General features: G+C 71.0%; 46 protein-coding genes, 1 tRNA gene and 1 pseudogene (2 of these 48 cut by a window edge). 37 read left to right on the top strand and 11 right to left on the bottom strand.

Annotated elements, in window-relative coordinates:
* Positions 1–1181: the 5' portion of a DEAD/DEAH box helicase gene (locus MRBLMG1_RS11400; RefSeq protein ID WP_367823291.1), read on the bottom strand. 1423 nt of this gene lie to the left of the window's left edge; the window shows 1181 of its 2604 coding nt (coding positions 1–1181); its start codon is at positions 1179–1181; the stop codon falls past the left edge of the window.
* Between the two features lie 80 nt (positions 1182–1261).
* Here MRBLMG1_RS11400 and MRBLMG1_RS11395 point away from each other — a divergent pair, with 80 nt between their 5' ends.
* The 14 genes from MRBLMG1_RS11395 (at position 1262) to MRBLMG1_RS11330 (ending at position 21713) form a co-directional block, all read left to right on the top strand.
* Positions 1262–1615, top strand: a complete 354-nt coding sequence (locus MRBLMG1_RS11395) for an STAS domain-containing protein (RefSeq protein WP_015034520.1) — start codon at positions 1262–1264, stop codon at positions 1613–1615.
* A gap of 15 nt (positions 1616–1630) precedes the next feature.
* Positions 1631–2089 carry an ATP-binding protein gene (locus MRBLMG1_RS11390; RefSeq protein ID WP_367823289.1) on the top strand — a complete coding sequence of 153 codons (459 nt, stop codon included), beginning with the start codon at positions 1631–1633 and terminating at the stop codon, positions 2087–2089.
* Positions 2090–2304: 215 nt separating this feature from the next.
* Positions 2305–4623, top strand: coding sequence for a sodium-translocating pyrophosphatase (locus MRBLMG1_RS11385; protein WP_367823287.1), 2319 nt, complete (start codon positions 2305–2307; stop codon positions 4621–4623).
* A 183-nt stretch (positions 4624–4806) separates the two neighbouring features.
* Positions 4807–5499, top strand: a complete 693-nt coding sequence (locus MRBLMG1_RS11380; protein ID WP_367823285.1) for a small secreted protein — start codon at positions 4807–4809, stop codon at positions 5497–5499.
* A gap of 91 nt (positions 5500–5590) precedes the next feature.
* The gene (locus MRBLMG1_RS11375; protein WP_367823284.1) at positions 5591–7153 is read left to right on the top strand and encodes a DUF7059 domain-containing protein; all 1563 of its coding nucleotides are present in this window, start codon (positions 5591–5593) and stop codon (positions 7151–7153) included.
* Positions 7150–8154 carry an ArsR/SmtB family transcription factor gene (locus MRBLMG1_RS11370; RefSeq protein WP_367823282.1) on the top strand — a complete coding sequence of 335 codons (1005 nt, stop codon included), beginning with the start codon at positions 7150–7152 and terminating at the stop codon, positions 8152–8154. Before MRBLMG1_RS11375 ends, MRBLMG1_RS11370 begins: the two co-directional genes overlap by 4 nt.
* 196 nt (positions 8155–8350) lie before the next feature.
* Complete coding sequence (locus MRBLMG1_RS11365) at positions 8351–9508, top strand: ABC transporter ATP-binding protein (RefSeq protein WP_367823280.1); 1158 nt, start codon at positions 8351–8353, stop codon at positions 9506–9508.
* Entirely contained in the window at positions 9505–10278 is a 774-nt protein-coding gene (locus MRBLMG1_RS11360; RefSeq protein WP_367823279.1) for an ABC transporter permease, read from the top strand. Before MRBLMG1_RS11365 ends, MRBLMG1_RS11360 begins: the two co-directional genes overlap by 4 nt.
* A 14-nt stretch (positions 10279–10292) precedes the next feature.
* A complete protein-coding gene (locus MRBLMG1_RS11355) occupies positions 10293–11084 on the top strand; it encodes an ABC transporter permease (RefSeq protein ID WP_367823277.1) in 792 nt (263 codons plus the stop codon).
* 230 nt (positions 11085–11314) lie between these two features.
* A complete protein-coding gene (locus MRBLMG1_RS11350; protein ID WP_367823275.1) occupies positions 11315–11512 on the top strand; it encodes a hypothetical protein in 198 nt (65 codons plus the stop codon).
* 271 nt (positions 11513–11783) lie between these two features.
* Positions 11784–14615, top strand: coding sequence for a type I DNA topoisomerase (gene topA / locus MRBLMG1_RS11345; RefSeq protein ID WP_367823274.1), 2832 nt, complete (start codon positions 11784–11786; stop codon positions 14613–14615).
* 129 nt (positions 14616–14744) lie between these two features.
* Complete coding sequence (gene tmk / locus MRBLMG1_RS11340) at positions 14745–18119, top strand: dTMP kinase (RefSeq protein ID WP_367823272.1); 3375 nt, start codon at positions 14745–14747, stop codon at positions 18117–18119.
* Between the two features lie 91 nt (positions 18120–18210).
* Entirely contained in the window at positions 18211–19161 is a 951-nt protein-coding gene (locus MRBLMG1_RS11335) for an ABC transporter ATP-binding protein (RefSeq protein ID WP_367823270.1), read from the top strand.
* Positions 19158–21713: an FtsX-like permease family protein gene (locus tag MRBLMG1_RS11330; RefSeq protein WP_367823268.1), complete on the top strand. Its 2556-nt coding sequence runs from the start codon at positions 19158–19160 to the stop codon at positions 21711–21713. Before MRBLMG1_RS11335 ends, MRBLMG1_RS11330 begins: the two co-directional genes overlap by 4 nt.
* A gap of 78 nt (positions 21714–21791) precedes the next feature.
* On the opposite strand, the gene MRBLMG1_RS11325 is transcribed toward MRBLMG1_RS11330, so the two are convergent.
* Together MRBLMG1_RS11325 and MRBLMG1_RS11320 are read right to left on the bottom strand one after the other, a co-directional pair.
* Positions 21792–22436, bottom strand: a complete 645-nt coding sequence (locus MRBLMG1_RS11325; RefSeq protein ID WP_367823267.1) for a LuxR C-terminal-related transcriptional regulator — start codon at positions 22434–22436, stop codon at positions 21792–21794.
* A complete protein-coding gene (locus tag MRBLMG1_RS11320) occupies positions 22424–23791 on the bottom strand; it encodes a sensor histidine kinase (RefSeq protein ID WP_367823265.1) in 1368 nt (455 codons plus the stop codon). The genes MRBLMG1_RS11325 and MRBLMG1_RS11320 overlap by 13 nt, the downstream gene beginning before the upstream one ends.
* Positions 23792–23952: 161 nt before the next feature.
* On the opposite strand from MRBLMG1_RS11320, the gene MRBLMG1_RS11315 reads away from it, so the two are divergent.
* The 4 genes from MRBLMG1_RS11315 (at position 23953) to MRBLMG1_RS11300 (ending at position 27280) form a co-directional block, all read left to right on the top strand.
* A complete protein-coding gene (locus MRBLMG1_RS11315; protein ID WP_367823263.1) occupies positions 23953–24135 on the top strand; it encodes a hypothetical protein in 183 nt (60 codons plus the stop codon).
* Between the two features lie 91 nt (positions 24136–24226).
* Positions 24227–25429 (top strand): DNA polymerase III subunit delta', encoded by a 1203-nt coding sequence (locus MRBLMG1_RS11310; RefSeq protein ID WP_367823262.1) that lies wholly within the window; start codon positions 24227–24229, stop codon positions 25427–25429.
* Positions 25430–25558: 129 nt separating this feature from the next.
* A complete protein-coding gene (locus MRBLMG1_RS11305) occupies positions 25559–27121 on the top strand; it encodes an alpha/beta hydrolase (RefSeq protein WP_367823260.1) in 1563 nt (520 codons plus the stop codon).
* 85 nt (positions 27122–27206) lie between these two features.
* A tRNA-Thr gene (locus MRBLMG1_RS11300) sits at positions 27207–27280 on the top strand.
* A gap of 122 nt (positions 27281–27402) precedes the next feature.
* Here MRBLMG1_RS11300 and MRBLMG1_RS11295 read toward each other — a convergent pair.
* Both MRBLMG1_RS11295 and MRBLMG1_RS11290 read right to left on the bottom strand, forming a co-directional pair.
* A complete protein-coding gene (locus MRBLMG1_RS11295) occupies positions 27403–29013 on the bottom strand; it encodes a tyrosine-type recombinase/integrase (RefSeq protein ID WP_367823259.1) in 1611 nt (536 codons plus the stop codon).
* Positions 29010–29693 (bottom strand): helix-turn-helix domain-containing protein, encoded by a 684-nt coding sequence (locus MRBLMG1_RS11290; RefSeq protein ID WP_367823257.1) that lies wholly within the window; start codon positions 29691–29693, stop codon positions 29010–29012. Before MRBLMG1_RS11290 ends, MRBLMG1_RS11295 begins: the two co-directional genes overlap by 4 nt.
* A 94-nt stretch (positions 29694–29787) precedes the next feature.
* Between MRBLMG1_RS11290 and MRBLMG1_RS11285 the strand changes: the two genes are divergently transcribed.
* The 6 genes from MRBLMG1_RS11285 (at position 29788) to MRBLMG1_RS11260 (ending at position 36591) form a co-directional block, all read left to right on the top strand.
* Positions 29788–30018, top strand: a complete 231-nt coding sequence (locus tag MRBLMG1_RS11285; RefSeq protein WP_367823255.1) for a hypothetical protein — start codon at positions 29788–29790, stop codon at positions 30016–30018.
* Positions 30019–30251: 233 nt separating this feature from the next.
* Positions 30252–31529 carry a DUF3631 domain-containing protein gene (locus MRBLMG1_RS11280; protein WP_367823253.1) on the top strand — a complete coding sequence of 426 codons (1278 nt, stop codon included), beginning with the start codon at positions 30252–30254 and terminating at the stop codon, positions 31527–31529.
* 364 nt (positions 31530–31893) lie between these two features.
* Complete coding sequence (locus tag MRBLMG1_RS11275) at positions 31894–32820, top strand: DUF2637 domain-containing protein (RefSeq protein WP_414721539.1); 927 nt, start codon at positions 31894–31896, stop codon at positions 32818–32820.
* A gap of 396 nt (positions 32821–33216) precedes the next feature.
* Positions 33217–33777 (top strand): MobC family plasmid mobilization relaxosome protein, encoded by a 561-nt coding sequence (locus tag MRBLMG1_RS11270; protein ID WP_362250651.1) that lies wholly within the window; start codon positions 33217–33219, stop codon positions 33775–33777.
* Entirely contained in the window at positions 33774–35474 is a 1701-nt protein-coding gene (locus MRBLMG1_RS11265) for a relaxase/mobilization nuclease domain-containing protein (protein WP_367823251.1), read from the top strand. Before MRBLMG1_RS11270 ends, MRBLMG1_RS11265 begins: the two co-directional genes overlap by 4 nt.
* A gap of 325 nt (positions 35475–35799) precedes the next feature.
* The gene (locus tag MRBLMG1_RS11260; RefSeq protein ID WP_367823249.1) at positions 35800–36591 is read left to right on the top strand and encodes a plasmid replication/partition related protein; all 792 of its coding nucleotides are present in this window, start codon (positions 35800–35802) and stop codon (positions 36589–36591) included.
* Positions 36592–36867: 276 nt separating this feature from the next.
* On the opposite strand, the gene serS is transcribed toward MRBLMG1_RS11260, so the two are convergent.
* Positions 36868–38160, bottom strand: coding sequence for a serine--tRNA ligase (gene serS / locus MRBLMG1_RS11255; RefSeq protein ID WP_367823247.1), 1293 nt, complete (start codon positions 38158–38160; stop codon positions 36868–36870).
* 213 nt (positions 38161–38373) lie between these two features.
* Here serS and MRBLMG1_RS11250 point away from each other — a divergent pair, with 213 nt between their 5' ends.
* Positions 38374–39381, top strand: a complete 1008-nt coding sequence (locus MRBLMG1_RS11250; RefSeq protein ID WP_367823245.1) for an NAD-dependent epimerase/dehydratase family protein — start codon at positions 38374–38376, stop codon at positions 39379–39381.
* Between the two features lie 15 nt (positions 39382–39396).
* On the opposite strand, the gene MRBLMG1_RS11245 is transcribed toward MRBLMG1_RS11250, so the two are convergent.
* Positions 39397–40719 (bottom strand): DNA-binding protein, encoded by a 1323-nt coding sequence (locus MRBLMG1_RS11245; RefSeq protein ID WP_367823243.1) that lies wholly within the window; start codon positions 40717–40719, stop codon positions 39397–39399.
* 235 nt (positions 40720–40954) lie between these two features.
* Here MRBLMG1_RS11245 and MRBLMG1_RS11240 point away from each other — a divergent pair, with 235 nt between their 5' ends.
* The 6 genes from MRBLMG1_RS11240 (at position 40955) to MRBLMG1_RS11215 (ending at position 44984) form a co-directional block, all read left to right on the top strand.
* Positions 40955–41170 (top strand): hypothetical protein, encoded by a 216-nt coding sequence (locus MRBLMG1_RS11240; RefSeq protein WP_367823241.1) that lies wholly within the window; start codon positions 40955–40957, stop codon positions 41168–41170.
* A 26-nt stretch (positions 41171–41196) separates the two neighbouring features.
* Positions 41197–41433 carry a hypothetical protein gene (locus MRBLMG1_RS11235; RefSeq protein WP_367823239.1) on the top strand — a complete coding sequence of 79 codons (237 nt, stop codon included), beginning with the start codon at positions 41197–41199 and terminating at the stop codon, positions 41431–41433.
* 212 nt (positions 41434–41645) lie between these two features.
* Complete coding sequence (locus MRBLMG1_RS11230; protein WP_367823237.1) at positions 41646–42005, top strand: hypothetical protein; 360 nt, start codon at positions 41646–41648, stop codon at positions 42003–42005.
* Positions 42006–42009: 4 nt separating this feature from the next.
* Positions 42010–43311: a radical SAM protein gene (locus MRBLMG1_RS11225; RefSeq protein WP_367823235.1), complete on the top strand. Its 1302-nt coding sequence runs from the start codon at positions 42010–42012 to the stop codon at positions 43309–43311.
* Entirely contained in the window at positions 43308–44186 is an 879-nt protein-coding gene (locus tag MRBLMG1_RS11220) for a radical SAM protein (protein WP_367823233.1), read from the top strand. The genes MRBLMG1_RS11225 and MRBLMG1_RS11220 overlap by 4 nt, the downstream gene beginning before the upstream one ends.
* A 15-nt stretch (positions 44187–44201) precedes the next feature.
* On the top strand, positions 44202–44984 hold the full coding sequence (locus MRBLMG1_RS11215; RefSeq protein WP_367823231.1) for a hypothetical protein: 783 nt from the start codon (positions 44202–44204) through the stop codon (positions 44982–44984).
* A 65-nt stretch (positions 44985–45049) separates the two neighbouring features.
* On the opposite strand, the gene aspS is transcribed toward MRBLMG1_RS11215, so the two are convergent.
* A complete protein-coding gene (gene aspS, locus MRBLMG1_RS11210) occupies positions 45050–46366 on the bottom strand; it encodes an aspartate--tRNA(Asn) ligase (protein ID WP_367823229.1) in 1317 nt (438 codons plus the stop codon).
* A gap of 721 nt (positions 46367–47087) precedes the next feature.
* Here aspS and MRBLMG1_RS11200 point away from each other — a divergent pair.
* On the top strand, positions 47088–47555 hold the full coding sequence (locus MRBLMG1_RS11200; protein WP_367823686.1) for an NUDIX hydrolase: 468 nt from the start codon (positions 47088–47090) through the stop codon (positions 47553–47555).
* On the opposite strand, the pseudogene MRBLMG1_RS11195 reads toward MRBLMG1_RS11200, so the two are convergent.
* A pseudogene (locus MRBLMG1_RS11195) lies at positions 47543–48044 on the bottom strand (HD domain-containing protein). The gene MRBLMG1_RS11200 and the pseudogene MRBLMG1_RS11195 overlap by 13 nt on opposite strands.
* Before the next feature lie 142 nt (positions 48045–48186).
* On the opposite strand from MRBLMG1_RS11195, the gene MRBLMG1_RS11190 reads away from it, so the two are divergent.
* The 5 genes from MRBLMG1_RS11190 (at position 48187) to MRBLMG1_RS11170 (ending at position 55378) form a co-directional block, all read left to right on the top strand.
* A complete protein-coding gene (locus MRBLMG1_RS11190; RefSeq protein ID WP_367823227.1) occupies positions 48187–49521 on the top strand; it encodes a DNA cytosine methyltransferase in 1335 nt (444 codons plus the stop codon).
* Entirely contained in the window at positions 49521–50555 is a 1035-nt protein-coding gene (locus MRBLMG1_RS11185) for a very short patch repair endonuclease (protein ID WP_367823225.1), read from the top strand. The genes MRBLMG1_RS11190 and MRBLMG1_RS11185 overlap by 1 nt, the downstream gene beginning before the upstream one ends.
* A gap of 193 nt (positions 50556–50748) precedes the next feature.
* Positions 50749–53082 (top strand): ATP-binding protein, encoded by a 2334-nt coding sequence (locus MRBLMG1_RS11180; protein ID WP_367823223.1) that lies wholly within the window; start codon positions 50749–50751, stop codon positions 53080–53082.
* A 14-nt stretch (positions 53083–53096) separates the two neighbouring features.
* A complete protein-coding gene (locus MRBLMG1_RS11175; protein WP_367823221.1) occupies positions 53097–54755 on the top strand; it encodes a DEAD/DEAH box helicase in 1659 nt (552 codons plus the stop codon).
* A gap of 5 nt (positions 54756–54760) precedes the next feature.
* Complete coding sequence (locus tag MRBLMG1_RS11170) at positions 54761–55378, top strand: hypothetical protein (RefSeq protein ID WP_367823219.1); 618 nt, start codon at positions 54761–54763, stop codon at positions 55376–55378.
* Between the two features lie 169 nt (positions 55379–55547).
* On the opposite strand, the gene MRBLMG1_RS11165 is transcribed toward MRBLMG1_RS11170, so the two are convergent.
* A complete protein-coding gene (locus tag MRBLMG1_RS11165) occupies positions 55548–56591 on the bottom strand; it encodes a DUF6907 domain-containing protein (protein ID WP_367823217.1) in 1044 nt (347 codons plus the stop codon).
* A 379-nt stretch (positions 56592–56970) separates the two neighbouring features.
* Positions 56971–57671 carry the 3' portion of a LuxR C-terminal-related transcriptional regulator gene (locus MRBLMG1_RS11160; protein WP_367823215.1) on the bottom strand. Its footprint extends 403 nt past the window's final position, so 701 of the gene's 1104 nt are visible here — the last part of the coding sequence; the start codon falls outside the window, past its right edge — the gene reads right to left on this strand; the stop codon is at positions 56971–56973.

The following is a 57671-nucleotide window of genomic DNA, read 5'->3' as shown; positions in this document are numbered from 1 at the left end:
TCCAGGGCCCGCCGCTCCTCGGGGAGGTAGCCGCCCCGGTAGGCGGCGACCCGGCGGGCCAGGGCGCGGTCGGTCTCGGCGAGCCGTTCCTGGGCGATCACCGAGATCAGTTCGGCGCCGCGCCGGGAGCGCACGAAGGCGACCGAGCGGACGCCCTGGCGGGTCAGGTCGGTGAGCAGGTCCGCGGTCTCCGCGGTGGCGGTGCGCCGTACCGGGGCGCCGTGCTCGCCGTGCAGCTCGGTCAGCGGCGGCTCCCACAGGGCGAAGACCAGCTCGCCGCGGGGGGAGGCGTCGTCGGAGACCTCGGTGACCGGCAGGCCGGTGAGACGGCCGGCCGCCAGGGCGGGGTCGGCGGAGGTGGCGGAGGCGAGGAGGAAGACCGGTTCGGAGCCGTACCGGGCGCAGATCCGGCGCAGGCGGCGCAGCACCTGGGCGACGTGGGAGCCGAAGACGCCGCGGTAGGTGTGGCACTCGTCGATCACGACGTAGCGCAGGGCGCGCAGGAAGGAGGACCACCTGGGGTGGGAGGGGAGTATGCCCCGGTGCAGCATGTCGGGGTTGGTCAGCACGTAGTTCGCGTACTGGCGGACCCACTCGCGTTCCTCGACCGGCGTGTCGCCGTCGTAGACGGCGGGGCGGATCCGGTTGCCGAGCGGGGCGGCCAGTTCCCGCACGGCGCGTCGCTGGTCGGCGGCGAGGGCCTTGGTGGGCGAGAGGTAGAGGGCGGTGGCCCCGCGCCCGTTGGCGGCCTCGGAGCCGTCCAGGAGGGTGGTGAGGACCGGGGCGAGGTAGGCGAGCGACTTGCCCGAGGCGGTGCCCGTGGCGATCACCACGGATTCCCCGTCCAGGGCGTGCTCGGCGGCCGTCGCCTGGTGCTCCCACGGATGGTCGATCCCGGCCGCCTGGATCGCCGCGATCACCTCGGGCCGGATCCGGTGCGGCCAGACGGCATGACGGCCCTCCCGGGCGGGCATGTGCTCCGTATGGGTGATGCGCGAAGACCGGCTCTCGCCCGCGGCGAGCCGGTCGAGGACCACGCCGGGGGAAGGGCGACTGCCCGTGTCCCCGGCCGGTCGACGGGTGCGCTGATTCTTGGCCATCGGCACCGAGTGTGTCACTGCCATGACGGACAATGCTTCCAAGGCGTCGTGCATGGCTGCTGGTAAGTGATTGAATGCCATCGCGGCTGGCGATCAGTTCCCTGGCTCCGCCTGGGAGGCCCGAGGGGGCGATCGCCCGATAGCAAGGTGCTGGAGGATCCGTGGACCTGTCCCTGTCGACTCGCAATGTGTCCGGCGCTGGTGGCGACCGTACGGTCGTCGAGGTCGGTGGCGAGATTGATGTGTATACCGCGCCCAAGCTGCGCGAGCAGTTGGTCGAGTTGGTGAACGACGGCAGCTACCACCTGGTCGTCGACATGGAGGGCGTGGACTTCCTCGACTCCACCGGCCTGGGTGTGCTCGTAGGTGGCCTGAAGCGCGTGCGCGCGCACGAGGGCTCGCTGCGTCTCGTCTGCAACCAGGAGCGCATTCTCAAGATTTTCCGGATCACGGGCCTCACCAAGGTGTTCCCGATCCACACCTCGGTCGACGAGGCCGTCAACGCCGTCGACTGAGCCCAGGGGGTTCGCATGGCCACCGTTGAACTCCGTTTCAGCGCTCAGCCCGAGCACGTCCGTACGGCCCGCCTGGTGGCGGCCGCGGTGGCGCGCCGGGCGGGGGTGGACGAGGCGGTCCTCGACGAGGTGCGTCTCGCCGTCGGTGAGGCATGCACCCGTGCGGTCGGGCTGCATCGCAGCAACGGCGTCACCACGCCCATCCGGGTCGTGCTGACCGAGGAGGAGAAGACGTTCTCCATCGCGGTCGGCGACGAGGTGCCGGGCGCGGGTGTGGCGGCGGCCGATGCCGCCGGTGTTCCCGGTGCGCGGTCCTCGGCCCCGGTCGAGGACTTCGACGACGCCGACGGTGAGGACGAGATGGGCCTCGCGGTGATCCGCGGGCTCGTCGACGACGTCGAGGTGAGCGCCGGCGAGGACGGCGGCACCATTCGGATGAGCTGGCCGGTGAGCTCGGCGGACGTTCTGTCCTGACCCGTACACGCAGAAGGAAAGAGGCCCCGCACCGCGGGGCCTCTTTCCTTTCCGCCCGGAGCCCGGCCGTCCCGTACCCCCGTCCCGTACCCCCGCCCCGTCCCTCGCCCCGAGGCCCGAGCCCCTACGCCGTCCCCGTGTCGGACGGGTGCATTCGTGTGGCGGCTCGGCAGCGTCCCCATATGCGACGGTTCGTCTCCCTATGATCCGTCCCCATGTACCCCACATCCCTCGCCGCCGCGGTGCTCACGAGCGGGAACCGGACGATCGTGGTCGTCGTGGCAGGCGTCGCCCTCGCCGCGCTGGTCGTCGCGCGGCTCCTCGTACGCCAGGTGCTCGCGGCCGGCCAGGGCACCGAGCGGATGAGGGAGATCGCCGCCGCCGTGCAGGAGGGGGCGAACGCCTATCTCGCGCGGCAGCTGCGGACGGTCGCCGTCTTCGCGGCCGCCGTGTTCTTCCTGCTGATGCTGCTGCCCGCGGACAACTGGTCCCAGCGGGCCGGCCGCTCCCTGTTCTTCCTGGTCGGGGCGCTGTTCTCGGCGGTCACCGGGTACATCGGCATGCGGCTCGCCGTACGGGCCAACGTGCGGGTCGCCGCGGCGGCCAGGGAGGCCACTCCGGCGCCGGGCGCACCCGAGAAGGACCTGACGGAGGTCGCGCACCGGGCCACGCGGATCGCCTTCCGTACGGGCGGGGTGGTCGGCATGTGCACGGTCGGCCTCGGACTGCTCGGGGCGGCGTGCGTCGTCCTCGTGTACGCCGCCGACGCGCCGAAGGTCCTGGAGGGCTTCGGGCTGGGGGCCGCGCTCGTCGCGATGTTCATGCGGGTGGGCGGCGGTATCTTCACCAAGGCCGCCGACGTCGGCGCCGACCTGGTCGGCAAGGTCGAGCAGGGCATTCCGGAGGACGATCCGCGCAACGCCGCCACCATCGCCGACAACGTGGGCGACAACGTCGGCGACTGCGCGGGCATGGCCGCCGACCTCTTCGAGTCGTACGCCGTGACCCTGGTCGCCGCGCTCATCCTCGGCAAGGCGGCCTTCGGCGACCACGGGCTCGCGTTCCCCCTGATCGTCCCGGCGATCGGCGTGGTCACCGCGGTCATCGGCATCTTCACGGTCTCCCCCCGGCGCGCGGACCGCAGCGGCATGACCGCGATCAACCGCGGGTTCCTCGTCTCGGCGGTGGTCTCGCTCGCGCTGGTCGCCGTCGCCGCCTTCACGTACCTCCCGTCCTCGTACGCCGAGCTCGACGGCGTCACCGAGCCGGGCATCGCCGACCACGGCGGCGATCCGCGGGTCCTCGCGCTGGTCGCGGTCGCCCTCGGCATCGTCCTGGCCGCGCTCATCCAGCAGCTCACCGGCTACTTCACGGAGACCAGCAGGCGGCCGGTCAGGGACATCGGCAAGTCCTCGCTCACCGGGCCCGCGACGGTGGTCCTCGCGGGCGTGGCCCTCGGGATGGAGTCCGCCGTGTACACGGCCCTGCTCATCGGGCTCACCGTGTACGGCGCGTTCCTGCTCGGCGGCGCGTCGATCATGCTGGCGCTGTTCGCGGTCGCGCTCGCCGGGACGGGCCTGCTCACCACCGTCGGCGTGATCGTCGCCATGGACACCTTCGGCCCGGTCGCCGACAACGCGCAGGGCATCGCGGAGATGTCCGGGGACGTCGAGGGCGCGGGCGCGCAGGTGCTCACCGACCTCGACGCGGTCGGCAACACGACGAAGGCCATCACCAAGGGCATTGCCATCGCCACGGCCGTCCTGGCGGCCTCGGCGCTCTTCGGCTCGTACCGGGACGCCATCGCGACCTCGATCGCCGACGTCGGGGAGTTCGGGGGGAAGGCGGACGCGCTGACCCTCTCGATGGACATCTCGCAGCCCAACAACCTCTTCGGGCTGATCCTCGGCGCGGCCGTCGTCTTCCTCTTCTCGGGGCTCGCCATCAACGCGGTGTCCCGGTCGGCCGGATCGGTGGTGTACGAGGTGCGGCGGCAGTTCCGCGAGCACCCCGGGATCATGGACTTCACCGAGAAGCCGGAGTACGGGCGGGTCGTCGACATCTGCACCAGGGACGCGCTGCGCGAACTCGCCACGCCCGGGCTGCTCGCCGTGATGGCCCCGATCGCGGTCGGCTTCGCGCTCGGCGTCGGCCCGCTCGGTTCGTATCTCGCCGGGGCGATCGGCACGGGCGCGCTGATGGCGGTGTTCCTCGCCAACTCCGGTGGCGCCTGGGACAACGCGAAGAAGCTGGTCGAGGACGGCAACCACGGCGGCAAGGGCAGCGAGGCGCACGCGGCGACGGTCATCGGGGACACCGTCGGCGACCCGTTCAAGGACACGGCGGGCCCGGCGATCAACCCGCTCCTGAAGGTGATGAACCTGGTCGCGCTGCTGATCGCCCCGGCGGTCGTGCGGTTCGGATACGGCGACGACGCGAGCCCTGGGCTGCGGGCGGCGGTCGCCGCGGTGGCGCTCGTCGTGGTCGTCGCGGCGGTCCGGGTGTCCAAGAGGCGCTCGGTCGCGGTCTCCTGACGTCTGGTCCGTGGACTCCTGACGTGTCGTCCGTCTCATTACCGCGGGTTTCGGGAGTGGTTGTGAGAGTCGTCGCTTGGTTCAAAAGGCTGCAATGTGGGATGAATCAGTCCCACGAAAGGTGGAAGTAGCCCGTTCGGCGTGTATGTTCCGGGGCCGAGACCCCTGGAAGGGACCGATCCGTTGAACAAGAAGCTTGCGGCCGCACTGTCCGGCGGCGCGGTACTGGTGCTCGCGCTGTCCGGTTGCAGCGACGACGAGGGCGACAAGGTGGGTGACTGGGCGAAGACGTTCTGCGATCAGGCGAAGCCCCAGATCCAGAAGCGGGCCGACGCCCACCAGATCATCATCTCGACCGCCGCCGACAGCAAGCCGGCCGAGATCCAGGCCGCCGACTCGAAGGCGTTCCAGGACATCGCCGACGCCGACCGGGCCCTCGCCAAGGCCGTCGACGCCGCCGGCGCCCCGCCCGTCGAGAACGGCGCGAAGGTCCAGCAGGACGCGATCAAGGAGCTCAACGCCACCGCGGTGGCCTACGAGGGGCTCAAGAAGCAGGTCGACGCGCTGGACCCGACGAACCAGCAGAAGTTCGCCGACGGCCTCCAGGGCGTCGCCGACGGCCTGACCAAGATCGAGAAGATGGACCAGAACGCCCTGTCCAAGCTGGAGGAGGGCGAGCTGGGCCAGGCCATGGCCAAGCAGCCCGGCTGCCAGAAGCCGACGGCCTCGGTCCCGCCGAAGACCTCCGCCTCCCCGCAGCCCGGCTCCACCCCGTCGGGCAAGGGCTCGGACCCCTCCGGCAGCGGCGCGGACCCGAGCAAGACGGCCTCCGCCAAGCCGACCAAGACGGCCGCGGCCGGCAAGACCGAGGAGTAGGACCCGGCTTCCGGCCCGGCGGCCTCGGCGATCGGCCGCCCGCCGCCGGGTCGGCGGTCCGGATGTCGGTGGCGGCGGTCACAATGGAGCGGTGAGTACGACCAGCCTGCCCCCCCGCCTCCCGGCGCCCGCGCACGCCGCCCGTCTGCGCGAGGCCCTGCTCGCCGCCGGCTTCACCGCCGACGGACTGCTCGACCTGCTCGGCGCCCCCGCCTACTCGGCGCTCGCCCGCAGCGAGACCGTGCCCGCCCTGCGCGCCACGCGCGGCGACTCGCCGCTGGAGACCCTCGTCCGGCTCTTCCTGCTCCAGCGCCCCGTCGCGCCCGACGTCGCCGCCGCCGCACTGCCGCTGGACGAGGCCCTCGACGACGGCTGGGTGGTCCGCGAGGACGACGCCGTGCTCGCCACCGTCGACGTCCGGCCGTACGGCGGCCCGGACGGCGAGGACTGGTTCATCGTCTCCGACCTCGGCTGCGCCGTCGGCGGCGCGGGCGGCATCGGCAACAAGGACGAGGGGGTCGTCCTCGGCGTCGGCGGCGCCTCCACGACCCTCGCCGGCATCACCGTCCGTACGCCGGTCTCCTCCGCGCTCGACCTCGGCACCGGCTCCGGCATCCAGGCGCTGCACGCCGCGCAGCACGCCACCCTGGTCACCGCCACCGACCTCAACGGGCGGGCCCTGGACTTCACCCGGCTCACGCTCGCGCTCTCCGGAGCCCGGGAGGCCGAGCTGCTCGAAGGCTCGCTCTTCGAGCCGGTCGACGGCGACACGTACGACCTGATCGTCTCCAACCCGCCGTTCGTGATCTCCCCCGGCGCCCGGCTCACCTACCGGGACGGCGGGATGGGCGGCGACGACCTGTGCCGCACGCTCGTGCAGCAGGCGGGCGAGCGGCTCAACGACGGCGGATACGCCCAGTTCCTCGCCAACTGGCAGCACGTGGAGGGCGAGGACTGGCAGGACCGGCTGCGGTCCTGGGTGCCGCGCGGCTGCGACGCCTGGATCGTCCAGCGCGAGGTGCAGGACGTCACCCAGTACACCGAGCTCTGGCTGCGCGACAGCGGCGACCACCGCGGGGACCCGGACGCGTACCGGGTGGCGTACGGCCGCTGGCTCGACGAGTTCGAGGCCCGCAAGACCCGCGCGATCGGCTTCGGCTGGATCACGATCCGGCGGAACGACGCCGTGGCGTCCGGCGCGGTCGAGCCGTCGATCCTCGTCGAGGAGTGGCCGCACCCGGTCGAGCAGCCCCTCGGCCCCACCGTCCGCGCCCACTTCGAGCGCCAGGACTACCTGCGCACCCACGATGACGCCGCCCTCCTCGCCGACCGGTTCACGCTCGCGCCCGAGGTGGTGCAGGAGCAGGTCGGGCTGCCGGGCGCCGAGGACCCCGAGCACGTCGTACTCCGGCAGAACCGGGGCATGCGCCGCGCCACCAAGGTCGACCACATCGGCGCCGGGTTCGCCGGCGTGTGCGACGGCTCGCTCAGCGCCGGCCGCATCCTCGACGCGATCGGGCAGCTGATGGGAGAGGACCCGGTCGTCCTGCGGGACCGCACCCCGCAGGCGATCCGGCTGCTCGTCGAGGAGGGATTCCTGCTGCCCACCGGGGCGGAGACCTCCGGGGAGTACGGGGAAGAGGGCGGCGCTTGATACGGATCGAGCTCGACGAGGCCTCGCTCGGGGCGACCCGGATCGCGATCAGCCCGCTGCGCGACGCGTTCTGCTCGATGCACCTCGCGCTGCCGTGGCGCCATCCGTCCTGGCCGTACCAGGAGTGGGTCGGGCAGGCGCGCGAGGTGTGGCGCGAGGACGACCGGCTCCGCCCGCTGTGGGACCTGTTCGCCGAGGGGCGGTACGACGTCTCCGACTTCCTGCTGCCCCGGCCGTTCGGCACGGTCCGCGTGCACGAGGAGCTGGCCGCGCTGCGCGCCACCGACCCGGACTTCGTCCGCGCCCAGGCGGCGGCCTGCTACCCCGGCATGGCGGACGCGCCCTTCCTCCAGCCGTACCTGAAGGACCCGGAGGCGGCCTGCGCGGCCCTCGCCGACGCGTACGCGGCCTACTGGGAAGGAGCGATCGAGCCCTACTGGCCGACGATGCGGCGCCTCGTCGAGGACGAAGTGCTCGTCCGGGCCAGGACGTTCGCGACCGAGGGCGTCGACGCGCTGTTCGCCGGCCTGGAGACGCGGGGCCGGTGGCAGCCGCCCGTACTCGAACTGACCAAGCACATCGACGCCGCATACGCGCCGGGGGAGCGGCGGCTCGTCCTCGTGCCGCTGGTCTTCGCCGAGGGCTGCCGGCTCTACTCGACGGACGACCCCGAGGTCTTCGCGCTCAGCTTCCAGGCCCGGGGCGCCGCCGCGCTGCGCGAACCGCCCGAGCCCGTCGCCGACGACAGGCTCGGCCTGATGCTCGGCCGGGGCCGCGCCGCGGTCCTGCGCGAGCTCGGCGGGCCGCTGACCACGGCCGGGCTCGCCGACCGGCTCGGACTCGCGCCCAGCACGGTCTCCGAGCACCTCTCCGTGCTCTCCGAGGCCGGCGTGGTCACCCGGCACCGCGTCGGACGCTCCGTGTACTACCAACTCACGGACACCGGCCGTTCGCTGCTCGCGCTGCTCACCGGGGAGGGCGTGCTGCGCGCGGTCGCGTGACGTCCGTGCGAGGGACGCGTGCGGGTCCCGAACGGATCGCGTGAGGCCCGGGCCCCGGTCGCGTGCGGGTCCCGCTCCGGTCGCGTACGGGTCCGCTCCTATCGTCCGCGGGTCCCGCTCCGTTCGGGTGCGCGGGACGATTCGGGGGGTTCCGAATCGATGGCCGGGCCGGGCGGCGGCTTCTAACGTCCGGCGCATGCTCGCAATCGAGGCGGACGCGCTGCGCCGCACCTACACCAGCAGGACCGGGTGGCCCAAGTCCCGGCGCACCGAGACCGAGGCCGTGCGGGGGGTCACCTTCGAGGTGGGGCCGGGGGAGTTGTTCGGCCTGCTCGGGCCCAACGGCGCGGGGAAGACCACCACCATCAAGATGCTCAACACCCTGCTCCTGCCGACCTCCGGCACGGCCCGGGTGTTCGGCCACGACGTGGCCCGCGACCCCGTCGCCGTGCGCCGCAGGATCGGGTACGTCTTCGGCGGCGACCGGGGGCTCTACGACCGGCTCTCCGCGCTCGACAACCTCCGCTACTTCGCCGAGCTGTACGGCGTCCCGGCGCGCGAGCAGAAGCGGCGCATCGCCGAACTCCTCGGCCTGGTGGGCCTCCTGGGCCGGGAGAAGGAGCGCGTCGAGGGCTACTCGCGCGGCATGCGGCAGCGCCTCCACATCGCGCGCGGCCTGCTGCACCGCCCCGACGTCCTCTTCCTCGACGAGCCGTCCATCGGCGTCGACCCGGTCGCCGCCCGCGACCTGCGTCGCACCGTCGCCGACCTGGCCGCGGCCGGCACGACCGTGCTGCTCACCACCCACTACATGGCCGAGGCCGACGAGCTCTGCGACCGGATCGCCGTCATCGCGGGCGGCCGGATCCGGGCCCTCGGCACCCCCGACAGCCTCAAGTCCCTGGTGCGGGAAAGGGACGTGCTGGAGATCGAGGCGTACGGCGTGGACGAGGAACGGCTCGACCGGGTGCGGCGGGTGCCCGGGGTGCGGGGCGTGTCGGCCGAGGACCGGGGCGCGCTCCAGACCGTGACCGTGCAGACCGGCCGCGGCGCCTCCGACCTGCACGGACCCGTCCTCGCCGCGCTGGACGGCATACGGATCGGACGGGTCACGAGCCGTGAACCGTCCCTGGAGGACGCCTACATCGCGATCGTGGAGGACGCGGCGGGCGGGCGCGCGGGCGCGACCGGGTCCGGGGCTGGGGAGGCCGCGTCCGCCGCCGGGTCCGGGGCTGAGCCCGGCCCTGAGTCCGGCGCCGCGTCCGGCGCTGAGTCCGCCGCCGGGTCGGGGGCTGAGTCCGGCGCCGGGTCCGGGGCGACCGAGGCCGACGGCCGCGCGGAGGTGTCGGCATGAGGCGCGTCCCCCGGCTGATCCTCGTCGGAGTGCGCACCCACGTCGCGTACATGACGCGCTCCCCGATCGAGATCACCTTCGCCGTCCTCGTCCCGCTCGTCTACGCGACCCTGGCCGTCTACCTGTTCCGCGCCGCAGGCGACCCGGACCGGCTGCTCACCGCCTCCGTCGGGGCCGGACTCATGGGCATCTGGGGGTCGGTGCTCTTCGGCTCGGGCGGCGCGGTGCAGAACCAGCGCTGGCTCGGCACCCTGGAGACCCTGGTCGTGGCGCCGACGCCGCTCGCGCTCGTGCTGCTCCCGATCACCCTCGCGACCGCCGTCATCGGCACGTACGCGATGGGGGCGACGGTCCTGTGGGGCGTGCTGCTCTTCGACGTGCCGCTCGACTTCGCGCACCCGCTGCTCTTCCTGGTCGCCGTCCCGGTCTGCGTCCTGGCGCTCGGGATGACGGGGCTGCTGCTCGCCGCCACCTTCGTCCTGCTGCGCAACGCCAACGCCCTCGCCAACCCGCTCGACACCCCCGTCTGGCTGCTGTCCGGGCTCCTCGTGCCGGTGACGGTGCTGCCCGCCTGGACGCACCCGATCTCCTGGGCGCTGCCCACGACCTGGGGCGCGCGGGCCGTGCACGCGGCGACCTCCGGCGGGGACGTGGGCGCGCCGCTGCTCGCGGCCGTCGCCCTCGGCGCCGCGTACGCCCTGGCCGCCGTCCTCGTCCTCGGCCGTGTGGAGCGCCGGGCGCGCGCCGCGGCCACCCTCGCCCTCACCTGAAAGGCCAGAGAGACATGTTCCGTTTCCTCGGCACCGCCCGGCGCGTCGTCGTCGGCGGGGCGATCTCCTACCGGGCGCTGTTCAACTGGACCACCCCGCCGATGTTCATCGGAACCCTGCTGGTCGGGCCGCTGCTCCAGGTTTTCTTCTTCGTCTTCCTGGGCAGGGAACTGGGTGTCGCCGACGACCGCTTCCACCTCGTCGGAAACGCCGTCCTCGCAGCTTCCGCCTCCTGCGTGTACGGCGGCACGATGGCCGTCGCGAACGAGCGCAGGTACGGCACCCTCGGGGCCGTCCTGCTCTCTCCCCGGCACCGGGTCCCGCTGTGGATCGGGCGCGCCCTCCCGTACGTCCTCAACGGGCTGTTCGTCAGTGCCTTCGTGCTCACCGCGGCCTCGCTCGTGCTCGGGCTGCCCGTGCCCGCCGGGGCGCTGCCCGGGCTCGGTCTGGTGCTGCTGGCGGCGGCGGGCGCCTGCTCGGCGTTCGGGCTCGCGCTGGGGGCGCTCGGGCTCCGCTTCCGTGACGTGTTCCTGGTGTCGAACGTGGCCAGCTCGGTGCTGCTCCTCCTGACGGGCGCCGCCGTGCCCCGGGAGACGCTGCCCGGATGGATGCGGACGACCGGTGAGCTGCTGCCGCTCACGCACGCGGCGGACGCGGCGCGCGGGCTGACCGCGGGCGCCGGCCTCGACGGGGCGCTGCTCGGGGCCGAGCTCGCGGTCGGAGCCGGGTGGGCGCTGCTCGCCGTCGCCCTGCTCGGGGTCTTCGAGCGCGGCAGCCGGCGCCGGGCCACGCTCGACACGATGTGACGGAAGAGACGTGAGGCCAGGGAGAGGGGGTAGGGAGGGGTGGAGCGGGGGGGTGGGGGAGGGAGGGGAGGGAAAAAAGAGGGTGAGGAATGGGTCACTACCGGCCATCTTCGTGAAACCGTCCGGGGCGCCCCTCGTCGTTCACCCGGAATTCGCACCCATGACGCCCGGAGGTGCCAGCCTCGGCCCCGGGAGACGAACACCGCACGTGGACGGAACGGGGTAGGGGCATGGAAAGCGGGCCGGCGATCTTCGCGGGGGCGGCGTTCACGCTGTTCGGAGGCGCGCTTCTGCTGTGGACCGCCGTGCGCTCACTGCACCGTGAGCCCGTGGTGTACGGGGGCGCCCCGCGTACCGCGGCCGCGCTGACGGCCCTGTCCGGTGCCGCCGTCCTGACCCTCGGCCTCTGGTGCTTCGGACGCGTCTGAATCCCGCCCGGGGTGCGGCCTCGGTCCCTCCGGCGACGGCACCGGCCCGACCGCCCGCCCCGCCCGTCCGGGAGTCCGGGCGGCAGGAATGCCAAAACTCGGGTTACCGTTCGAGTGGCCGTTGCGGGCTTTCGCCGTTTGACACGGGGGCGGGTTGTACCGTCACACTCCGCAGCGACGGGAGCGTCACCGTCCGTGCCGCTGCCGTGCGTGCCAGCGCCGTACGTGCCAGTACGTGCCAGAGAGTGCCGATCCGGAGAGAAGAGCGAAGTTGTCCCCGACCAGCGAAGCCGCACACGGCGGCCGCCGACTCGTCATCGTCGAGTCGCCTGCCAAGGCGAAGACGATCAAGGGCTACCTCGGCCCCGGCTATGTCGTCGAGGCGAGCGTCGGGCACATCCGCGACCTCCCCAGCGGTGCCGCCGAGGTGCCGGAGAAGTACACCGGCGAGGTGCGCCGGCTCGGGGTCGACGTCGAGCACGACTTCCAGCCCATCTACGTCGTCAACGCGGACAAGAAGGCCCAGGTCAGGAAGCTCAAGGAGCTCCTCGCCGAGTCCGACGAACTCTTCCTCGCCACCGATGAGGACCGCGAGGGCGAGGCCATCGCGTGGCACCTCCAGGAAGTCCTGAAGCCCAAGGTCCCGGTCCACCGGATGGTCTTCCACGAGATCACCAAGGACGCGATCCGCGAGGCCGTCGCCAACCCGCGCGAGCTGAACCAGCGCATGGTCGACGCCCAGGAGACCCGCCGCATCCTCGACCGGCTGTACGGCTACGAGGTGTCGCCGGTCCTGTGGAAGAAGGTCATGCCGCGGCTGTCCGCCGGCCGCGTGCAGTCCGTCGCCACCCGGCTCGTCGTCGAGCGGGAGCGCGAGCGCATCGCCTTCCGCTCCGCCGAGTACTGGGACCTCACCGGCACCTTCGGCACCGGCCGTACCGGTGACGCCTCCGACCCGTCGTCGCTGGTCGCGCGCCTCGCGACGGTCGACGGCAAGCGCGTCGCGCAGGGCCGTGACTTCGGCGCCGACGGCCGGCTGAAGAACGACAGCGTGCTCCACCTGGACGAGGCGAACGCCCGGGCCCTGGCCGCCGCGCTCGCCGACACGGCGTTCGCCGTGCGCTCGGTCGAGTCGAAGCCGTACCGCCGCTCGCCGTACGCGCCCTTCCGGACCACCACCCTCCAGCAGGAGGCGAGCCGCAAGCTGGGCTTCGGTGCGAAGGCGACCATGCAGGTGGCGCAGAAGCTGTACGAGAACGGCTTCATCACCTACATGCGTACGGACTCCACCACCCTGTCCGAGACGGCCGTCGCGGCGGCCCGTGCGCAGGTCACGCAGCTGTACGGCGCCGACTACCTGCCGGAGAAGGCGCGTGTCTACGCGGGCAAGGTCAAGAACGCGCAGGAGGCGCACGAGGCGATTCGTCCTTCGGGTGATCGTTTCCGCACTCCGGCGGAGACCGGCCTGACCGGCGACCAGTTCCGTCTCTACGAGCTCATCTGGAAGCGGACCGTCGCCTCCCAGATGAAGGACGCCACCGGCAACTCGGTCACCGTGAAGATCGGCGGCCGCGCCGCCGACGGCCGCGACGCCGAGTTCAGCGCGTCCGGCAAGACGATCACCTTCCACGGCTTCATGAAGGCGTACGTGGAGGGGGCCGACGACCCGAACGCGGAGCTCGACGACCGCGAGCGGCGCCTGCCGCAGGTCGCCGAGGGCGACGCGCTGACCGCCGACGAGATCACCGTCGACGGGCACGCCACCAAGCCGCCGGCCCGCTACACCGAGGCCTCGCTGGTCAAGGAGCTCGAAGAACGCGAGATCGGCCGCCCGTCGACGTACGCGTCGATCATCGGCACCATCCTCGACCGCGGCTACGTCTTCAAGAAGGGCACGGCCCTCGTGCCGTCCTTCCTGAGCTTCGCCGTCGTCAACCTCCTGGAGAAGCACTTCGGGCGGCTCGTCGACTACGACTTCACCGCCCGCATGGAGGACGACCTCGACCGCATCGCCCGCGGCGAGGCCCAGTCCGTGCCGTGGCTGAAGCGCTTCTACTTCGGCGAGGGCGAGGGAGCCGCGGCGGGCGGCGCCGCGGACGCCGGAAACGGCGACGGCGACCACCTCGGCGGCCTCAAGGAGCTCGTCACCGACCTCGGCGCCATCGACGCCCGCGAGATCTCCTCGTTCCCCGTCGGCAACGGCATCGTGCTCCGCGTCGGCCGCTACGGCCCGTACGTCGAGCGCGGCGAGAAGGACGCGGAGGGCCACCAGCGCGCCGACGTCCCCGACGACCTCGCGCCCGACGAGCTGACCGTCGAGCACGCCGAGGAACTGCTCGCCAAGCCGAGCGGCGACTTCGAGCTGGGCACCGACCCGGTCAGCGGCCACCAGATCGTCGCCAAGGACGGCCGCTACGGCCCGTACGTCACCGAGATCCTGCCCGAGGGCACCCCGAAGACCGGCAAGAACGCGGTGAAGCCGCGCACCGCCTCCCTCTTCAAGTCGATGGCGGTCGACACCGTCACCCTGGAGGACGCCCTCCGGCTGATGTCCCTCCCGCGGACCGTCGGCGCGGACGCCGAGGGCGTCGAGATCACCGCCCAGAACGGCCGCTACGGCCCGTACCTGAAGAAGGGCACGGACTCGCGGTCGCTCACCGACGAGGAGCAGCTCTTCACGATCACCCTCGAAGAGGCGCTCGCGATCTACGCCCAGCCGAAGCAGCGGGGCCGGGCCGCGGCCAAGCCGCCGCTGAAGGAGCTCGGCACCGACCCGGTCAGCGAGAAGCCCGTGGTCGTCAAGGACGGCCGCTTCGGCCCGTACGTGACGGACGGCGAGACCAACGCCACCCTGCGCACCGGCGACAGCGTGGAGGAGATCACGCCCGAGCGCGGCTACGAGCTCCTCGCGGAGAAGCGGGCCAAGGGACCGGCGAAGAAGGTCGCCAAGAAGGCCCCGGCCAAGAAGGCGCCCGCGAAGAAGGCGGCCACCAAGACGGCGGCGAAGAAGACCACCACCGCCAAGAAGACGGCCGCGAAGAAGACCACGACGGCGAAGAAGACGACCGCGGCCAAGAAGACGGCGGCGGCCAAGCCGGAGTAGTACCGCACCACGCGGGAAGACGGGGGCGGAGACCGGGTGTCTCCGCCCCCGTCGCCGTCCCGTCACAGCCTCGTCCGGATGTTCGGGCGGGGGCCGCGATGAGGGAGGCCGTCCGGATAGGGTGGACGGATGACGCGAGCAGAGCAGCCAGACCGCCTCGGCGATTCCGACGCCGCACTCGTCGCGGATTCCAGGGAGCGCGCCGTCAGCGCCCTCTTGCGCCATCAGCCGTTGCGCCGGCTGTGGAGCGCCCACGCGCTCGGCAGCACCGGCGACGTCCTCGCCCTCCTCGTCCTCGTGCTCCTCGGCCTTCAGGCGGCCGTCGCCGAGGGCGCGCTCGGGGGCGGCTACCGGGGTGCCGCGTTCGCCGTGGCCGCCGTCGTCGGCGTACGCCTGCTGGCCTCGGTCGTCTTCGGAGCGGTGCTCCTCGGGCCGCTGACGGCGCTCACCGGACCCGGCGGCGCGTTCGACCGGCGCTGGACCATGATCGGCGCCGACGGGGTGCGGGTCGCGCTGCTCGTCGTCGCCCCCCTGTGGATCGACTGGGTCCCCCGCGACGCCCTCTGGTACGTGCTCGGCACCGTGTTCGTCACCGGTGCGGCCGAGCGGCTCTGGACGATCGGCCGCGAGGGCGCCGCGCCCGCGCTGCTGCCCGCCCCGCCGCTCGAAGGCGCCGCCGTACGGCCGCTCCCCGACCACCTCGGCGCGCTGCGCCGGCTGTCCCAGCGCACCGGCTTCCTCGCCGTCCCGGCCGCGGCCGCGGCCCTGCTGGTCGCCACCCTGGTCGGCAACCTGCTCGGCGCCGGACTCGACTGGTTCTCGCTGCACCAGGCCGCCCTCGGCTCGTACGTCGCCGCCGGGCTCTTCGCCGCCTCCGTCACCGTCGTGTACGCGATGGCGCTGCCCGGGGGGGAGACCCCCCGGCCCCGCTCGCCCCTCGAAGGCCTGCGCCGGCCGTCGGCCGGGAAGGGCACCCAGGAAGAGGGGAAGGCCGCGGCCGAGAAGGGCCGCACCGGCGCCCTGCCGCTGCTCGTCCTGACCTGCGCCACCGTCGCCGGCGCCATCGCCGCCGCCGCTTCCGTGTCCGTCCTCCACGCCTACGACCTCGGCGGCGGGCCCGTCACGTACGCGCTCCTGGTCCTGGCGCTCAGCGGCGCCACCGCCGTCGGCATCCGCACCGCGGGCTCCGTCCTGCCCGTCCTGTCCCGGCGCCGGCTGCTCGCCCTCGTGACCGCCGTCACCGGCGTCGCCCTGATCGCGATGGGCCTCGTGCCGGACACGGCGACCGTGCTGTTCCTCGCCGTCCTCGCCGGTTACGCCGCCGGCGTCGCCGCGAACACAGGACACCACCTCGTCGACCAGGAGACCGAGGAGCCCCGCCGGGCGCGCACCACCGAACACCTCCAGGCCACCGCCCGCGTCGGCATGGCCGTCGGCGCGCTCGCCGCGCCGCTCCTCGCCGCCGCGATCGGGCCGCACCGGCTCGCCTCCGGCGACTTCGTCTTCGCGCACGGCGGCGCGGCCTTCACGCTCGTCCTCGTCGGCGCGCTGCTGCTGCCGGTCGCCGCGCTCGTCCTCGCCAAGACCGACGACCGCGCCGGGGTCCCGCTCCGCCGCGACCTGCGCGACGCGCTGCGCGGCTCCGACCCGGCCCAGGCACCCTCGCCGACGGGCTTCTTCATCGCCCTGGAGGGCGGCGACGGGGCCGGCAAGTCGACCCAGGTCGAGGCGCTCGCCGAGTGGATCCGCGCCAAGGGCCACGAGGTCGTCGTCACCCGCGAGCCCGGCGCCACCCCGATCGGCAAGCGGCTCCGCTCGATCCTCCTCGACGTGTCGTCGGCGGGGCTCTCGAACCGGGCCGAGGCCCTGCTCTACGCGGCCGACCGCGCCGAGCACGTCGACTCGCTGGTCCGGCCGGCCCTGGAGCGGGGCGCGATCGTCCTCTCCGACCGGTACATCGACTCGTCCGTGGCCTATCAGGGCGCGGGCCGCGACCTGTCCCCGACCGAGATCGCCCGCATCTCCCGCTGGGCGACCAGCGGGCTCGTCCCGCACCTGACCGTAGTGCTCGACGTGTCCCCGGAGACCGCGCGGGAACGGTTCACCGAGGCCCCCGACCGTCTGGAGTCCGAGCCGCCGGAGTTCCACGCGCGCGTGCGGTCCGGATTCCTCGCCCTCGCGGCCGCCGACCCCAGCCGCTACCTCGTCGTCGACGCCGGCCAGGAGCCGGAGGCCGTCACCACCGTCGTCCGCCACCGGCTCGACCGGATGCTGCCGCTCTCCGAGGCCGAGGTGAAGGCCGCCGAGGAGGCGCGCCGGAAGGCCGAGGAGGAGGCGCGCCGCAAGGCCGAGGAAGAGGCGGCCCGCAAGGCCGAGGAGGAGCGCCTGGAGCGCGAGCGGCAGGCGCAGCTCGCCAAGCTCCGCGCCGAGGAGGAGGAGCGCAAGCGGCGCGAGGAGGAAGAGGCGCGCCGCCTGGAGGCCGAACGGCAGGCGGAGGAGGCCCGCCGCCTGGCCGAGGAGGCCCGGATCGCCGCGGAGCTCGCCGCCGAGGAGGAGCGCAAGCGCCTCGCGGCCGAGGAGAAGGCCCGCCAGGAGGAGCAGGAGCGGCTCCGCAAGGAGGCCGAGGAGGAGGCCCGGCTGCGGGCCGAGGCCGAGGAACGCCGCCTGGAGAAGCAGCGCAAGGCCGAGGAGGCCCTGCTCCGCGCCGAGGAGGCCCGCCGGATGGCCGAGGCCGCCGCCGCCGCGAAGGCCGCCGAGGAGGCCGTGGTGCGGGCCGCCGCGGAGAAGGTCGCCGCCGAGGCCGCGGCCAAGGCGGCCGCCGAGAAGGCCGCGGCGGAACGTGCCGCCGCCGAAGTGGCCGCGGTCCAGCGGGCCGCTGCCACCAAGGCCGCGCACGAGAAGGCGGCGGCCGAGAAGGCGGCCGCGGAGAAGGCCGCAGGAGAGCGGGCCGCGGCGGCGAAGGCCGCTGCCGAGAAGGCCGCCGCGGAGAAGGCGGTCGCAGCCGAGAAGGCCGCCGCCGCGCGTGCGGCCGCCGAGGCCTCGGCGAACGACGTCACCGTCGAGACCCCGATCGTGAAGCCGGACGAGCCGAAGGTCTCGCCGAACGAGGTCACCGTGGCCACCCCGATCGTGCGGCCGGGAGCCGACGAGACGGCCGTCCTGCCCGTGGTCGGGGAGACCCGGGAGATCGACGAGACCGCGGTCCTGCCGCCCGTACGCGACACCGCTCCCGTACGCGACACCGCTCCCGCACGCCCCCGCGCGGCCGACCCCGCCGACCGGGTCCCGCAGGGCATCTTCCGCGACGAGCCCGCCGGGCGCGCCGCGCGGGAGGAGCCGCAGGGGGCGAACGACCGCACCCGCGAGCTGCCCCAGCTCGACGAGGACGGCCGGCCGCGCCGCCGCTCCGACTGGGCCGAGGAGACCCCGCTCGACGATCTGCCGACCCTCGCGGACGAGCTGTTCGGCCCGCACGACGACGAGGACGGCGGCCGCCGCCGCTGATCTCCCCCGGTGGGGGGTGTAGCTAGCTCCACCCCCCACCGGGCAGCCAGCCCCATACCGTTGTGACCTGCGCTTTTCTAGCGTTGTCGGCATGTTGACGACAGCAGTGACGGAGAGCGGTGCGGCCCTCGCCCTGGACGGGGTGACCCGGACGTACGGAAGCGGCGCCCCCGCCCTCGACGGGGTGAGCCTGACCGTGCCGAGGGGCCGGTTCGTGGCGGTGATGGGCCCGTCGGGCTCCGGAAAGTCCACCCTGCTGCGCTGCGCGGCCGGGCTCGAACGGCCGACGACCGGGACGGTACGGATCGGGGGCACGGACCTCGCCACGCTGAAGGCGTCCGGACTCACCCGGCTCCGGAGGGACCGGATCGGCTTCGTCTTCCAGTCGCTCAACCTCGTCTCCGCCCTGAACGTCCGCGAGAACGTCACCCTGCCGCTGCTCCTCGCCGGAGCCCGCGGCGGCCGCGAGCTCGACGCCCGCGCCCTCGCCGGCCTCGACGCGGTGGGGCTCGCCGACCGCGCCGACGACACTCCCGAGCACCTCTCCGGCGGCCAGCGGCAGCGGGTGGCCATCGCGCGCGCCCTCGTCAACGAACCCGAGGTCGTCTTCGCCGACGAGCCCACCGCCGCCCTCGACCCCGTCACCGCCGCCGGCGTCCTCGCCCTCCTGCGCCGCGCCGTCGACGAGCGGGGCCGCACCGTCGTCCTCGTCACCCACGACCCGGTGGCCGCCTCCTGGACGGACCAAGCCGTCTTCCTGGACAGCGGCCGCCTCGTCGGCCGCCTCGACCACCCGGACGAGACCGGCGTACGGGAGGCGCTGGGCGTGCGGCCCGGGGCCGGGGCGCGGGAGGAGCGGGGTGCGGGTGCCGGCGCGCGGCTGGGGCGGGGTGGCCCGGCCGGGGCCGGCGATCGGCAGGGGATGGGTGGCTCCGCCGGGGCCGGCGCTGGGCTCGGGCTGGGTGGCTCGGCCGAGCCTGGTGCGCAGCTGGGGCTGGGTGGCTCCGCCGGGGCCGGGCGGTTCGTGGCGGTGGCGCGATGAGCCGGGTGGGGAACGCCGCGGTGGGGCTGCTCGCCGGCCGGTCGCTGCGGACGCACCGGAAGGCGTGGGCGGCCGTGTTCGCGGCCGTCGCCGTCACCTCCGCGCTGCTCGGCGCCCTGGCCCTCGCCCTCGGCTCGGCCGGGCTCGGCCACGCGCGCGTGGACCGGTTCGCGGCCGCGCCCGTCGTCGTCGCCGGCGACCAGGAGGTCCGCTGGAGGGCCACCCCGTGGGGCAGCGAGCCCACCACCGTGACAGCCGGTCTCACCGAGCGGGTCCGGATCCCGGCGGCCACCGCCGACGTACTCCGTAGGGTCCCCGGCGTTCGGGCCGCGGTGCCGGACGACACGTTCGTCGTACGGGAGCGGGGGGCGGGTGTCGGGGCGGGCACCGCGTCCGGTGGCGGGAAGGGTGCCGCCGACAGCGCGGTGACGGACACCGCCACCGGTGCCGGGACGCGGACCCACACCGGCCGGTCCTGGGAGGCCGCCGCGCTCGCTCCGTACCGGCTGGTCGACGGGCGGGAGCCCCGGGGGGCCGGGGAGATCGTCGCGGGAGGCCACTACGGCGGGTCGGGGTCCGGGGCTGGGGCCGGGGGAGGCGTTCGGATCGGGGACACCGTCGCCGGGCACACGGTCGTCGGCCTGGCGGACGGGCCGGCCGCGCTGTACTTCACGGCGGGGGAGGCGCGGCGGCTCGCCGGGCATCCGGGGGCCGTGGACGCCGTCGGGGTCCTGGGGGAACCCGGTGTGCCGGTGGAGACCCTCCACGCGCGCGTGCGGGCGGCCCTGGACAGCGCCCGTCTGAAGGACACCGCCGCGGGAATGCCGCTCCGGGCGTTCACCGGCGACGGGCGAGGCGGTGCCGAGCACCTCGCCGCGCTCCCCGCGCGCGGGGACCTCCTCATGATGCTCGCCGCCGTGTCCGGGACGGTCGTCCTCGTCGCCGTACTCGTCCTCGCCTCGCTGGTCGCGCAGGCGCTGGGACAGCGCTCCGCCGAGCGGGACCTGCTGCTCTCCGTCGGCGCGACGCCCCGTCAGGTGCGGGCCGCGGCCGGACGGGAGGTGGCCCGGGTCGCGGGTGCGGCGGCGCTGGTCGGCGGGCTCGCGGCCGTACCGGGGTTCCTCGCCCTGTGGTCGGCGCTGCGGGGCCGTGCGGGAGTCGTGCCGGAAGGCCTCGAACTGCCCGCCCCGCCCTGGCTGTTCGTCGGCGTCCTGATGGTCGCCGCCGTCGTCGTGGGGATCGCCAGGCTCGTCGTCCTCTTCGCCGCCCGACGGCCGGGACGCCCGGGGAAGGGCGCCGCGCGCCGCGTCTCAGGGATCGCGCTGCTCGTGCTCGGCGCGACGGCGGCCGGCACGGCCACGGTCCAGGGCGGCGACGCCGCCGCGGCCGCCGCAGGGGCGGCCACCGTGACGCTGGTCGTCGGGTGCGCGCTGCTCGGGCCGTGGATCGCGCGGGCCGCGATGACCGTCCTCGACCGGCCGTTCCGGTGGCTCGGCGGCGCGCCCGGCCGGCTCACGGCGGCCGGGGCGAGCGCGCACTCGCGCCGCCTCGGGGCCGCGCTCGTCCCGGTCGTCCTCATCACGGCCTTCGCCCTCGTCCAGCTCTCGGCGGGCACCACCATGGAACGGGCCGCGGGGGCGCAGGCGCGGGCCGCGACCACCGCCGACCTCGCGTTCTCCGGGACGACGGCGGAGCGGGTGCGACGGCTGCCGGGGGTGGAGTCGGCCACGGACGTGCTGCGTTCGACGGTCGTCCTGGCCGGGACCCAGGCCGGCTCGCCGCGCCTCGACCGGCTCCCCGTCCTCGGCGTGGACGCCGCCGGCCTCGCGGGCACGCTCGACCCCGGCGTCGTCGCGGGCGACCTGGCGGGGCTCGGCCGGCCCGGCACCGTCGCGGTCGGCGCGGCCACGGCCGACTCCCTCGGCTTGAAGCCCGGTTCGCCCGTCGAGCTGCGGCTCGGTGACGGGACGCCGAAGCGGCTGCGGGTGGTGGCGGTGTACGAACGGTCGCTCGCCCTCGGCGAGTTCCTGCTGCCGAAGTCCGAACTGGCCCCGCACATGAGCGATCCGTACCCCGCGCGCGTACTGGCGTCGACCGGCCGGACGCCGACAGGAACCCCGAAGCCGGGACCGGCCTCGGCGGGCACTGCCGTCGCGCCCGAGCAGGTGACGCTCCCCGGGGCCGAGCTGAACGGGATCGTCTCGACCGCAGTCGTCGGCGCCATCGGCGGGCTCACCCTCCTGTCCGTCCTCAGCACCCTCGCCCTCATCGGCGCGGGGCGGCGCGGCGAGCTGGCGCTGCTCCGGCAGGTGGGCGCCTCGGCCGGCCAGCTGCGCCGGATGCTCGGCCTGGAAGCCGGGTTCCTGACCGCCACGGGCCTCATCATCGGAGCCGCGGTCGCCGCGCTGCCCCTCACCGCCTTCGCCTGGGCTCTCACCGGCGGCCTGCCGTATCTGCCGCCCGCACAGGCCGGGCTGATCACGGGCACGGTGGTGGTGACGGTGGCCGCCGGAGTGTTCCTGCCCACTGCGGGGCGCCGGGCGGGGCGCTGACGGGACCCGCCGGGCGGGCGTCGAGGAGCGGATGCCGCCCCGGCACGGGACACCGGCCGGGGCGCTGCCCCGCCCCGATCAGGCGTCGAGGTACGCCAGTACGGCGAGGACCCGGCGGTGGCCGCCGCCGTCGCTCGGCGGGAGGCCGAGCTTCGCGAAGACATTGCCGATGTGCTTGTGCACGGCCCGTTCGGTGACGACCATCGAGCGGGCGATCGTGCCGTTGTCGAGGCCCTGCGCCATCAGTTCGAGGACCTCGCGCTCGCGGGGCGTGAGGGAGTCCAGCGGGTCGTCGCGGCGGCGGGCCAGCAGCTCGGTGACGACTTCCGGGTCCAGGGCCGTACCCCCGGAGGCGACGCGGTCCAGGGCGTCCAGGAACTCGTCGACCCGCCCCACCCGGTCCTTCAGGAGGTAGCCGACGCCCCGCGCGCCGCCGCCCAGGAGCTCCGCCGCGTACGTCTCCTCCACGTACTGGGAGAGCACGAGCACCGGCAGGTCCGGCAGCTGCTCGCGGGCCGAGAGCGCCGCCCGTAGCCCCTCGTCGCGGAAGCCGGGCGGCAGCCGTACGTCGAGGACGGCCACGTCCGGGCGGTGCTCCAGGAGCAGCGGCAGGATCTCGGGCCCGGTGGCCGCGACCCCGACGACCTCGTGGCCGGAGGAGGTCAGCAACAGCACCAGGCCCTCCCGCAGGAGGGCGTTGTCCTCGGCGATCACCACACGCACGGAAGCTCCACTTCGATCACGGTCGGGCCCCCTTCGGGGCTGGTCAGTCGTACGGTGCCGTCCAGCGCGGCGACCCGCCTGCGCATGCCCGTCAGCCCGGAGCCACCACTCTCCCCCGCCTCCGCCCCGCCCCGGCCCTCGTCCCGCACGCGCACGCGTAGCCCGGTCCGCTCACGGGCCAGGGCCACGGAGGCCCGCGCGGCGCCGCTGTGCTTGGCCGCGTTCGTCAGCGCCTCGGCCACGACGAAGTACGCCGCGGCCTCGACGGCGGCGGGCGCGCGGGGTCCGTCGTCGGAGGGGGTCGAGGGGGCTGCGGGGGTGCCGGAGGCGGTGGGGTCTGTGGGGTCTGCGGGGATGGCGGGGGCGGTGGGGTCTGCGGGGGTGGCAGGGGCAATGGGGTCTGTGGGGTCTGCGGAGGTGGTGGGGGTCGTCCGCGGGGTGCGGTCTGTACGGGGAGCGCTGTCCGTACGCGTGGTGGGGAGGGCGGCCAGGCCCGTCACCGTGACCGCCACCTCCAGGCCGCTGCTCGCGGCGAGGGCCCGCACCGCCCCGGTCAGACCGCGGTCGGTGAGGATCGGCGGGTGGATGCCGCGCACCACGTGCCGCAGCTCGGCCAGCGCCTCCTCGGCCTGCGTCTGGGCGTCGTCCAGGAGCTTGAGCGCGGTCGCGGGATCGGTGGCGTACGCACGCCGGGCAAGGCCGATCCGCATGGAGAGCGCCACCAGACGGGCCTGCGCGCCGTCGTGGAGGTCGCGCTCGATCCGGCGCAGCTCGGCGCCGTGCGCGGCGACCGCGCCCGCCCGGGTGGCCGTCAGCTGTTCGATACGGGCGGCCAGCGCGGCGTCCCGGGCCGCCGACGGGGTCGGCGTGAGCAGCGCGCGCGACCATTCGGCCGCGAGCCCCGCGAGCCTGCCGATCAGCGGCAGCGCCACCGGCCGCCGCCCCGCGAGCCCGGTCCAGACCCCGTCGACCAGCAGCGCCGGCCCCCACAGAATGAGCGAGAGGTACCAGAGCACCGAGCCGTAGAGCAGCTGCGCGGCGGCCCAGACCAGGTCCCGCCGGGTGCCGGGGTCGGTGACGGCCGTCCGCACGCGCGCGGGGAGCGGCCCTTCCAGGGGCAGGTACGCCTCGGGGACCGGCGACCCGGTCCACCCGGCCGTACGGCGCCGCTCCCAGCCGGCCACCCGGCGCAGCAGCAGGACGCTCTCGGGAAGCACCCCGGCGCCGATGACCGTCACCGTGAGGAACGCCGTGAACAGTGCGACGCCCACCATCAGGTAGCAGAGGAGGGAGAGCGCGGCCCCGATCGCGAGATGGAGCCACGCCCGGGCCGCTTCCTTGATCGCCTCACGCATGGAGCCAGCCTAGGCGGCCTCCGCGGGGCAGACGGTGGAGCGGGCTACACCATCGCTCCGGGGGCGGGCACCGCTGTGCGCGGGCCCGGCACGGACGAGGATCGGAGAGGCGCCGGGAACGACCGGCGGCCCACCCCGAACCCCCTTCACGGAGGCATCCCATGCGCGCCCTTCTCTGGCTGCTGCTCACCGCGAGCGTCCTGGCCAACGTCTTCGTCGGCACCTTCTCCGACTGGACCGGTGGCCTCCGGATCGCCGGAAGCGTCTGCACCGGCGCGGTCCTGCTCGGCTCCGTCGCCGGCCTCTGGCTGACCCGCCCCCGCGACAACCGGGCCCGCGTGTGACATGAGGTGACACGGAGTGCCGTTCCGTCGTCCGGCGGGGGTTGTCAGAGGACTGCCCCACAATGGAGGGCGTACCTGAGGAGGGGCAGACATGGCCGTATGGGACGACCTGGTCGGACAGGCACGGGTCGAGGAGCAGCTCGCCGCCGCCGCGCGCGACGCCGACGCGCTCGTGACCGCCCATGCGGCCGGGGAGCCCGCCCCCGAGGCCTCGAAGATGACCCACGCCTGGCTCTTCACCGGCCCGCCGGGAGCCGGCCGGGAGACGGCGGCGCGGGCGTTCGCCGCCGCGCTGCAGTGCGTCAGCCCCGACCGGGCGCTGGGCGGTGCGCCGGGCTGCGGGTTCTGCACCGGCTGCCACACCACGCTGGTCGGCACCCACGCCGACGTGACCACGGTCAAGGCCGTCGGTGCCGTGGTCCGTGCGGAGGACATGCGCGACACCGTGCGCAAGTCGTACACGGCGCCGGCGAACGGCCGCTGGCAGGTCATCCTGGTGGCCGACGCCGAGCGGCTCAACGAGAAGTCGGCCAACGCCGTCCTGAAGGCCGTGGAAGAGCCCGCCAAGCGGACCGTCTGGCTGCTCTGCGCGCCCTCCATCGAGGACGTGCTGCCCACGATCCGCTCCCGTTGCCGCCACCTGAACCTGAGCACGCCGTCGGTGCGGGCGGTCGCCGACGTACTCGTACGGCGCGACGGCATCGAACCGGAGGCGGCGTACGCCGCGGCCCACGCCACCCAGGGGCACGTCGATCGGGCCCGCCGGCTCGCCACCGACGAGCGGGCACGCGCGCGCCGGGCCGCCGTCCTCAAGGTGCCGCTGCGCGTCGGGGACGTCGGCGGTTGCCTCAAGGCGGCCCAGGAACTCTTCGACGTGGCGGAGGAGGACGCGAAGCAGCTCGCCGAGGAGCTCGACACCAAGGAGGCCGAGGAGCTGAAGACGGCCCTCGGCGTGGCCCCGGGCGGCCGGCTGCCGCGCGGCACGGCCGGCGTGATGAAGGACCTGGAAGCCGACCAGAAGCGGCGCAAGACCCGGACCCAGCGCGACAGCCTCGACCTCGCCCTCACCGACCTCACCGGCTTCTACCGCGACGTCCTGGCCCTCCAGCTCCGCTCCCGCTCCGCCCTGGCCAACACGGACGTGCGGGACGCCATCGAGCGGATCGCCCGCGACACCACCCCGGAGCGCACCCTCCGCCGCATCGAGTCGATCCTCGCCTGCCGCGACGCCCTCGACCGGAACGTCGCCCCCCTGCTCGCCATGGAGGCGATGACCCTGGCCCTGCGCGACTAGGGCCGGTCGTCAACTCCCGTCGTCGCCCGCAGGGCAGACGGGAGTTCGACGACAGGCCCTGGGGAGGGGGAGCGCACGGCGGGGAGCGCGATTGGACACGGTCCGTACTCGTCCGGATACGCTCCGGGAATGGATTCCAGGCGCTTGCTCCGCACGTCCGCCACGGCTCTCGCCGCAGCCGGACTGATCCTCTCCGGCTGTACGGGCGGAAGCGACGCCGCCGCGTCGCGGAGCACCCCGTCGGGCGCCTCGGCCGCCGGCACCACCGCGGCCTCGCCCGAGGCGGCGGCACTGAAGAAGTACTACGCGCAGAAGCTGTCCTGGCGCGACTGCGGGGTCACGGACTTCCAGTGCACGACGCTGCTCGCCCCGCTCGACTACGCGAACCCGGAGGCCGGCGACGTGAAGCTGGCCGTCTCGCGGGCCCGGGCCACCGGCCCCGGGAAGCGGCTCGGCTCGCTCCTGGTCAACCCCGGCGGGCCCGGCGGCTCGGCCGTCGGCTACCTGGAGGGGTACGCGGGCATCGGCTACCCCGCGCCCGTCCGCGCCCGCTACGACATGGTGGCCGTCGACCCGCGCGGAGTCGCCCGCAGCGAGCCGGTCGACTGCCTGACGGGCCCGCAGATGGACGCGTACACCCAGGTCGACCAGACCCCCGACGACACGGCGGAGGTCAACGCGCTCAGCGCCGCGTTCAAGGACTTCGCGGCCGGCTGCGAGAAGAAGTCCGGCACGATCCTGCCCCACGTCTCCACCGTCGAGACAGCCCGCGACATGGACATCCTGCGGGCGGTGCTCGGCGACGAGAAGCTCACGTACGTGGGGGCGTCGTACGGCACCTTCCTGGGCGCCACCTACGCGGAACTCTTCCCGGCCCGGGTCGGCCGCCTCGTCCTCGACGGGGCGATGGACCCCTCGCTCTCCGCGGTCGACCTCAACCGCGACCAGACCGCGGGATTCGAGACCGCCTTCCGCGCCTTCGCCGCCGACTGCGTCCGTACGCCGGACTGCCCCCTCGGCACCGAGTCGGTCACGGCGGCCGGCGAGGCGCTGAAGTCGTTCTTCCGCGACGTCGACGCCGAGCCGGTGCCGACCGGCGAGAGCCGTGCGCTCGGCGAGTCCCTCGCCACCACCGGGGTGATCGCCGCCATGTACGACGAGGGCGCCTGGCCCCAGCTGCGCGAGGCCCTCACCCGCGCGATCGGCGGCGAGGGCTCCGGCCTCCTCGCCCTCGCCGACAGCTACTACGAACGCGAGGCGGACGGCACCTACGCCAACCTGATGTTCGCCAACGCCGCCGTGAACTGCCTCGACCTGCCGCCCGCCTACACCGGCCCCACCGACGCCTCCAAGGCCGTCCCCGCCTTCGAGAAGGCCTCCCCGGTCTTCGGCGCCGGCCTCGCCTGGGCCGCCCTCAACTGCACCTACTGGCCCACCCGACCCACCGGCCACCCCCACCGCATCACCGCCGACGGCGCCGCCCCCATCCTCGTCGTCGGCACCACCCGCGACCCCGCCACCCCCTACCAGTGGGCCCGCTCCCTCGCCGACCAGCTCTCCTCCGGCACCCTCCTCACCTACGAGGGCGACGGCCACACCGCCTACGGCCGCGGCAGCGACTGCGTCGACACCGCCATCAACACCTACCTCCTCGAAGGCACCCCTCCCCAGGACGGAAAGCGCTGCTCATAGCCCTGATCCAGGGGTGGTCGGAGCACCCCCGGAAACTGTGTAGACTTGGCGGCGCTGCTGCACCCACGATGTGACCGCACAGCATGCCGCCTTAGCTCAGTTGGCCAGAGCAACGCACTCGTAATGCGTAGGTCTCGGGTTCGAATCCCGAAGGCGGCTCGGAATTACCCCAGGACTCACTCGCCGTGACCTGGGGTTTTTTCATGCCCGGGGCATGCCGAGCCGCACGACAGGGATGCCGTGGAAGTGCTTGCGTGAGCGATGCGTGAGCGGAGCGGCTGTCAGCCCTTGCGTGCGGCCTTCTTGGCCTTGCCCTTCTTCTTCCCCTTGGCCTTCGCCTTCTCGGCCTTCTTCGCCTCTTTGGCGGCCTTCCGGGCCCGCTCCTCCTGGTCGGCCTTGCGTTGGAGGGGGACCAGCTTGGCGGTGGCCTCGGCGGCGCTCTTGCCGACGTGGGGGAGCACGCTCTGGTAGATGTCGCGCGTGATCCGGGTGTCACTGTGCCCGAGCGTGTCCGACACGATCTTGATGTCGATGTCGGCCGCCAGCATGAGCGTGGCGGCGCCGTGCCGGAGATCGTGCAGCCGGATCGGCGGGAGGCCAGAGGCGGCGACGAGGCGCTCGAAGAGGTCGGTGACCTTGCCCGGGTGGAGCCAGGATCCGTCCTCCTGGGTGAAGACGAGTCCGGTGTTGACCCAGGCCGACCCCCACTCCGCGCGGTCGGCCTCCTGCTGTTCGCGGTGCCGCTTCAGGACGTGGACGGTGTCGTCGTCCAGGGCCACGACACGGAAGCCGCTGTCCGTCTTCGGCTCGGATGCCTCGACCTCCCAGCCGTCCTGGACAAGCTGGCCGGTGACCGTGAGGGAGTGCCGGTCAAGGTTGGTCTCCGACCAGGGCTGCCCGCACGCCTCACCTCGTCGCAGGCCGCGGAAGGCGATCAGGTGCCACATCGCGTACAGCCGGTCCTCGGCGACGAAGTCCAGGAAGGCCCCGGTCTGTTCCGGCGTCCAGACCATCACGGGGGACGGCTTCTCGCCGGTCTGCTCCCACTTGGCGACCCGCTCGTCCGTCCACACGAGAGCCTTCGGTTTGCGGACCGGGTCGATCTCGACGTGGGCCGCCGGGTTGAACGTGATGATCTGCTGCCCGATCGCGTCGTTGAGGGACGCGCGGAGCGTCGCCTTGATGTGCTGGCGCGTGGCGGGTCCGGTGACGCGGCGGAAGGGCGGCATCGCGTCGATCGCGGCCTTCATGGCCTTGCGGCGGGCGCGGTTCGCCACACCCTTCCACGGGACGGTCGCCAACTCCTCGACCGCCGCACGCCTCTGGGCGTTCTGCTCCAGGATCTCGGCGTTGGCGTCGGTGATCGCGGTGAACATGTCGCTCAGGTGGCTGACGCGCAGCCGGTCGAGACGTCGGTGGCCGATGTGCGGCTTGAGGTGCACGCGGACGTCGGTTTCGTACCGGCTGATGCCCGACTTCCGGATGCGCTTGCCGGCGAGCCACCGGTCCAGCCACTCGGCCACGGTCAGGCTGCCGATGAGATCCTGGCCGGCCCTGAGCCGGCGCCGGGTCTCCTCCACGTCGGGCAGGGGCAGCTTCTCGCCGCTGACCTCGGCCAGCATCGCGGCGACCAGCTGTATGCCCTCGGGGTCGTCGACCTCGGCGAGCCCCAGGAGAGCCCGCACGTGGTCGAGATCGGCCTGGGCGGCCTTGAGACTGTCGTACCCGCCCCGCGCGAAGGACCGCCGGCCGCCGTCCTCGCGGGGCGGCAGCTCCTGGCGTATGGAGTAGGTGCAGTGATTCCTGCTGTTGCGCTTCGGGCAGGCGGAGCCGAGTTCCTTGCCGGACTTCGGGTCACGGCAGGAGCAGCGGCGGTAGGTGGAGCCCTTCAAAGGCTTTCCTCCATGGTGGTGTTGGGGTCGGTTTCGGGCGGGTCGACATCGCCCAGTGCGGGTGGCAGGTCGGGTGGGGTGGCTCCCTCGTCGCGGATGTCCCGGCGGAGGTGGCGGAGGTTGTACTTGGCGGAGATGGCCTGGTCGGCGTATTCGGTCCGCCTGCGTTCGGCTTCTTCCTGCTGGGCGCGGCTGGTGGCCGTCTTGGCGGCGAACCGTGCCCGTTCTTCCTCTTCGAGCGCGGCGAGCGCGGTGCGCGTGAGTCTGGCGTGAAGCTCGAAGTCGGGGACCATGCCCGCGTCGCGTTCGGGCACCTCCTGTTCGCCGGTGAAGCGCCGTAGGGCGTCCCAGGTGGGGACGAGTCTCTGGAATGGAAGTTCCTGGGTCTGATCGACGTACCCGATCGGGAAGATCAGGCAGACCGGGTACGTCTCCAGGGCTGCGGCAAGGACGATGACGTCCACCAGCGGAAGGGTGGCCCGGCGTCCGGACTCCATGTTGGCGATCACGTTGCGTGGGATCGGGTGCCCGAGCCGCTCGCACTGGTCGGCCAGGTCCTGTGCGCTCCATCCCATCTCCTTTCTCCGTCGCCGGACCTCGCCGGCCACGTTGGCCTTGATCCGGTCCACCCACTCCGGGAAGTCGTCGTCCTCTTCATCATCGAAACCGCGTTGTGTCATGCAGACACAGTAGCTCGCTCATGATGGTTCCTAGCCGCCTGGAGCCGGACGTGTTGGGCATGTTCGCCGAGGGCTGTGACGAGAGGAGCGCTGCATGCGCGATGAGGCGATGGCCGAGCAGGCGAAGGGCATGACTCGCGAGGAACTGCTGACCCTTCCAGTCGCCGTTGACCTGGACACGGGCAACCGTGCGCTGGGCCTCGGGCGGAGCAAGGGCTACGAGCTGGCCAAGCGAGGCGAGTACCCGTGCAAGGTCCTGCGCCTGGGCAAGGCGTACCGCGTGGTGACCGCCGATCTGCTGAATCTGCTGGGGCTGGCCGCTTGAGGGCGAAGCAACATAGCAGGCAGTTCTGCGCTGAGCTGACACAGAAGCGCTGGACTGTGGCCAGGCGTGGACGTACTGTCCGTGTTCCCTCGCGGTGGCCTGACGCCCGCGAGAAGGGGATGGGCCCCCGGCGGTGCGACGCCGGAGGCCCGAGCAACCCCGAACGGCCCTGGAAGAACCAACCCGGCGGCAAGGGCGTGCGAGCCCGCCACCGCCAGACGAGGAGCTGCCCTGTGGAACACCCCGAACCCCAGCCCTATTCCAACTCCGACAAGCCCGCGTGGCCGCCGGTTGTCGCCCCCGGCAAGCCCGGCGAGTACATCGGCCAGGCTTCTGCCGCTGACGGCGTCGAGGGCGCCGTGGCGGACGAGCCTGCCGAGGAGACGGAACCGGACCCCGAGCCGACGGCAGGATCGGCCCTGCTGGACGAACTGCGTCGGCGGATAGCGAAGTTCGTGATCCTGCCCTCCGAGCAGGCTCTCGACGCCGTCACGTTGTGGGTGGCGGCGACGCATCTCCAGCCCTCGTGGCAGCACGCCCCGCGCCTGGCGGTGGTGGGGCCGGCGAAGCGGTGCGGCAAGTCGCGGCTGCTTGACGTGCTGACCGAGACGGTCCACGAGCCGATGCTCACGATCAACACCACGCCGGCGGCGGTGTTCCGCTCGATCACCGAGGAGCCGCCCACGCTCCTGGTGGACGAGGCGGACACGATCTTCGGCACTCCGAAGCAGGCCGAGAAGAACGAGGAGATGCGTGGCCTGCTGAACGCCGGCCACCAGCGCAACCGCTACGTGACCCGGGTGGTCGGCAACGACCACACGCCTCACCGGTTCGCCACCTTCGCCATGGCGGCCATCGCCGGGATCGGCGACCTGCCTGACACGATCATGGACCGGTCGGTGGTCATCCGTATGCGCCGACGGGCGGAAGGCGAGAGCGTCCGGCCCTTCCGGTCGCGGCGGGACATCCCGTCCCTCCATGACCTGCGCGACCGCATCGCCGCCTGGGCGGCGCCCCTGGTGGACGAGGCCGCAGATCTGGAACCGGTGATGCCGGTCGAGGACCGGGCCGCCGACACCTGGGAGCCACTGGTCATCGTCGCCGACCTCGCGGCCGGTACCTGGCCGCGCCGCGCCCGTACCGCGTGCGAGCAGATGGTCGCCTCCGAGGCGGCGGCCGAGGAGGACCACCCCAGCGGGGCCCGCATCCTGGCCGACATCCGGCGCGTCTTCGTCGCCCAGCGCGAGGTCGACAGCCTCTCCACGGAGGAGCTGATCCACCACCTGCGCCAGGACCCGGAGAGCCCGTGGGCCGAGTGGGGGCGCAGCGGGCTCAGCCCCCGCGACCTCGGCTCGATGCTCCGGCAGTTCGGCATCAAGCCCGGAAACGTCCGCATCGCCGACGGAACCCAGCGCAAGGGCTACATGCGCAACAAGTTCCTCGACCCCTGGCGCCGCTACTGCCCGACCGTCCACCCGGTCGAAGTCACACCCACTCTCCCCCAGGGCTGACCCCGCCCCGCCCCCGCTCGTTGCCGTCCTTGCCGTCCCTGCCGTGATCGCGCAGGTCAGAGGGCATACGCGCAAGACGGCAACCGGGCCCAAGACGGCAACACGATCACCGTCGCCCGTGTAGACCGCCGGGACGTCGCCCGCATCCGTCTCGTGCCGTCCCACGCGTACGTGCCGTATCGCCGCAGGTCACCGGCCGTGAGGCCAAGACGGAAAGCAGTCCCGTACCGTCCGCGCCCCGCCTCCGCCCGGGGCGCGGCCGAGACGGACACCGACCGGGCCTGCCGTACCGGCCCTGGCCAGCGCTTGCAACGGCCAAGACGCCCAAGACGCTTCACACCACTACCCCAAGGAGTATCCCCGCTTGACTCTCCTCTCCCGCCTTCGACCACTACGCCGCACGCAGCCGGGTAGCAGGCCCGGTGAGGGGCGGCCGACGGCAACTGGCCACACTGCCGAACGGTTCGCGCTCATCGCGGCCGGAGTCGTCATCGTCCTCCTGACGGCCGGAGCGTTCTGGCTCTCCTACGCGCACCTGGCCGACGTTGCCGGCCAACACGGCCTCGGCAATTCCCCGATCCGCCGCTGGGCGTGGCCCGCAACTCTCGACGCGTTCATCGTCGCGGGCGAACTGCTCATGCTCCGCGCGAGCCTGCGCCAAGTCACCGACTTGTGGGCCATCGCTGTGACCGCCATCGGGTCGGTCGGATCCATCGCGCTCAACGTGGCGGGCGTGAGCGGAACGAGCGACGCCCGCACTGTGCACTGGCTCGACTACGTGGTCGCCGCAGTCCCGCCGACCGCCGCGCTCCTTGCTTTCGGCGTCCTGATGAGGCAGATCCACCAGCTCGTCGAGCGGCCCGACGGCCACCGAAAGTCCGTGTCCGTCCCGGAGTCGATGCCCCCGGCCAAGGTGGTCGTCCCGCTGGCCCCTCCTGGCGAAGGCAGGGATCACGGCGACGGGCCGACGGAGCATCCCGACCCCGATCGTCTGGCCGACACCGCAACCCCGCCGGGCGGCGAGGCCACCAGCAAGCCCCCCAATCCGACCGGAGCACGGCCTCGGCGTACCGGGCGCCCGCAGGACATCTCCGATGACGAGATCCGGGCCGTCGCGCGCGAGGTTATGGCCCGTACGGGAACCGCTTCCCCCACCGAGGTCGGCGAAGAGATCCGCGTCAACCGCGGCCGCAAGGTCGGCAACGCCCGCGTGAAGAACGTCTGCGACGAGCTGAACGCCCAAATGGTCGAGCCGGGCCCCGCGATCGCAGTCGGCAGCAGCACCGGCTGACCCGTCCGCAACGACGCCCTTCGGTGGCACCGGAAGTACTTCCGGTGCCACCGAAACCCGGCCGGCCCACACCCCGAAACCGCCGGAATCCCACCGGACCCCGCCCGCAGCGCCCACTCCTCCACAGCTGTGGACAGCCAACTACCGGCTGCACGTCGCCCGGCCTTCCCCGCCGACCTGCCTGCCCCTTCTGCCTCATCCGGAGAACTGCCCATGACGCGCCACCCGCACGACGCGCACGATGCCGAAGTCGTCCCGGGCGAACTGCCCATACCGACGAAGTCGCCTACGCTGAAAGAGCGTTTGTGGAACGCGTTCGGACGGCCTGCCCCTGGCGGAGCCAGTAGTACCCCGAGTCCGACTCAAGGCCGGTCTTCGGGGATCTCCGCCCCGGGGGTGGCGGAGACGGCCCGACGCCAGGGGGCGCCGGACCGGGAGGTCGGGACCGAGGGCGGCCCCGACCAGGACGAGCTCCACACCGTCCAGCAGCAAATCCTCCGCCCCACACCCGCCACCGAACCGACGGCCGGCGAGCGAGCGGTGCAGAGCATGCAGCCGGCGATCCGCCGTTTCACCGGCACCAAACGGACCGTCCGCGTCGGCCCGCTGCGGTTCACCGGCGACGAGTACAACGTGCTGCAGGAGGCCGCTGCCGAGAACGGCTACAAGGGGGAATCCGGCTTCGCCGCCGACATCGTCCTCGCCTTCATCACCGGCCGGTTCACCGCCAACCTCCCGCTGTCCGAGGACCGCCGCCGCACCCACATGTTCCGCGCCCAGGTGCTGCGCGAGCTCAACCGCATCGGCGTCAACGTCAACCAGATCGCCCGCGCCCTCAACAGCGATTTCACCCCGCCCGACATCCGCCGACGCCTTGGCGAGCTGCACGATCTGCTGGAGCTGATCGCCGAGGCCCTGCGTGAACCGGACATCACCAGGAAGGACCTGGCCGCGTGATCGCCGCCATCAAACCGGCCGGGTCCAACACCCGTGGCCTGCTTGCCTACCTCTACGGCCCAGGCCGCCACGACGAGCACACCGACCCGCACATCGTCGCCGGCTTCGCGATGCTCGGCATGCCCGACCCCGGCCGGGACCCGGACGCCACTCTCACCCAGCTCGCCCGCCACCTCGACGAGCCCGTCCACCTTCGGAACAGCGAGTTCGGCAAGAAGGTCTCCGACCACGTCTGGCACTGCCCCGTCCGCACCGCACCCGAAGACCGCCACCTCTCCGACGCCGAGTGGGCCGAGATCGCCCAGCGGATCGTCGAAGCCGCCGGCATCGCCCCGGCCGGAGACGACCTCGGCTGCCGATGGATCGCCGTACGCCACGCGGATGACCACATCCACATCCTCGCTACCACCGTCCGCGAAGACGGCCGCCGCCCCAGGCTCCACGACAGCGGCATCCGCGTCGGCGACGCCTGCCGCCAGATCGAGGCCGATTACGGGCTGCGCCGACTGAAGAAGGGCGACGGTACTGCCGCACGCCGGCCCACCCAGGCCGAGATGCACAAGGCCCAGCGTCTCGGCTGGGAGCAGACCAGCCGCGACTGGCTCCAGGACCGCATCCGCGCCGCCATCCCCCACGCCAGCAGCGCCGAGGAACTTCTCGCCTACCTCGAAGCCGACGGCCTCGCGGTCAAACCCCGCCGCGGACCGTCCGGAGACCTCCTTGGCTACGCCGTCGGCCGCCCCGGCGACCTCAACAAGGACGGCGAACAGATCTTCCACCCCGGCGGCAAGATCGCCCCCGACCTCACCCTCCCCAAGCTCAAGGCCCGCCTGGAAGCCAGCCAACCCGAGGAACACCCCACCGCCCGGCGCAACCGCCCGACCACCGCTTGGCACCAGGCCACCGAAGCCCTCGACAGCTTCCGTACCGACCTTGCCGACGACACGCACGCCCAGGCACACATCACCGCCCTCGGTGAACTCCTCGAAGCCACATCCCAGAAGGCGCCCATCCACCTCCGCGCCGAACTCCAGGCCGCATCCAAGGCATTTGCACGCGCCCAGCGCTCCCAGACCCGGGCAGAAGACCGCGCTGCCCACGCCATCCGGAACGCGGCCCGCGACATCGTCCACACCGCCACCGGCCCCGACGGCAGCGCCCTCGTCGCCCTCATTGCCGCCCTCCTGTGGGCCGGGATCATCGCCAACCGCTGGCACGAGGCCAAGGGCCACGCCCACCAAGCCGACGCCGCCCGTCAAGCCCTCCACCACCTACAGGCAGCCGCCGACCAGGCCCTCACTCCCACGCTCGTCGTACTCGAACAGCATCAACCTAAGCAGGAGACCCGCCGCACCCTTGCCCACGACGTCCGCGCCGCCGTCCCCGACCAAGCCGACCGCATCCTCACCGACCCCAGCTGGCCCGCCCTCGCTGCCCTCCTAGCCGATGCGGAGGCCCGAGGCCACCAACCCCACCACCTCCTGAAGGAGGCCGCAGCCCAGCGCGAACTGGGCACAGCCCGCCAGCCGGCCCGCGTCCTGATCACCCGACTCCAGCACACCAGCCGCAACCCAAGTCCCAACCTTCGGGCTGAAGCCGCACGCCTCCGGACCACGGCGTCGGTGACTGGCCAGCAGGCCACCGCCGCACAGCCGCCAGCAGTCCCCGGAGTCCGGCCCAACCGCCCGCGACGCTGACCCTGAAATCTCCTCAGTGGTACCCGCGCTGCGCCTCAGCAGGACACGTCTGCCCCGCAGCGCACCGCGGCTGTGCCCATATGGCCGACCGCCACCGTGGCCGTTCTGCGGGCCGAGGGGCACAGGCGGATCCGGGACGCGATCGCCGTGGGAGGGCCGACGTACACACCCGACGATCCCCGGTTAGGCAAACCGGGGATTCCCCAGACCATTTACATGCCCGGGCCCTGCGCCCAACCCCACCAAGCCGCACAGCACCGCACGGCGCTGTCGGCACACCCACACCACAAGGAGCACCACCCTGAAGTTCCACCCCACCGCTGCCATGTTCCCGCCGCTCACCGACGAGGAGCTCCACGAACTGACCGAGTCGGTCAGGACCCACGGCCTGCGTCACGCGATCGTCCTCGGCCCCGATGGGACCATCCTCGATGGCCGCCACCGACTCGCCGTCTGCAAGGCTCTCGGAGTCGAACCCCGCTTCACCACCTACGAAGGCGATGATCCCGACGGATACGCCTTGTCCGTCAACATCCGCCAGCGCAAACTGACCACGGGACAGGCCGCGATGATCGCTACCAAGGCCCAGGCCGGCACCAAGGCGCACGAGCACCTCTCCCCCGAGGAGGCGATGCGTTCCCTCAGTGAGACGACCGGTGTCTCCACTGGCCGACTGGAGCTCGCCGACATGGTCATGCGACACGAGCCCGAGCTCGTTGAACCGGTCATCACGCGTACTGTCAGTCTGGACAAGGCCCACGAGGTCGCACTCGCCAACAAGGCCCGGGCACATGCCAGCCAGGAGTACCTGGCCCGGTTGCACACCGAGGCCCCTGACCTCGCGGACTCGGTCGTCATGGGCGAACTCACCGCGCTTCAGGCATGGACCAAGCACCGGGATCGCCTCAAGGAAGACGCGCGACAGCGCAGGGTCGCGACCTATCTCCTGTGCGACGTCGTGACGTCTCTGGCACAGACGCGGGGCACCAGAACCTTTGCCAAGTACGACCCCCAGTACCAGGCTCCGGGCCGCTCCGTCACCCGCGAGACCATCGCCCACGCGATGACCGCGCTGACCGAAATGGACGCTGTATGGCGGGAGCGTGACCTCCCCTGAGCGCCGTGGGGCCCGGCAACGGAAGGTCATTCGGCAGGTGGGCCACGTCCGCCCCACACCTCACCGGGTCCTTCGAGATGGATGGCCGGCACCTCCGGAGTCGCGTCCTCATCCCGTGACTCCATAGCCCGACTTGACCTCATGATGCCTCTGGGGGCCAGCGCCGAAGCGCCTTGGCCCCCAGAGGTTTGCGCCTACCGGCGCGGCTCACCCTCGATGAGGCGGGCAACCTGCGGCCATGGAAATCGGAGCTCGCCGAACAGAGCCCGGTACGCGCTACGCCTCCGGTGTTCCGTCCGCCGAGATGCGGCGGAAGCCGAGGTACGGGAAGAGGGATTCGGGCAGGACGATCGAGCCGTCCTGCTGCTGGCGCTGCTCGAGGAGCGCGGCCAGGGTGCGGCCGATGGGCAGGCCGGAGCCGTTGAGGGTGGCGACGAGCTTGGGCTTGCCGTCCTCGCCGCGGGTGCGGATGTTGGCGCGGCGGGCTTGGAACGTGCCGAAGTTGGAGACCGAGGAGATCTCCCGGTAGGTGCTCTGGCTCGGGATCCAGACCTCGATGTCGTACGTGAGCTGGGCGGAGAAGCCCGTGTCACCGGCGGCCAGCTTGACGACGCGGTACGCGAGGCCGAGCTCCTTCAGGCACGCCTCGGCGTGGTCGACCATCGTCTCCAGCGTGGCGTCCGCGTCCGCCGGGTCGACCATCTGGACGATCTCGACCTTGGCGAACTGGTGCTGGCGGATCAGGCCCCGGGTGTCACGACCGTACGAGCCTGCCTCGGACCGGAAGCACGGCGTGTGCGCGGTCAGTGCCAGCGGCAGGTCGGCCGGCGGGATGATCTCGTCGGCGTAGAGGTTGGTCAGCGGTACCTCGGCTGTCGGGATGAGGAACAGTTCACGGTCGGCTACGCCGGTCTTGAACAGGTCCTCCTCGAACTTCGGCAACTGTCCGGTGCCGGTCATCGTCTTGCGGCTGACCAGGTACGGGACCGCGTGCTCGACGTACCCGTGCCGGCGGGTGTGGATGTCGAGGAAGAGCGTCGCCAGTGCGCGCTCCAGGGCAGCGCCCGCCCCGCGGGAGACGACGAACCGGGGGCCCGACAGCTTCGTCGCCCGGGCGAAGTCGAGGATGCCGGTGCTCTCGCCGAGGTCGACGTGGTCCTTCGGTTCGAAGGTGAAGGCCGGCGGGGTGCCGACGCGCCGGACCTCGAGTGCGAACTCCTCGGAGTCGCCGTCGGGGGCCGCGTCGTCGGGCAGGTTCGGGATGGTGAGGAGCAGATCGCGCAGCTCCTCCTGTACCTGCTCCTGCTCGGCGTCGATGTCCCGGATCTGGTCCTTCAGCTCGCGGGCGCGCTCCTTCAGCTTGGAGATGTCGCCGCCCTGCTTGGCCGTCTGCTGGACCTCGCTCGCCACCCGCTTGGCCTCCGTCCGCAGCTCGTCGGCTGAGCGGATGCTCTGGTTGCGCCGGGACTGGAGGTCTTCCAGCCGGGACAGGTCCAGGGAGTAACCGCGACGAGCGAGCCGGCGAACAGCTTCGGCACCCATTTCGATCAGGGCGCGGGCGTCATGCATGAAGGGATCCTTTTTATCCAGCGAGTGGGATGGGGATTCCAGAGCGACGGTAGCAACAGCCACCCGTCGCTGATCCGGAATATCGCCGTGTGATCTCTACGGCGCAGCGCCACCGGGCCCATGTATTGTCCAGATCCCGCCAGCCTCGACCAGGGCCGGGATGGTGCCCGTCCGGTGCTTCGTGGCAGGGTCGACCCCATGCGGATTTTGGTGATGGGCGGCACCTGGTTCCTCGGCCGCGCGATTGTTGACGAAGCTCTGCGACGGGGCTGGGAGGTGACAACCTTCAACCGCGGCCGTTCCGGTGTGGTGGAGGGCGCCGACACGGTCCGCGGTGACCGGACTGACCCCGATGACGTGAAGCGGCTGGCCAGCCAAGGGCCGTGGGATGCCGTCATCGACACCTCCAGCAGCGAGTTCTCGCCTCGTGATGTACTCCTCGCCACCGAGGCCCTGCGCCCGGTTGCCGCCCGGTGGGTGCACGTCTCCACGGTGTCCGTTTACCAGGGCTGGCCCCACCACCCGCTCACTGACGATTCTCCGCTGCTGGAGTGCCCACCGGATGCTGACGAGTCGTTCGGTCACACCGGCGCCGACGGCAGCCCGACGAAGTACGGATTCCAGAAAGCTGGTGGAGAGGCCGCGGTGAGGACCGTGTTCGGGGACGATTCGGTGTTCGTACGACCGGGGGTGATCCTGGGCCCCGGCGAGTACGTCGGCCGCCTCCCGTGGTGGCTCACCAGGGCCCTTCGCGGCGGCCCGATCGTTGTCCCGGCGCCGGGCGAGCAGCGCATCCAGCCCGTCGACGTGCGCGACGTCGCCGTCTTCGCCGTCGACCAGGCCGCGGCCGGTACCCCCGGGCGGGCCTTCAACATCGCCCACCCCGAGGGCATCAGCTGGGCGGACTTCATCAGCGCATGCCTCGCGATCACGGGCGGCGTCGGCCATCCGGTGTGGACCGACGCTGCGACCCTCACGGCGCACGACGTCAAGCAGTGGACAGAGCTTCCGCTGTGGCGTACCCATGCCGGCGTGTGGTCCGTCGACGCCTCCCGTGCCGCAGCAGCCGGGCTCCGGTGCCGTCCGCTCGCGGACACCATCGCCGACACCTGGGCGTGGATGCAGGCGGATGGACGACCGGTCGAGCACCCGAGGTGGTCCGAACACGGAGTGGCCCCGGACAAGGAGGCCCGGATCCTCACTGCCCTCGGGCAAAGGTAGGAAGGGCGGAGCGGGTCAGGAGTCGATGGCGAGCAGTCCTCGCCCAGTACCCAGCTGCCTCGGCGCTGAGCGGCGGCCGAACTCCTCGATCCGCTCGCCCAGCGTGATCGCCGCGCCCGCCCCCCTGAAGGCGGGGGCGGTTAGCGCCCGCCTCAAGGTCCCGGTGCGCTCCAGCAGTCCCGCCACGCGTTGGTCCTCAGGAATCGCCCAGACCGTCTCCAGCGTCACGGCCGCCGCGTCCAGGTCGCCCCGCAGGAGCTGCGCGGCGGCGAGGTCGGCCGCGGCCTTCCCGCGCACCGACGCCGACTGCCGGGCCGGCGGCCGGGACGAGACAAGGGCCAATGCCTGCTGCGCGGTGGCCTCGGCACCTACCCCGTCGCCGACGAGCAGGGCCGTCGTGCCGTTGGACATCAACAGGCGCTCCTCGCTGAACGCGAACTCACCGCCCACGCCGTCGTGCAGCTCGTCGCGCTCCCCTCGATCCTGGCGGGTCGATGCAACAAGCGCCCGGTTCGCCCGCTCGTGATCTCCGAGGTGTCCGTGGGCGCGAGCCTCGATGGACAGCAGCCGGCGACGGGCCGTGTCCCCCAACCCGGCGTATGCAAGCGCCGTCCGGGCCTGCCGTACGGCCTCCGACGGCCGCCCTGTGAAATAGGCGCAGATCGCCAAGGACCCGGTCGCGTAGGCGCGCAGTGGATCGAACCGAGCCATCTCCCCGTACAGGGCTGCCGACCGGGCGAGGCGAGCCGAGTCGTCCAGGGAGCCGAGGTCGAATGCGGCGGTCGAGAGCAGCGCGCACGCCTGCCCCGCCACGATCAGCAGGTCCTGTTGCTGGGCAGGCACCTGCGTCAGCCCCCGCTGGTGTTCCGCCTCCGTGCGAAGCACTCTGGCGCGCCGGAAGATGTCGAACGCGCTCACCGCCCCATACGAGCGGGCGAGGGCAAGAGCATCGTCGCGGAGCTGGTCGATGGTGGTGTCGGATACGGACTGCGCGGCGGCAGCACCGGCTTCATCTGCGGCGTCACGTGCGGTCATGGCGATGTCACTTTCGAGGTCGTACACAGCGGGAGCCCCCGACATGGTCGGGGACGACGCAGGTGGAGGACCGAAAAGGGCTACGGTCTCCACCTCGAACAGGTGCTCAAGCACGCGGCATGTATCCGGTCCCGGCAGGGTTTTGATCCGGCCCGACGTCCACCGTCGGAACTGCGCCTCCGATACCGACAGGCCCGGTAAGCCGGCCTGCGATGCCGCCCGTGCGAAGGCGGTGGCGAAGTCCCGGTACCGCCAGCGTCGTTGCTGGACTAACACCCGCAGCAGCGTGGCCGGATCTTGCATCGGTCGCTCCCTCAAAGTTAGGAGACGGACCACATCGCCCCGTCCCTATGCGTTGCCTACCGGCCAACAGGCTTGATCTGCAATGGAATCCGCGCACATGACATGCCGATGCCACCTCCATGACACCCCACACACCCAAGTCGGCACCAGATGACACTGGCCGCGTCATGGCCGTGACACCCGCACCGGAGCGACTCTTACGCCACCCCAAAGAGACCAGCGAAGGGAACGGACCGTGAGCAGCCCCCGGCTTCCCCGCCGAACCCCCGGCGCGACCAACCCGCAGTACGAGGCAGCCGTAGCCCCGTACGCGGAGTCGGACGCGGCCCCGTCGTTGGAGAGGCGCCGCTTGCCGCAGGCGGCGGAGGCATTCCGGACCGAGCACGGTGATCCCGCCACCTGGAGCTCCGCCCAGTTCGACGCCTTCCTCGGTCTCGGGGGTGCCCAGTGATCACGGCCAACGACGCGAATCTCTGGGTGGCGGACGACCGTGGCCACCAGCTCCTCGGCCGAGAGGTCGTCCAGCCCTCCAGCGGACGACGCGGAACCGTCGCCACCGTCCTGATCTACACCTCGAAGACCACCGACAAGGTGGTCAAGCGGGTCGCGCACATGCGTCCGATGGACGACTCGGGCCGCGAGTGGACGGCGGATCCCGGATCGCTCCAGCCCCTGCTCCCGAGCGCCTCGAACGTGGCGGCGGACACTCGGTGACCACCGTCCAGTCGGCACGGGGCAACGGCACCCGGAGCTGAACAGACTTCCCGCCCGTTGCCGGTCAACCAGACGACCACGCGTGGGAAACGGCGCCCCTGGGCGCCGAGCAACAAACCGGTCGGAGTGCAGTCGGCGCTCCGACCGGCGGCCAGCAGAGCGGATCAGAGCTGCCCAACCCGGGCAGTCACCCTTCCATCAAGGAGATCGGCATGCCGAAACCCAGGAAAGAGAAGCAGAACCACCTGATCTACGCGGACGTCGTGGACTCCAAGTCCAAGGCGGGTGTGTGGATGGGCGAGCGCGCCTCCTTCCGCGAGAAGCAGGGTCGCATCCTCGACGCGCTCAAGGAGCGCACCGACTGGGTCGAGCTGAACGACGCGATCATGGTCATCAGCACCGAGCCCGCCGGCCTCACGGTCATCGTGCCCAACCCGACGCTGCCCGGCGTCATCGTCCTCTCCGACGGCGGCAGCCCCGCGGCCTCGGCCCAGCTCCAGGCCGGCGCCGAGGAGCAGGTCCGCGCCGTGATGGCCGAGCTGGGCATCGCCGAAGAGGAAACGGCGGCCTGACCCAGTGGCCGCTCCCCTGCAGCTGTGGGGGAAGTACTTCCAGTACGACCGGGCCGGGGAGGCTGTACTCCTCGACCCGGTCACCCTGGAAAGTGTGCTTCTCGACTCCGGCGAGGTCGCTGACCTCGCCGGGGTCTCCCCGACCGCGACCCATGAAGCCCTCGCCGGGCTCGGCTTCACCCAGGACGGCCCCGCCGCCGACCGCCGTGAAGCACTCCACAACCGCCTCAACGCCCTCGGTTTCGACCCGACACCGCAACGGATCAGCGGGCTGCGGGTGGTCCTCACCGACCGCTGCAACATGGCCTGTACGTACTGCTTCGTCGACACCAACAGCGGCAAGCCGGACATGACCGAGGAAGAGCTCGCCACCGGCCTGGAGTTCCTGTTCGAGCAGAACGCCGGCCAGGAAGAAGTGTCGATCCAGTGGTTCGGCGGCGAGCCGACCATCCGCTTCGACCTCATGAAGTACGGCGACGAACTCGCCGACACCCTCGCCGCCCGCCACGGCATCGCACGCGTCCGCCGCACCGTCGTCACCAATGGCGCCCGTCTTACGGACGAAGCCCTCGACCACTTCGTGCAGCGCGAGTACGGCGTCGGCATCTCCATCGACGGCCCGCCCGGCATCAACTCCGCTAACCGGCTCCTCCTGGGCGGCCAGCCTGCCGACGACCGGATCCGCCGCAACGTCGGCCGCCTGGTCGCGGCCAAGGGCCTGCACGTCGGATGCAACCTCACCCCCACGGCATCGAACATCGGGCGTCTGGCCGAGACCGTGCGGTGGATCATCGACGACCTCGGCCTGAAGTTCATCTACGTCAACACCCCCATCCCCACGGGGGGTGAGTGGCGAGTCAACGGCGCCGATCTGGCCCGCGAGCTGTACGAGGCCCGCCTGACCGCACTCGGCAGGGGTGGGATGCTCTTCTCCGTCCTCGACCGCGCGTTCCAGGCCCTCGACACCCGCCGGCCGATGCTGTTCGACCACATGCAGGGCGACCGCAGCCTGAACGCCGCACTGCTGCCCGGCAACCGGGTCAGCGTCTGCGACATCAACTTCACCGAGTCCTCGTTCCTCCACACCGTCGACGAGCTCCGCCAGAACCCCGGCCTGCTGGCCGCCGCGGCCAAGAAAGTCGCCCCGATCCCCGCCTGCGGCAACTGCCCGGCCCTGGCCATCTGCGGCGGACCGTCCCGAAACGAGCAGGCCCTCATCGGCGGCGACACCCCGGACCCGCAGATGTGCGCCTTCTACACCAGCACCGTGGCCATCGCGGTCTGGGACAACACGGGGGTGCAATGAGCACCCCCGCCCGCACAGCGCTGATCTCGACGGCAGGCCACTGCAAGGTCGCCTGCGGCTTCTGCTTCCGCGCCGACCGCGCCCACGGCTTCCTCAGCATCGACACCTACACCCGGGCCCTGTCCCGGCTGAAGGAGACCGGGGTGGAGGGCGTCTGCCTGACCGGAGGCGAGCCGACCCATCACCCCCAGCTCCCGCAGCTCGTCCGCTTGGCCCACCAGTTCGGCATGGCGGTGTCCATGGTGACCTCGGCCCGCACCGAGGCCGAGGTCACCGCCCTCGCGGAGGTCGAGCACCTTCTGACCAACGTCACCGTCTCGGCCGATTCCGAGGGCGCGATGGCCCTTGGTCGGACGACCCGGACCGTGCCCTCCGCCGTTGCGACGCTGCTGGCCGTGGACGTTCCCGCGAAGGTCCTCCACTTGACCTATTTGGACGTGGCGGAGGAGGAGGCAGCGCAGATCGCCGGCCTCGTCGCCGGGACAGGCATTGAGGTCCAGCTCAGCCCCGTACTCCTGAACGAGCAGGGCTTGATCAGGGCCGGCGGATCGCTCCAGGACTCTGTGAAGCTCAGAGAGGCTGACACGGCGACCCTTGCCGGACGCTTCCGTCTGTCCAACGCGTACCGGTCCTACCTCGATGATCTACGTCGGATGCAGCTGTCCGGCGACGAGGGCCATCCCTGCCGGTCAGCGACCCTCTACATGTCCGCCGAAGGCGAGATACGGCGTTGCCCCTACGGCGCGGGCGGGGTCAGCGTCCAGGCCCCGCGTGCCGAGATCAGGGGCTTCCTCGAAGCGCCGTCGAAGGACCGTGTCGGACCCGACTGCGCCGCCATCTGCCGCCCCGCGTCGCACGCCTGCGCGGCGGCCTGAGCCCAGGGAGCCATCGTGCACGCACCGGTCTCTGTCACCGACCCGCACAACTTCACCGCCTGCTGGCGGCAGCCGCCGAACTTTCGCCTGCACGTCCCGTTCGACTACCTCTTCATGCCCGCCATCGACATACTCGACCACATCCGCCAGGACGAAGAGGTGCGGTTCACCATCCTCGGCGAGGAGGACTGGCAGGTCCGCATGGACCGCACTGCCGCCTTCCGGACGGCTTCAGTCGAGGAGATCATCACCTGGCCCTTCCGCCTGGTGCACTTCAACCTCTCCCGGTTCTACGGCGAACTCCTGGAGGGTTTCCAGGACGAGGTCGTGATCCCCTGGCGCACGTACCTCGCCTCCCAGGGATTCACCTGGCAGCGGTGCGCGCCCATCCTCTTCCTGTCCTCGCAGAGGGCCACCTCCACGTACCACAACGACAACTCGCACGGCCTCGTCTGGCAGGTCCACGGCACCAAGACCTTCCACAGCTACCACAACCCCGACAAGCACCTGTCGGCCGAAGCCGCCGTCCTCGGTGAGACCACAGCCGAGGAACCGCCGGCCCACGACGAGACGGACCGGCAGTCCGTGACCATGCACCCCGGTGACCAGTTGTGGAGCCACGCCCTGACCCCGCACTGGGTCACCACGGAGTCTCCGCTCGCCCTCAGCGTCACGTTGTCCCATGGCGGCCTGTGCCACCAAGGCCGCTACGCCGACCGCGAGGTCGCCCTCCGGTCCCACTGGGACAAGAACCCGGCCGAAGCATGGACCCTCGACCTGGGCCACACCCGCTACTGATCAACCCATGCTGCTGCCCCCCACCGCCAGTCGGCGGTGGGGGGCAGCAGCACGTACGCACTCAATCAGGGAGTCAGCCGGTTCGGGCCGCGGAAGAGGAAGGCCGCCTCGCGAATGGAGTCCAGACCGAGCATGACCATGAGGATCCGTCCGAGGCCGGCTCCGAGGCCGCCGTGGGGCGGGCAGCCGAAGCGGAAGATGTTCATGTAGTCCTGCATCGGCTCGGTGTTCATGCCCTTCTCCTCCGCCTGCTTCAGCAGGACGTCGGAGCGGTGCTCGCGCTGGGCGCCGGTGGTGACCTCCAGGCCCTTCCACAGCAGGTCGAAGCTGAGCGTCAGGTCCGACCGGTCCGCCGGGCGCATGTGGTAGAAGGGCCGGATGCTCGCCGGGTAGTGCGTGATGAACGCGAACTCGTGCCCGGTCTGCTCCTTCATGTGCGCGGCGATCCGACGCTCACCGTCCGGGTCCAGGTCCTCCTTCACCCCCTCCGGGTCCCAGCCGCCAGCCCGCAGGATCTCCTGAGCCTCGGCCATCGTGATCCGCGGGAACGGCGTCTCCGGCACCGCCACCTCAACCCCGAAGACCTCCCGGATCCGCTCCCCGTGGATCTCGGCGACCTTAGCGATGGCGTGCGCCAGCATCCGCTCCTCGAAGACCATCACGTCCTCGACGTCGTCGATCCACGACAGCTCCACGTCCACGCCGGTGAATTCGGTCGCGTGCCGCGAGGTGTACGACGGCTCGGCCCGGAAGACGGGCCCGATCTCGAAGACCCGGTCGATGCCGGCCGCCACCGCCATCTGCTTGTAGAACTGCGGCGACTGGGCCAGATAGGCCGACCGGTCGAAGTACCCGAGCTTGAACACCTCCGCCCCGGACTCCGAGGCGGTCCCCATCAGCTTCGGGGTGTGCATCTCCGTGCAGCCGTGCTCCATGGCGTACTCGCGCAGTCCCTCTTCCAAGGTCGTCTGCACGGTGAACACGAGCTGCGCGGTCTCGCGCTTACGGACGTCGAGGAACCGCCAGTCGAGCCGGTGCTCGGGCCCGGTCTGCTCGTCGATCGGCAGCGGCGTCTCCGCCAGGTTCAGCACCTCGACCGACTCGGGGACAAGCTCCAGACCGCCGAGCTTGACCTGGGCCGCGTCCACGACGCGCCCGGTGATTCGAACGGCGGACTCCGGGGTGAGGGACTCGAGGACAGCCTCCAGCGGGCCGCCGTCGCGCTTGTGAGTCACCTGGACCATGCCAGAGTGGTCGCGCAGGATCACGAACTGCATCTTGCGCTGCAGCCGGAGTGCGTTCACCCAGCCGGAGACAGAGACGGTCTGGTCGATGTGGCCGCGTAGGTCAGAGGTCAGAACGCGGCTCGTAGTGTGGATCATCGCAGCCCTCCAGGGGCGTCGTCATGATCCCTTGGGAGTGCGGGCGAGAAGGGAACTCGCGGTACCACCGCACTTTCGCCGCCACCCGAGGGCAGCAGCCTCATTCAGCCCTGTGACGGGGGCGAACCGGCGGGGCATTGGGCCAGGCGGCCGTTCCTCCCCGCGCTCAGGAGGGTCTTCACCTCGGGCGCGAGTCCGCCTTCCCAGCTACCGGCGGCTCTCTCTGTTCGCGTGATCCTCGGCTACTCGTCTCCATCTACGCGTTGCCCACGAGAATAGGGATCCTGATAGTCCCCTGCAACGTAATCACGACGATGGCGCACGACCTGGCCGAATCAGGCTCCTCCGTCAGCGTCCGCGCACAGCTGTGCTTCCGCGACCCCACCGGAAGGTCGGTAGCTGTCCGGGGGCGGGAGGAAGGCATCGGCGACACCCTCGCAACCAAGATCCGCGCCTCCCTCACGTACTACCGCTCGTTCCTGGGCAAGCCAGGGTGCGAGGTACCGCTGCACGACACGACCCTCTGCACATCGCTGTTCCTCTACGACGAGAACCTGCTGTTACCCCCCCATGTATGGGGAGGGCCAGCCAGTGCTAACCCGCTGTTCCACCTCAGGCAGGGCGCCGAAGGCGGCTGTTCGACAACTACGCTCAGAGCTTCGAAGCCGTCTGGACCAGCGCATGGCCCTGGACGCCCGACCGGGAGGGGACACCACCGCACATGGGCAGGACTGAGTACTACAACGACCCCGACGCCCCCAAGGCCAACACCCTCATCCCCGCCAGCAACCTGCTGGTCGTTGACGACAGTGGCGCCATCCTGCTCCAGCGCCGCCGCGACACCGGTCAGTGGGCGCTGCCCGGCGGCGCCCAGGACATCGGCGAGACGGCGGCCGAGTGCGCGGTACGCGAGTGCCTGGAGGAGACGGGGATCGTCGCCGAGATCACCGGCTTCCTCGGCGTCTACACCAACCCGAACCACATCGTGGCGTACACCGACGGCGAGATCCGCCAGCAGTACGAGAGCACCTACATCGGCCGCCCCGTCGGCGGCGAGCCCAGAGTCAACGACGAGGCCGACAGCGTCCGCTTCGTCCTGCCGGCCGACCTTGACCAGTACGACATCCACGCCAGCATGCGTCAGCAGATCGGCGACTATCTCGCCGGCACCTACCCCTACCTCGGATGAGCCGCCAGCACCGCCTCCACCCGCCCCACGGTGGCGAAGTTCTCCGCCGCCCCCGACGGATGAACCGCCCGACCACACTGTCGTCCCCGTAGCGGCCCAGGATCTCCGCAACACGCTCTTCGGCGGTGGTCTGGCCGCCGTCGCACGAGCGCGTCCACCAGCAGCGGCTCCTTCAGCAAGGGAACCCGCTCGCGAGCTCCTCCCGCAGCCCGCGCTCCTCGGCCTCCAGAAGCGCGAACGAGTGGTTCGCGACCAACCGCACCAGCTGCTCGTCGGCCCCCTGCTCGTCGCGAAGGAACCGGGCGCCGTCCAGAGGGTGGAACCCAGTAGCGGCTAGGCGCGGCGCGTACCCGACGTCGTGCGGTATGGCTGCCGCCGTCAGCAGGTCGCCGTCCTTGCCCAGGAGCCGCCCGAGCTCCTAGCCCGGCTCGTGACCCCCTGGCTGTGTGCCCACCGACGGGGAAGCGCCTTGCCGTCCTGGTGCGCCACGCCCTGCGACCGGTGGGCGTCTGAGGCACCTGCAGACAGCTACCGGTCCTGCGGGGCCGATGGCTGGCGTGTGCGTCTTGACATGAAGCCGAGTCTCCGTGTTTCGCTTTCAATTCGTGCTACTCCGCGGTATGGTTTTTGGATGTCTGAACAGCATGAAGACCGATCGCTTGACCGCACGGCGGTTGAACTGTTCGCTGGCGGCGGCGGCCTGGCGATGGCTGTCGGGCGAGCTGGTTTTAGGCCGCTCCTGTTCAGCGAGTTTGCTAAGCGCGCTTGCGAGACCCTGGAGGCGAACGGCGCCAAGGAGCGGGGGCAGGAGGAGTGGGTTCCAGAGCCCGGCGGCCCGTGGCCCCTTGTCTCTGGTGACGTCCGCGACCTCGATATGCGCTACCTCTGCGGCAGGGTGGACGTCCTGGCCGGCGGGCCACCCTGCCAGCCGTTCAGCCTGGGGGGCGTCGCGAAGGGGGACGAAGACAAGCGCAACATGTTCCCGGAGATGTTCCGGGCCGTGCGCGAGATCCAGCCCAAGGCTGTCATCTGCGAGAACGTCGTCGGGCTTCGCAGGAAGTCCTTCGAGCCGTACTTCCAGTACATCCTCCGCGAGCTGTCGTACCCCTACCTCAAGCGCGACCCCGATACGACATGGCAGGAGCACGATGCCCTCCTGCGCGCATACGACGCCAAGGTCAGAGCTGGCCGTGGCTCTGGGGCATTTCAGGAGCACGAGTTCTACGACGTGGTTGCCACGAACGTGAACGCGGCGGATTACGGCGTTCCTCAGGTGAGGAACCGCGTGATCATCGTCGCGTTCCGCCGGGACCTCGGCGTCGACATCGATGAGTTCAAGCGCAGCGTGCGCCGCACGCATTCGTACGCCGCCCTCGTGCGCTCAATGCGGGAGGGGCACTACTGGAAGCGCCACGGTTCTGTCCCCCAGCATGTACAGGACCGGGTCATGGCTGGCCTGCCGAAGCAGCTCTCGCTTGAGGCCGGGGATGAGTCCCTTCTTCCATGGAGGACGTTCCGCGACGCGCTGGCCGGGCTCGACGGGGAGGAGCCGGCCCTGCCGCTCGATCTGTGGGATTACCTGGACCGGAAGGAGCAATACCTCGGCGGGGTTACCAACCACATTGGTTGGCCAGGTGCTCGGATCTACAAGGGCCACACCCCGAACGAGTTGGATCGCCCGGCGAAGACCGTCAAGGCTGGCGTGCACGGCGTGCCCGGCGGCGAGTCAGTCTTGTTGACCGATGACCTTGAGCCCGACCCTTCCGTGCCGGGTGGCTGGCGCTACCGCCATCGATACATGACCGTGCGTGAGACGGCCCGCGTGATGACGTTTCCCGATCGCTGGGTGCTGGAGGGACCCCGCGGCGAGCAGATGCGCCAGCTGGGTAACGCGGTGCCGGTTCGTCTGGGCGAGGTGTTCGCGAAGGCGGTGGCGAAGGCTCTGGACAACGCCGGGCGGCAGTGATGACCAGCTTCGAGGGAGTCGTGTCTCCCAGCCGCTGGAAGGATAAGCCGCCGCCGGCCCGCGCGTGGAAGGGACGGGTCGGGAGGACGCGAGCGCAAGCCACCGCTGAGCAGGACAAGGCGGCAGGTGGTTCGGACAGGCGCTGGGTCGATCTGGGTGAGGGACGGCGGGCGCGTGCCTCGGTCGAGCTGAAGGTGCTTGCCAAGACTCGGCGGATCCGCGCCTATTTGCGCTGGTCGGACAAAGGGAGTACTCGACGGCCCGTGTATCTTGGGGAGGTTGAGCACGACCGCCGATCGGAGAATCTCGCCGAGGCGTGGAGCCGGGCCATCGAACGCGGACTCGTACTCCCTGGCGAGCAGTTGCCAGAGTCCTCGTGGGCATCAAGTCGGTCGGTGCGTGCTTCCATGCAGGGAAACCGGCCTCGTGACACGGCCCCTGAGAAGCTCCTGCGTAAGTCTCTGTACGAGCGCGGGGCGCGATACCGGGTTTCTCATCGACCTCTGCCTGGGCTTCGGCGGACCGCCGACGTCGCCTTCCCCGGGGCGAGGGTGGCCGTTTTCGTCGATGGCTGCTTCTGGCACGGTTGCGCCGATCACTGTCGCTGGCCAGGAACGAACGAGGAGTTCTGGCGGCACAAGATCGAGGGAAACCGCGCGAGGGACGCTGCGACGAACCGTGCGCTCGAGGAGTCCGGGTGGACCCCGGTGCGCGTTTGGGAACACGAGGACCCGTCGGAAGCGGCTGAGAGGATCATCGCCCTGGTGAGGGCGAAGCGACGTCTGGCATCCACCAGGTTGCCGCATTCGCAGCGTGCCATCTCGCAGGAGGTCGGCGATGGCGTCATCCGCGCGACGGAGCATGATGCGGCCGTCGCCAAGGCTGTAGGCAAGAAGGCGACTGCCACAGCTGAGGCCGGCCTCCGCCAGCAAGCCCATGGGCAGCTCGACCCGGCCGTTCTCGTCGATGGTGACCTCGGCGGGTTCTCGGATCATGGTCAGCAGTCTGGCATGTCCTGGTCTGGCGAGCTGTGAGGGTGCGCACGGTGTAGATGACGGACTGAAGTAATCCGCACGTGGAGTGTCAGTGTGTGTAAGTAGGGTGGATCCATGCTGACGCGAGGTGTTTCGGGGGGCGAGCCGCGAGCGACGCTGGGCTCCAATCCCGCTGGTCGAGTGCCCTCTTCGGATTGTGGCGTGCTGCCTCACGGGTGGAGGGCGAACTCATATGTCTGACGGGCAGTACATCAACGTCACACCGCACCCTCGCATCCTGGCCGTGTTGGGCGACATCGAGTTCGCAGCGTGGCAGTGCCTCGCGGAGCTCGCTGACAACTCCTTCGACGAGTTCCAGGCCGCTCCTGATACGACCGGCGAACGCCCGACCTTGACCATCTCGCTGCCCACCGCGCAAGATTCGCGATCCACGGCCCAGGTGGTGGTCCAGGACAATGGCCGAGGTATGAGCCTCGACGCCGTGAGCAAGGCCATCAGCGCCGGCTGGAGTGGCAACGGCCGACACGGCGCGCTCGGTCTATTCGGCATGGGCTTCAACATCGCCACCGCGCGGTTGGGACGTAAGACCACGGTGCGTACCGGGCAGGCCGGCGATCCGTTCTGGACCGAGGTCACGCTCGACCTTCCGGAGATCGAGGCGTCGGCTCAGTACCGGGCTCCGTACCGGCAGGTGCCCAAGGCGAGCCCCTCTGAGCATGGCACCACCATCACCATCAGTGACCTCAAGGGGGAGCAGTTCGAGGCCCTTCGTCGGCCGAAGGCGCTCCAGGTGATCAGGGAAAAGCTGGGCGATGTCTACAGCTACCTGCTCGCCGAGCGGGGGTTCCTCTTGACGATAAACACGAGGAAGCTCCCGCCCCGCAAGCCGTGCATCTGGGATGAGAAGCGCACGGTCACGCGGCGAGGGCGTGAGATCAACGCCGTGCAGCGCATTGACGTGCCTCTCTCGGACAAGAAGGCCTGTATGGCCTGCGGCTACTGGAACCCGCTGGACGTGGACCGATGCCGCGAGTGCGGCCAGGGGCGACTGGAGGTTCGCCCTCGTCGGGTCTGGGGCTGGCTGGGCGTACAGCGCTACGTGCACCGCTCGGACTACGGCATCGACTTCCTGCGTAACGGTCGCAAGATCCTCCTCAAGGACAAGCGTGTGTTCTCGTGGGTGGACGAGGATGGTCTGGGAGAGCCTGAGTTGGAGTACCCGATCGACTCCAAGGCCGCGACGGGGCGCATCGTCGGCGAGATTCACTGCGACCACGTGACGCCGAACTACCAGAAGACCGCCTTCGAGTTCGAGACCGCCGAGTGGCATCAGGTGCTGCGGGCTGTTCGAGGCGAGAGTCCACTGCGGCCGGACATCGCGAAGAGGCGCCAGCTCCCCGAGAACGACAGTCCGCTGGCCATTCTGTACGCCGGATTCCGTCGTCAGGACCCGGGGCTGAACTACCTGGTGCCCGGCAACGGCAAGGACCCCATCCACGAGAAGACCAATCAGTGGGCCAAGCTGTTCCGAGACGGGAACCCTGAGTACCAGAGCGACGAGATTTGGTACGAGGCGGCTTATCGGCACGAGAACCCGGTCCAACACGAGCCGGAACCTGACGACGGTGACGACACCGATCAGCTGCTGCCCGGACTTGGTCCCATCACGACCGACGAGGACGGTGCAGGAGAAGAGACCGAGATCGACAGCGGCGAGGCACCCGCCGAGGTTCCAGAACCGACAGAGACCTTCGAGAAGCGCCTTCAGCGCTACCGTGACAACGCGGATCAGCTGCCGGACCTCGCGGGTGAGTACGTGATCCCGGAACTGGGCCGAGTGGAGCTTCGCGTGTGGGCGGTGCGTGGCCACCGCCTCGCGAATGCCAAGGAGCAGGAGACGCCGGCCTTCGCGGTGATGGTCCGCACCCCGCGACTCGAGGTCTTCATCGACTCCGAGCACAAGCTGTACCGGGAACACGGAGCCGACATGAGGGATGTTGCTCTTCTTGAAGCCGCTGAGTACATGCGGGTCCGCAAGAACGACAGCACGACTCCACTGGCTCAGCTCCTTCTCCTGTTCAAGGAGCGTTCCTCCAGCCCGAGCCTCACTCCGACCGCGATGGCGGACGAGGCAGAGCGGCTCCTTGAGCGGATCCGGTCCCTGATGACCCCCGTGATCGCGGAGACCGCCGCAGTCCATTGGCTGCAGCTCCAGGCCGATGAGCGCGAAGCTGCCCAGGAGCGCTTCGCCCTCGAGTCGGAGCCTGGCTCCGACTGGAATGACGCCATCAACAGTGGCGACTTCATCCGGTTCGCTCCGGCCAGCGCGATCCTGCGCGTGATCGGTGAAGCTCCCGCACTGTTCATGGACGGCAAGGTCTTCCGGCGCTCGTACGCGGCGCTGTCGGCGTCGGACGCGCGTGATCTCGTGGTGGAGCGCCTGATGAATCCCCTCAGCGATCTGGTCCTCTTGGCGCAGCATCGCCCGAGGGTCAGCCCGGAGGAACTGGCCCGTATCCGCATCAGCTGTCGCCTGGTCGCCCGCGACCTCGCGGATGACAGCTGAGAGCGGAGGCCCAGATGAACAGTTTTCTGGACCCAGGGCCTCTTCTCGACGCGGGGCCGCTGCAGTTTCCACGGCGCATCGAGAGGCTTCTTTGGCACCTCGGCTTCACGGACGTCTCAGTGATCGACGGATCCGGCGACGAGGGGGGAGACGTACTCGCCCGTCGACAGGGAGAGCTATGGGTCTTCCAGTGCAAGTGGAAGCGTCGCGGAATCGTCGGCGCTGAGGCCGTCAACGAGGTCGACAGGGCACGCGAGCACTATCGTGCTGATCAGGCTGTCGTGGTCACGAACAGCCGGTTCAGCACGGACGCCCGACGCCGAGTCGATGTACTGGCCCGTATCAGCCCCAAGATCCACCTGTGGGAAGGCGGGCATCTCGCTCGAAGCTTCAAGGGACTCGCGTCCCGCTTTGGGGAGGTGACTCCTCGGCCTTATCAGGCAAAGGCGTTGTGGGCTCTGAACCGGGACCTGGACTCTTCCGGTAGGGCCCTGCTCATCCTGGCCACGGGGCTTGGGAAGACCGTGGTGGGTGGCGAGGTCATCGCCTCGCACCTCCGTCACCACCCCACCGATCGAGTATTGGTGGTGGCTCATGCCAAGGACCTCGTCCAGCAGCTAGAGCGCGCCCTGTGGCGGCATCTTCCCAAGAATGTGCCCACGCGTCTGCTGACTGGAGACACGCGACCGGACGACTTGTCCGGCGTCACCTGCGCGACCGTGGGGTCGGCGCTGCCGGCGGCTCGCTTCGGTTACCGGCCGGCACTCGTCATGGTCGACGAGGCGCATCATGTTGGTGCGGACGGTCAATACGACGAGCTGCTCGATGCCCTGTCCGGCTCGCAGCAGTTCGGCGTTACTGCGACGCCTTGGCGCGGGGACGCGCACGACATCAGCCATCACTTCGGTTCAGCGAGCTTTACGCTCGGCATCGAGGAGGGCATGCGTCGGGGCTACCTGGCACAGGTCGATTACCGCCTGTACGTCGACAACGTCGACTGGGATGTCGTGAGGGCGGCAAGCGAGAACGAATATGGCCTTGCGGATCTCAACGCCCGCCTCTTCTTGCCGCAGCGGGATGAGTCGATCCGCGATGAGCTCGCTGCCGCATGGGCCGCAACTGCCAACCCTCGGGCGATCGTGTTCTGCCGCACGGTAGAGCACGCCGAAAGGCTTGCTGAGCTTCTTCGCCGCATGCCCCTGTGGTCTGGTGCCTTGGCCTTGCACGCCGACCTGCCCAAGAGAGAGCGACAGAGGCGACTGCTCGCCTTCCGTAGCGGCGAGGTCCCCATCCTCACATCGGTGGACATCCTGAACGAGGGGGTGGACGTTCCTGACGTCAACATCCTCTGCTTTGCCCGGGTGACCCACTCCCGCCGGATCTTCGTCCAGCAATTGGGGCGTGGGCTCCGGCTCCGGGAGGGGAAAGAGCGGGTAACCGTCCTCGATTTCGTCAGCGACCTCCGCCGCATCGCCGCAGCCCTCAACATCAAACGGAGTCTCGAAGGCGGCGAGGTGGAGACACTCGACCAGGTCGCACCCTCACGGATCGAGTTCAACGACCAGAGGGTTGCAACGCTGATGGAGGAATGGATCAAGGACGCGGCTAGCCTCGAAACACAGTACGACGAGCACCGCCTGCAATTCCCCTCCGTCCTCAACGCCCTGGAGTAGTGACCTTGCCTCAGCTCAACCTCCCCGAAGACCTGCGTCACCGCATCCTCCTCAGCATGTACCGAACCGCTGACGAGCTGGATTGGGAGTTCCTCGGAAACCCTGGGAAGACAGCGCAGTATCGACGATGGTTCGACGACCCGGGCATCGGAGGGGAACTGCGCAACTTCGCCAGCGACAAGGACGTCCGGGTGTGGTTCAAGGACGTCCCGATGAAGGAGTACGCCCGAGCTCAGGAGGGCATCGGCAACTTCGTCCCGTACGTCCAGCGGCGCTTTCGCGGGGCGGACGAGATCGTTCAGGGCCTTTGCGGGAGCAGCTGGAAGGTGATTCCGGAATCAGTCGAGGGCAAGCCCAACCACTGTCGTGCCGTTGATGGAGACAGCACCCGTTACGTCTGCTGGGGCAGGAGCGGGCGTCTCAGCGACCTCATTTGGGCATCCGTGAACGAGGCGCTCGACGCGTCGGTCCGGCCGGGCATTGTCGTCACCACCAGGGACGGCGAAACGGTGAACCAGCGTGAGCGGGAGCGTCATGTTCGGCTCGCTGAACACTGCGGCGTGGACTTGATCCATCTGCACCGCAGCATGATCGACAACCCGGACCTGCTGGCACTTTCGTAGGGCACGCTGGCAGGTCAATGCCGGCTCGCCTGAGTCCGTGGGGGCTGGAGGCGATTGCCGAGGGTCCGGTTAGGCGGTGCATGACCGGACCCTCATCCTTGAGGCACGCGGTACGAGTGATGCCAGCGAGCATGCTGGATGGGACCGCTGTGCACCCAACCGACGTTGATCAGGCAGCTGCCCTCGCGGACGCTGCCGCCCATGCGGCCCGATCCCCAGTCACCTGCAGCGGTACGTGCGCCGCGTTGGGCACTTCCCGCCTGAGGGGCGCCTCGAACGCTCCCGCGAGGAGACACCGGATGGTCTCTTCCCGCAGATCGGAGGGCAGCCCCTGAGGGATGCAGACCCACATCCTGCCGTCAGGGCTCGTGTCCGCGAGCGCGTACCCCCGGTATTTGGGCTCCAATTTCGGATCGTCCGCGATCTCGGCTCTCATGTGTGCAGCCACCATCTCCAGCGGAGGGAGAGCGGTCGGGGTGGCGCAGACCTCTGCCTGTGCGATCAGCTTTCCGAGCACGGCACGGAGCTGTCGGGCCTCTGGCAGCGAGAGGCTGCAGAAGCTGCCGGCCTCGCGCTCAATGGTGAGGGCCACGGCGGGTAGCCTGTGGTAAGCCGCCTGTTCGAGATTCACCAGAACCTCGTCGAGCGCGAGGTTGCCGCGGTGGTCGGTCCGCGGTTGGTGAAGGCTGAGTTCCACCACCTCGTGCTCGCTGCAGTGGAAGCGGTCTTCCAGCGCTTCGTCCGAGTGCTGCATCCCGTCCTCGTCGCGATAGTTGCACCAGGCCGGGCAGAGAGCCGTGATCTCGGCAGGATGCTTCGGCCCGTTGGCATAGGCATCCCGACTCGCGAGGTCAGTGCCATGGAGCACCGCCGCGTAGCGGTACCTCAGTGCCCGCAGAGCGATGACGTACTCCTCCAGCTCGTCGATGGCGGAGCCGAACTGCGTCAGGTTGAGCTCGGTCCACGATCCAGAGGAGCCGAACCAGATCTCCGGCTGGAGCGACTCCGGCCCCTCTTCCAGGAGAGCAATGGACGCGGACAGCGCTGGCCCGGTGCGACTGCTGCCGGGCTCGGGGCCGAGCCACTCGATCCTGGCGCCCTCGTGCACTTCGTGGAGCGTTTCGTCGGCCTTGCCGACGCACCAGGGCGGGCAGACGGGTTCAGTGAGTTCGATCGACTTGTTCGTCAGGGCTGGCGAAAGTTCGGATGACATGGTTCCTCCGGCTGTGTGGTTCTTAGCCCTGAAGGAGAGTTTGAGGTGAGAAGCGTCCGGCAGTCCTCAATTATCCGGAAACTGCGCTTTGGGATGGAACGGCTCGCTAGCATGAGCCACCCGCTTGAGGAAGCTCCGCCGCTGCGCAGCACCTGCACTGCGTGAGCGCTGCGTGAGCGGACGGGGTGGCACACGCTGGACTCGGCGGCATGCCGATCAAGATCGAAAGCCTCTGATCTGGGAAAATGGGATTCTGCGGTATCACCCACCACCACCCGGGATGATCTTGCGGGCCCTCGTAATGCGTAGGTCTCGGGTTCGAATCCCGAAGGCGGCTCGGAATTACCCCAGGACTCACTCGCCGTGACCTGGGGTTTTTTCATGTGCGGAGGGCGGGGGCGTCCTGTTGGGCGAGGAGGTAGCCGGCCTGGAAGCGGCTTTCGGCGCCGAGGGCGGACATGACGTCGGCGACGTGGCGGCGGCAGCTGCGGACGGAGAGGCCGAGGCGGCGGGCGATGGCGGCGTCGGTGAGGCCTTCGGTGAGGAGGCGGACGATGGTCTGCTTGAGTTCGTCGGAGATGTCCATGATGGTCTGGCGGTCCCACTCGGTCTCGAACGGGAGGGCTTCGAGCCAGAGGCGTTCGTAGGCGCCGACCATGAAGGCGACCACGTGCGGTTCGCGGATGAGGACGGCGGCCTCGGGGTCGTCGGGCACCGGGATGACCGCGGTGGTGCGGTCGAAGACGAGGAGGCGCATGAACTCGTCGTCGAGGGTGCGGACCTGGGCGCCGAGCCGGCCGACCCGCTCGACGTAGGCGCAGGTGCCGGCGGAGAAGCGGGCGGTGTGCTGGTAGAGCATGCGCATGCGGACGCCGCGGTGCAGGAGTTCCTCGTCGCGGGCCACGGCCTCTTCCAGGACCTCGGCGCGCCGGCCGCCGCCGGGCTGGGCCGTGAGGACCTCGCGTTCGCAGGTGCGGCCGAGTTCGGTGATCGCCTCCCGTACGGACCGGAGGTCGGTGAGCAGCTCGACGTGTTCCGCCTGGCGCAGGTGGGTCTGCCGGCGCAGGTGTGACTCGTAGA

Origin of the sequence: Streptomyces sp. LMG1-1-1.1, from assembly GCF_040815545.1 — a bacterium.
Taxonomy (GTDB): domain Bacteria; phylum Actinomycetota; class Actinomycetes; order Streptomycetales; family Streptomycetaceae; genus Streptomyces.
This window is presented reverse-complemented; position numbering and strand designations above follow the sequence as displayed.

Excerpts from the sequence above, each read along its gene's own strand:
- MRBLMG1_RS11310 (WP_367823262.1), top strand. The coding sequence starts at position 24,227 with ATGGCCGTATGGGACGACCTGGTCGGACAGGCACGGGTCGAGGAGCAG.
- MRBLMG1_RS11355 (WP_367823277.1), top strand. The coding sequence starts at position 10,293 with ATGTTCCGTTTCCTCGGCACCGCCCGGCGCGTCGTCGTCGGCGGGGCG.
- MRBLMG1_RS11335 (WP_367823270.1), top strand. The coding sequence starts at position 18,211 with ATGTTGACGACAGCAGTGACGGAGAGCGGTGCGGCCCTCGCCCTGGAC.
- MRBLMG1_RS11365 (WP_367823280.1), top strand. The coding sequence starts at position 8,351 with ATGCTCGCAATCGAGGCGGACGCGCTGCGCCGCACCTACACCAGCAGG.
- MRBLMG1_RS11245 (WP_367823243.1), bottom strand. The coding sequence starts at position 40,719 with ATGCAAGATCCGGCCACGCTGCTGCGGGTGTTAGTCCAGCAACGACGC.
- MRBLMG1_RS11285 (WP_367823255.1), top strand. The coding sequence starts at position 29,788 with ATGCGCGATGAGGCGATGGCCGAGCAGGCGAAGGGCATGACTCGCGAG.
- MRBLMG1_RS11350 (WP_367823275.1), top strand. The coding sequence starts at position 11,315 with ATGGAAAGCGGGCCGGCGATCTTCGCGGGGGCGGCGTTCACGCTGTTC.
- MRBLMG1_RS11360 (WP_367823279.1), top strand. The coding sequence starts at position 9,505 with ATGAGGCGCGTCCCCCGGCTGATCCTCGTCGGAGTGCGCACCCACGTC.
- MRBLMG1_RS11330 (WP_367823268.1), top strand. The coding sequence starts at position 19,158 with ATGAGCCGGGTGGGGAACGCCGCGGTGGGGCTGCTCGCCGGCCGGTCG.
- serS (WP_367823247.1), bottom strand. The coding sequence starts at position 38,160 with ATGCATGACGCCCGCGCCCTGATCGAAATGGGTGCCGAAGCTGTTCGC.
- MRBLMG1_RS11200 (WP_367823686.1), top strand. The coding sequence starts at position 47,088 with ATGGGCAGGACTGAGTACTACAACGACCCCGACGCCCCCAAGGCCAAC.
- MRBLMG1_RS11165 (WP_367823217.1), bottom strand. The coding sequence starts at position 56,591 with ATGTCATCCGAACTTTCGCCAGCCCTGACGAACAAGTCGATCGAACTC.
- MRBLMG1_RS11260 (WP_367823249.1), top strand. The coding sequence starts at position 35,800 with ATGTTCCCGCCGCTCACCGACGAGGAGCTCCACGAACTGACCGAGTCG.
- MRBLMG1_RS11385 (WP_367823287.1), top strand. The coding sequence starts at position 2,305 with ATGTACCCCACATCCCTCGCCGCCGCGGTGCTCACGAGCGGGAACCGG.
- MRBLMG1_RS11290 (WP_367823257.1), bottom strand. The coding sequence starts at position 29,693 with ATGACACAACGCGGTTTCGATGATGAAGAGGACGACGACTTCCCGGAG.
- MRBLMG1_RS11175 (WP_367823221.1), top strand. The coding sequence starts at position 53,097 with ATGAACAGTTTTCTGGACCCAGGGCCTCTTCTCGACGCGGGGCCGCTG.
- MRBLMG1_RS11180 (WP_367823223.1), top strand. The coding sequence starts at position 50,749 with ATGTCTGACGGGCAGTACATCAACGTCACACCGCACCCTCGCATCCTG.
- MRBLMG1_RS11390 (WP_367823289.1), top strand. The coding sequence starts at position 1,631 with ATGGCCACCGTTGAACTCCGTTTCAGCGCTCAGCCCGAGCACGTCCGT.
- MRBLMG1_RS11190 (WP_367823227.1), top strand. The coding sequence starts at position 48,187 with ATGTCTGAACAGCATGAAGACCGATCGCTTGACCGCACGGCGGTTGAA.
- MRBLMG1_RS11305 (WP_367823260.1), top strand. The coding sequence starts at position 25,559 with ATGGATTCCAGGCGCTTGCTCCGCACGTCCGCCACGGCTCTCGCCGCA.
- aspS (WP_367823229.1), bottom strand. The coding sequence starts at position 46,366 with ATGATCCACACTACGAGCCGCGTTCTGACCTCTGACCTACGCGGCCAC.
- MRBLMG1_RS11220 (WP_367823233.1), top strand. The coding sequence starts at position 43,308 with ATGAGCACCCCCGCCCGCACAGCGCTGATCTCGACGGCAGGCCACTGC.
- MRBLMG1_RS11185 (WP_367823225.1), top strand. The coding sequence starts at position 49,521 with ATGACCAGCTTCGAGGGAGTCGTGTCTCCCAGCCGCTGGAAGGATAAG.
- MRBLMG1_RS11320 (WP_367823265.1), bottom strand. The coding sequence starts at position 23,791 with ATGCGTGAGGCGATCAAGGAAGCGGCCCGGGCGTGGCTCCATCTCGCG.
- tmk (WP_367823272.1), top strand. The coding sequence starts at position 14,745 with ATGACGCGAGCAGAGCAGCCAGACCGCCTCGGCGATTCCGACGCCGCA.
- MRBLMG1_RS11250 (WP_367823245.1), top strand. The coding sequence starts at position 38,374 with ATGGGCGGCACCTGGTTCCTCGGCCGCGCGATTGTTGACGAAGCTCTG.
- MRBLMG1_RS11315 (WP_367823263.1), top strand. The coding sequence starts at position 23,953 with ATGCGCGCCCTTCTCTGGCTGCTGCTCACCGCGAGCGTCCTGGCCAAC.
- MRBLMG1_RS11230 (WP_367823237.1), top strand. The coding sequence starts at position 41,646 with ATGCCGAAACCCAGGAAAGAGAAGCAGAACCACCTGATCTACGCGGAC.